General features: G+C 68.0%; 57 protein-coding genes and 2 tRNA genes (1 of these 59 only partly in view). 22 read left to right on the forward strand and 37 right to left on the reverse strand.

Annotation, left to right across the window (positions count from 1 at the left end; translation table 11 throughout):
- Positions 1 to 215 (forward strand): cell division protein CrgA (locus tag VFA08_09750; protein ID HYZ13873.1); only part of this gene is annotated, 215 nt, incomplete at its 5' end.
- Positions 216 to 311: 96 nt separating this feature from the next.
- On the opposite strand, the gene VFA08_09755 is transcribed toward VFA08_09750, so the two are convergent.
- Positions 312 to 572: a hypothetical protein gene (locus VFA08_09755; protein ID HYZ13874.1), complete on the reverse strand. Its 261-nt coding sequence runs from the start codon at positions 570 to 572 to the stop codon at positions 312 to 314.
- An 87-nt stretch (positions 573 to 659) separates the two neighbouring features.
- On the opposite strand from VFA08_09755, the gene VFA08_09760 reads away from it, so the two are divergent.
- The 3 genes from VFA08_09760 to VFA08_09770 all read left to right on the forward strand — a co-directional run bounded on the left by VFA08_09760 (position 660) and on the right by VFA08_09770 (position 3833).
- Entirely contained in the window at positions 660 to 1898 is a 1239-nt protein-coding gene (locus VFA08_09760; protein HYZ13875.1) for a Glu/Leu/Phe/Val dehydrogenase, read from the forward strand.
- A 62-nt stretch (positions 1899 to 1960) separates the two neighbouring features.
- Positions 1961 to 2470, forward strand: coding sequence for a SigE family RNA polymerase sigma factor (locus VFA08_09765; GenBank protein HYZ13876.1), 510 nt, complete (start codon positions 1961 to 1963; stop codon positions 2468 to 2470).
- A 1-nt stretch (position 2471) separates the two neighbouring features.
- Positions 2472 to 3833 carry a hypothetical protein gene (locus VFA08_09770; protein HYZ13877.1) on the forward strand — a complete coding sequence of 454 codons (1362 nt, stop codon included), beginning with the start codon at positions 2472 to 2474 and terminating at the stop codon, positions 3831 to 3833.
- A 4-nt stretch (positions 3834 to 3837) separates the two neighbouring features.
- On the opposite strand, the gene VFA08_09775 is transcribed toward VFA08_09770, so the two are convergent.
- From VFA08_09775 to VFA08_09785, 3 genes are read right to left on the reverse strand one after another with little or no spacing between them, the layout of a single operon-like run.
- Positions 3838 to 5643: a prolyl oligopeptidase family serine peptidase gene (locus VFA08_09775; GenBank protein HYZ13878.1), complete on the reverse strand. Its 1806-nt coding sequence runs from the start codon at positions 5641 to 5643 to the stop codon at positions 3838 to 3840.
- Positions 5644 to 5699: 56 nt separating this feature from the next.
- Complete coding sequence (locus VFA08_09780; protein ID HYZ13879.1) at positions 5700 to 6149, reverse strand: Gmad2 immunoglobulin-like domain-containing protein; 450 nt, start codon at positions 6147 to 6149, stop codon at positions 5700 to 5702.
- Between the two features lie 24 nt (positions 6150 to 6173).
- Positions 6174 to 8462, reverse strand: a complete 2289-nt coding sequence (locus VFA08_09785) for a xanthine dehydrogenase family protein molybdopterin-binding subunit (GenBank protein ID HYZ13880.1) — start codon at positions 8460 to 8462, stop codon at positions 6174 to 6176.
- Positions 8463 to 8489: 27 nt separating this feature from the next.
- Between VFA08_09785 and VFA08_09790 the strand changes: the two genes are divergently transcribed.
- From VFA08_09790 to VFA08_09810, 5 genes are all read left to right on the forward strand, one after another.
- Complete coding sequence (locus VFA08_09790; GenBank protein ID HYZ13881.1) at positions 8490 to 9560, forward strand: PQQ-dependent sugar dehydrogenase; 1071 nt, start codon at positions 8490 to 8492, stop codon at positions 9558 to 9560.
- A gap of 213 nt (positions 9561 to 9773) precedes the next feature.
- Positions 9774 to 10388 (forward strand): hypothetical protein, encoded by a 615-nt coding sequence (locus VFA08_09795; GenBank protein ID HYZ13882.1) that lies wholly within the window; start codon positions 9774 to 9776, stop codon positions 10386 to 10388.
- A gap of 44 nt (positions 10389 to 10432) precedes the next feature.
- Positions 10433 to 11497: an AI-2E family transporter gene (locus VFA08_09800; protein ID HYZ13883.1), complete on the forward strand. Its 1065-nt coding sequence runs from the start codon at positions 10433 to 10435 to the stop codon at positions 11495 to 11497.
- A gap of 767 nt (positions 11498 to 12264) precedes the next feature.
- Positions 12265 to 15063, forward strand: a complete 2799-nt coding sequence (locus tag VFA08_09805) for an AAA family ATPase (protein ID HYZ13884.1) — start codon at positions 12265 to 12267, stop codon at positions 15061 to 15063.
- A gap of 112 nt (positions 15064 to 15175) precedes the next feature.
- The gene (locus VFA08_09810; protein HYZ13885.1) at positions 15176 to 15472 is read left to right on the forward strand and encodes a hypothetical protein; all 297 of its coding nucleotides are present in this window, start codon (positions 15176 to 15178) and stop codon (positions 15470 to 15472) included.
- 128 nt (positions 15473 to 15600) lie between these two features.
- Here VFA08_09810 and VFA08_09815 read toward each other — a convergent pair.
- The 18 genes from VFA08_09815 to dnaA all read right to left on the reverse strand — a co-directional run bounded on the left by VFA08_09815 (position 15601) and on the right by dnaA (position 33694).
- Positions 15601 to 15673, reverse strand: a tRNA-Ala gene (locus tag VFA08_09815).
- An 85-nt stretch (positions 15674 to 15758) separates the two neighbouring features.
- Positions 15759 to 17888 (reverse strand): spermidine synthase, encoded by a 2130-nt coding sequence (locus VFA08_09820; GenBank protein ID HYZ13886.1) that lies wholly within the window; start codon positions 17886 to 17888, stop codon positions 15759 to 15761.
- Positions 17889 to 18037: 149 nt separating this feature from the next.
- Positions 18038 to 18664 (reverse strand): hypothetical protein, encoded by a 627-nt coding sequence (locus tag VFA08_09825; protein ID HYZ13887.1) that lies wholly within the window; start codon positions 18662 to 18664, stop codon positions 18038 to 18040.
- On the reverse strand, positions 18661 to 19800 hold the full coding sequence (locus VFA08_09830; protein ID HYZ13888.1) for a MauE/DoxX family redox-associated membrane protein: 1140 nt from the start codon (positions 19798 to 19800) through the stop codon (positions 18661 to 18663). The genes VFA08_09825 and VFA08_09830 overlap by 4 nt, the downstream gene beginning before the upstream one ends.
- Positions 19801 to 19895: 95 nt before the next feature.
- Positions 19896 to 20315: a hypothetical protein gene (locus tag VFA08_09835; protein ID HYZ13889.1), complete on the reverse strand. Its 420-nt coding sequence runs from the start codon at positions 20313 to 20315 to the stop codon at positions 19896 to 19898.
- A gap of 140 nt (positions 20316 to 20455) precedes the next feature.
- Complete coding sequence (locus VFA08_09840; protein ID HYZ13890.1) at positions 20456 to 20965, reverse strand: hypothetical protein; 510 nt, start codon at positions 20963 to 20965, stop codon at positions 20456 to 20458.
- A 4-nt stretch (positions 20966 to 20969) separates the two neighbouring features.
- The gene (locus VFA08_09845) at positions 20970 to 21629 is read right to left on the reverse strand and encodes a hypothetical protein (GenBank protein ID HYZ13891.1); all 660 of its coding nucleotides are present in this window, start codon (positions 21627 to 21629) and stop codon (positions 20970 to 20972) included.
- A gap of 268 nt (positions 21630 to 21897) precedes the next feature.
- Positions 21898 to 23010 (reverse strand): o-succinylbenzoate synthase, encoded by a 1113-nt coding sequence (gene menC / locus VFA08_09850; GenBank protein ID HYZ13892.1) that lies wholly within the window; start codon positions 23008 to 23010, stop codon positions 21898 to 21900.
- A 7-nt stretch (positions 23011 to 23017) separates the two neighbouring features.
- Positions 23018 to 23836: a hypothetical protein gene (locus VFA08_09855; protein HYZ13893.1), complete on the reverse strand. Its 819-nt coding sequence runs from the start codon at positions 23834 to 23836 to the stop codon at positions 23018 to 23020.
- Between the two features lie 125 nt (positions 23837 to 23961).
- A complete protein-coding gene (locus tag VFA08_09860; protein ID HYZ13894.1) occupies positions 23962 to 24126 on the reverse strand; it encodes a hypothetical protein in 165 nt (54 codons plus the stop codon).
- A gap of 31 nt (positions 24127 to 24157) precedes the next feature.
- Positions 24158 to 24232, reverse strand: a tRNA-Ile gene (locus tag VFA08_09865).
- A 91-nt stretch (positions 24233 to 24323) separates the two neighbouring features.
- The gene (locus VFA08_09870) at positions 24324 to 24785 is read right to left on the reverse strand and encodes a DUF3566 domain-containing protein (GenBank protein ID HYZ13895.1); all 462 of its coding nucleotides are present in this window, start codon (positions 24783 to 24785) and stop codon (positions 24324 to 24326) included.
- 141 nt (positions 24786 to 24926) lie between these two features.
- Positions 24927 to 27377, reverse strand: coding sequence for a DNA gyrase subunit A (gene gyrA / locus VFA08_09875; protein HYZ13896.1), 2451 nt, complete (start codon positions 27375 to 27377; stop codon positions 24927 to 24929).
- Between the two features lie 73 nt (positions 27378 to 27450).
- Positions 27451 to 29394, reverse strand: coding sequence for a DNA topoisomerase (ATP-hydrolyzing) subunit B (gyrB, locus tag VFA08_09880; GenBank protein ID HYZ13897.1), 1944 nt, complete (start codon positions 29392 to 29394; stop codon positions 27451 to 27453).
- Between the two features lie 163 nt (positions 29395 to 29557).
- Complete coding sequence (locus tag VFA08_09885; GenBank protein HYZ13898.1) at positions 29558 to 29911, reverse strand: DUF721 domain-containing protein; 354 nt, start codon at positions 29909 to 29911, stop codon at positions 29558 to 29560.
- Entirely contained in the window at positions 29911 to 30981 is a 1071-nt protein-coding gene (recF, locus tag VFA08_09890; protein HYZ13899.1) for a DNA replication and repair protein RecF, read from the reverse strand. Before recF ends, VFA08_09885 begins: the two co-directional genes overlap by 1 nt.
- 22 nt (positions 30982 to 31003) lie before the next feature.
- Positions 31004 to 32107, reverse strand: a complete 1104-nt coding sequence (dnaN, locus tag VFA08_09895) for a DNA polymerase III subunit beta (GenBank protein ID HYZ13900.1) — start codon at positions 32105 to 32107, stop codon at positions 31004 to 31006.
- 210 nt (positions 32108 to 32317) lie between these two features.
- Positions 32318 to 33694, reverse strand: a complete 1377-nt coding sequence (gene dnaA / locus VFA08_09900; protein ID HYZ13901.1) for a chromosomal replication initiator protein DnaA — start codon at positions 33692 to 33694, stop codon at positions 32318 to 32320.
- A gap of 246 nt (positions 33695 to 33940) precedes the next feature.
- Here dnaA and rpmH point away from each other — a divergent pair, with 246 nt between their 5' ends.
- The 8 genes from rpmH to VFA08_09940 all read left to right on the forward strand — a co-directional run bounded on the left by rpmH (position 33941) and on the right by VFA08_09940 (position 39384).
- On the forward strand, positions 33941 to 34078 hold the full coding sequence (rpmH, locus tag VFA08_09905) for a 50S ribosomal protein L34 (GenBank protein ID HYZ13902.1): 138 nt from the start codon (positions 33941 to 33943) through the stop codon (positions 34076 to 34078).
- 43 nt (positions 34079 to 34121) lie between these two features.
- Positions 34122 to 34403 (forward strand): ribonuclease P protein component, encoded by a 282-nt coding sequence (locus tag VFA08_09910; GenBank protein ID HYZ13903.1) that lies wholly within the window; start codon positions 34122 to 34124, stop codon positions 34401 to 34403.
- Positions 34404 to 34408: 5 nt separating this feature from the next.
- Positions 34409 to 34708, forward strand: a complete 300-nt coding sequence (gene yidD, locus VFA08_09915; protein HYZ13904.1) for a membrane protein insertion efficiency factor YidD — start codon at positions 34409 to 34411, stop codon at positions 34706 to 34708.
- Positions 34705 to 35811 (forward strand): YidC/Oxa1 family membrane protein insertase, encoded by a 1107-nt coding sequence (locus tag VFA08_09920; protein ID HYZ13905.1) that lies wholly within the window; start codon positions 34705 to 34707, stop codon positions 35809 to 35811. Before yidD ends, VFA08_09920 begins: the two co-directional genes overlap by 4 nt.
- The gene (jag, locus tag VFA08_09925) at positions 35777 to 36445 is read left to right on the forward strand and encodes an RNA-binding cell elongation regulator Jag/EloR (GenBank protein HYZ13906.1); all 669 of its coding nucleotides are present in this window, start codon (positions 35777 to 35779) and stop codon (positions 36443 to 36445) included. The genes VFA08_09920 and jag overlap by 35 nt, the downstream gene beginning before the upstream one ends.
- A gap of 69 nt (positions 36446 to 36514) precedes the next feature.
- Complete coding sequence (locus tag VFA08_09930; GenBank protein HYZ13907.1) at positions 36515 to 37135, forward strand: RsmG family class I SAM-dependent methyltransferase; 621 nt, start codon at positions 36515 to 36517, stop codon at positions 37133 to 37135.
- Positions 37136 to 37195: 60 nt separating this feature from the next.
- Positions 37196 to 38497, forward strand: a complete 1302-nt coding sequence (locus VFA08_09935) for an AAA family ATPase (GenBank protein HYZ13908.1) — start codon at positions 37196 to 37198, stop codon at positions 38495 to 38497.
- Positions 38494 to 39384, forward strand: coding sequence for a ParB/RepB/Spo0J family partition protein (locus VFA08_09940; GenBank protein ID HYZ13909.1), 891 nt, complete (start codon positions 38494 to 38496; stop codon positions 39382 to 39384). The genes VFA08_09935 and VFA08_09940 overlap by 4 nt, the downstream gene beginning before the upstream one ends.
- 35 nt (positions 39385 to 39419) lie before the next feature.
- Here VFA08_09940 and VFA08_09945 read toward each other — a convergent pair whose 3' ends face one another.
- From VFA08_09945 to VFA08_09955, 3 genes are all read right to left on the reverse strand, one after another.
- The gene (locus VFA08_09945; protein HYZ13910.1) at positions 39420 to 40361 is read right to left on the reverse strand and encodes a D-alanine--D-alanine ligase; all 942 of its coding nucleotides are present in this window, start codon (positions 40359 to 40361) and stop codon (positions 39420 to 39422) included.
- Positions 40358 to 41587 carry a PLP-dependent aminotransferase family protein gene (locus VFA08_09950; GenBank protein HYZ13911.1) on the reverse strand — a complete coding sequence of 410 codons (1230 nt, stop codon included), beginning with the start codon at positions 41585 to 41587 and terminating at the stop codon, positions 40358 to 40360. The genes VFA08_09945 and VFA08_09950 overlap by 4 nt, the downstream gene beginning before the upstream one ends.
- A gap of 69 nt (positions 41588 to 41656) precedes the next feature.
- Positions 41657 to 42610, reverse strand: a complete 954-nt coding sequence (locus VFA08_09955) for a TIGR03560 family F420-dependent LLM class oxidoreductase (GenBank protein ID HYZ13912.1) — start codon at positions 42608 to 42610, stop codon at positions 41657 to 41659.
- 43 nt (positions 42611 to 42653) lie between these two features.
- On the opposite strand from VFA08_09955, the gene VFA08_09960 reads away from it, so the two are divergent.
- The gene (locus tag VFA08_09960) at positions 42654 to 42791 is read left to right on the forward strand and encodes a hypothetical protein (GenBank protein ID HYZ13913.1); all 138 of its coding nucleotides are present in this window, start codon (positions 42654 to 42656) and stop codon (positions 42789 to 42791) included.
- Here VFA08_09960 and VFA08_09965 read toward each other — a convergent pair.
- From VFA08_09965 to VFA08_09980, 4 genes are all read right to left on the reverse strand, one after another.
- Positions 42788 to 43885 carry a peptidoglycan-binding protein gene (locus VFA08_09965; GenBank protein HYZ13914.1) on the reverse strand — a complete coding sequence of 366 codons (1098 nt, stop codon included), beginning with the start codon at positions 43883 to 43885 and terminating at the stop codon, positions 42788 to 42790. The two genes, VFA08_09960 and VFA08_09965, sit on opposite strands and share 4 nt — an antisense overlap.
- A 66-nt stretch (positions 43886 to 43951) precedes the next feature.
- Positions 43952 to 44272 carry a thioredoxin gene (trxA, locus tag VFA08_09970; protein ID HYZ13915.1) on the reverse strand — a complete coding sequence of 107 codons (321 nt, stop codon included), beginning with the start codon at positions 44270 to 44272 and terminating at the stop codon, positions 43952 to 43954.
- A 56-nt stretch (positions 44273 to 44328) separates the two neighbouring features.
- Complete coding sequence (gene trxB, locus VFA08_09975; protein HYZ13916.1) at positions 44329 to 45291, reverse strand: thioredoxin-disulfide reductase; 963 nt, start codon at positions 45289 to 45291, stop codon at positions 44329 to 44331.
- A gap of 32 nt (positions 45292 to 45323) precedes the next feature.
- Positions 45324 to 46520: an AMP-binding protein gene (locus tag VFA08_09980; protein HYZ13917.1), complete on the reverse strand. Its 1197-nt coding sequence runs from the start codon at positions 46518 to 46520 to the stop codon at positions 45324 to 45326.
- Positions 46521 to 46571: 51 nt separating this feature from the next.
- Here VFA08_09980 and menB point away from each other — a divergent pair, with 51 nt between their 5' ends.
- Genes menB through VFA08_10000 form a run of 4 tightly spaced genes read left to right on the forward strand, consistent with a single transcriptional unit; the run spans position 46572 to position 50483 of the window.
- Complete coding sequence (menB, locus tag VFA08_09985) at positions 46572 to 47384, forward strand: 1,4-dihydroxy-2-naphthoyl-CoA synthase (protein ID HYZ13918.1); 813 nt, start codon at positions 46572 to 46574, stop codon at positions 47382 to 47384.
- Between the two features lie 25 nt (positions 47385 to 47409).
- Positions 47410 to 48303 carry a 1,4-dihydroxy-2-naphthoate polyprenyltransferase gene (locus tag VFA08_09990; GenBank protein ID HYZ13919.1) on the forward strand — a complete coding sequence of 298 codons (894 nt, stop codon included), beginning with the start codon at positions 47410 to 47412 and terminating at the stop codon, positions 48301 to 48303.
- Positions 48300 to 49979 carry a 2-succinyl-5-enolpyruvyl-6-hydroxy-3-cyclohexene-1-carboxylic-acid synthase gene (gene menD, locus VFA08_09995; GenBank protein ID HYZ13920.1) on the forward strand — a complete coding sequence of 560 codons (1680 nt, stop codon included), beginning with the start codon at positions 48300 to 48302 and terminating at the stop codon, positions 49977 to 49979. Before VFA08_09990 ends, menD begins: the two co-directional genes overlap by 4 nt.
- A 9-nt stretch (positions 49980 to 49988) precedes the next feature.
- Positions 49989 to 50483 carry a GNAT family N-acetyltransferase gene (locus tag VFA08_10000; GenBank protein HYZ13921.1) on the forward strand — a complete coding sequence of 165 codons (495 nt, stop codon included), beginning with the start codon at positions 49989 to 49991 and terminating at the stop codon, positions 50481 to 50483.
- Here VFA08_10000 and VFA08_10005 read toward each other — a convergent pair.
- The 8 genes from VFA08_10005 to murJ form a co-directional block, all read right to left on the reverse strand.
- Positions 50480 to 51739, reverse strand: a complete 1260-nt coding sequence (locus VFA08_10005; protein ID HYZ13922.1) for an isochorismate synthase — start codon at positions 51737 to 51739, stop codon at positions 50480 to 50482. The two genes, VFA08_10000 and VFA08_10005, sit on opposite strands and share 4 nt — an antisense overlap.
- Entirely contained in the window at positions 51736 to 52428 is a 693-nt protein-coding gene (locus tag VFA08_10010; GenBank protein HYZ13923.1) for a ubiquinone/menaquinone biosynthesis methyltransferase, read from the reverse strand. The genes VFA08_10005 and VFA08_10010 overlap by 4 nt, the downstream gene beginning before the upstream one ends.
- Positions 52425 to 53123, reverse strand: a complete 699-nt coding sequence (locus VFA08_10015; protein ID HYZ13924.1) for a MerR family transcriptional regulator — start codon at positions 53121 to 53123, stop codon at positions 52425 to 52427. The genes VFA08_10010 and VFA08_10015 overlap by 4 nt, the downstream gene beginning before the upstream one ends.
- 60 nt (positions 53124 to 53183) lie before the next feature.
- Positions 53184 to 53993: a zf-HC2 domain-containing protein gene (locus VFA08_10020; protein ID HYZ13925.1), complete on the reverse strand. Its 810-nt coding sequence runs from the start codon at positions 53991 to 53993 to the stop codon at positions 53184 to 53186.
- Positions 53990 to 54643, reverse strand: a complete 654-nt coding sequence (locus tag VFA08_10025) for a sigma-70 family RNA polymerase sigma factor (protein ID HYZ13926.1) — start codon at positions 54641 to 54643, stop codon at positions 53990 to 53992. The genes VFA08_10020 and VFA08_10025 overlap by 4 nt, the downstream gene beginning before the upstream one ends.
- Entirely contained in the window at positions 54636 to 56063 is a 1428-nt protein-coding gene (locus VFA08_10030; protein HYZ13927.1) for a serine/threonine-protein kinase, read from the reverse strand. The genes VFA08_10025 and VFA08_10030 overlap by 8 nt, the downstream gene beginning before the upstream one ends.
- Positions 56064 to 56139: 76 nt before the next feature.
- On the reverse strand, positions 56140 to 56541 hold the full coding sequence (locus VFA08_10035) for a hypothetical protein (GenBank protein HYZ13928.1): 402 nt from the start codon (positions 56539 to 56541) through the stop codon (positions 56140 to 56142).
- Positions 56538 to 57462 carry the 3' portion of a murein biosynthesis integral membrane protein MurJ gene (gene murJ / locus VFA08_10040; protein ID HYZ13929.1) on the reverse strand. The gene runs 761 nt beyond the window's last position, so the window shows 925 of its 1686 coding nt (coding positions 762-1686); its start codon lies beyond the right edge, outside the window — the gene reads right to left on this strand; the stop codon is at positions 56538 to 56540. The genes VFA08_10035 and murJ overlap by 4 nt, the downstream gene beginning before the upstream one ends.

Genomic DNA, 57462 nt, shown 5'->3' on the forward strand with positions numbered 1-57462 from the left:
CCTCCCGCCCCTATGCGCCCCCGCCGACGCGGAAGCGGCCGAAGGCAAGCCCGCGTTGGTACGGCTACGTCGTTCTCGGTCTGATCGTCGTGGGGATCACCGTCATCGTGGCCAACTACATGAACTTCCTCCCCGGCGAGTATCAACCGCTCTGGCTGTGGGTCGGGCTCGGCATCGTCTCCGTGGGATTCATCGCCGCCACGAACTGGCGATAGAGGGGGCGCGCCCCGATCGGCTGGGGAGAGACTGTTGAAAAGCGCCAGATCCGGTGTTCGATTCCTGTGGAAAGTTCGGGGGAGAGCCGGACCCGGTCAGGGCAGGGCGGGGCGCTGAACGACCGCCATCGGCTCGCCGCAATGCCGCGGCACCTGGAGCTCACCGAGCCGCGTGACGCGGAACTCCGTTCCACACTCTCGACACACCAGGAAGACGTCGAGAGCCTCGACGTCTTCTACCCCAGCAGGTCGGCGCGGCCGCGCTCCGACGCCCGACGCCGCGCGCAAGGCGGTGAACCCCACCCAAGCGATCACCACGCCGATGAGCACGGCCGAAAGGACGACCCAAACGCTCACGAACCGAGTGTACGCAGGCAGCAGTCGGGCCCGAACGACCGAACCTGAAGAGTGACAGAATCGCCCCGTAGGAAGGGGCGAGTGGAGATGGGCGCCTTCGAGGCCGTGCAGACGTTCTTCGAGACGTCCGCCGAGCGTCTCGGGCTCGACGATTGCGTCCGGGCCCTCCTGCAGACTCACCAGCGCCAGACCGAGGTGCAGGTCCGGGCGGCCATGGACGACGGCGAGATCCGCACGTTTCCGGGTTGGCGGATCCAGCACAACAACGCGCGCGGTCCGTACAAGGGCGGCCTGCGGTTCCACCCATCGGTCTCGGTAGACGAGTTCCAGTGCTTCGCGGCGCTCATGACGTGGAAGTGCGCGCTCGTCGACATCCCGTACGGCGGCGGCAAGGGCGGTGTTCGGGTCGATCCGAAGCGGCTGTCGGAAGGCGAGCTCGAGCGCGTATCTCGTTCATACATCCGCGAGATCGCACCAGTGATCGGACCCCGGATCGACATCCCGGCACCGGACGTGAACACCGGACCGCGAGAGATGGCGTGGATGGCCGACGAGTACCGGCGCGTCTCCGGCGATGGCGACGCGCTAGCTGCCCTCACCGGCAAACCGATCGCGCTCGGCGGTTCGCTGGGGCGGGAGCAGGCGACGGGACGTGGCGCGCTGTTCGCCCTGGACCGGATCGCGCACCATCGCGGCTGGTCGCGCGACCGGATCCGCATCGCCGTCGAGGGATACGGCAATGCCGGGTGGTGGTTCTCCACCCTCGCCACGCAGGTCGGCTACCGGATCATCGGGGTCTCGGACTCGGGCGGCGGGATCCACAACCCGGAGGGACTCGATCCGCGCACCGTGCTGCAGCACAAGCGCTCGACGGGGAGCGTGGTCGGGTTCAAGAACGCGGACATCATCGACGGAGAGGACGTCGTCGGCCTCGACTGCGAGGTTCTCGTCCCGGCCGCGATGGAGGAGCACGTCCGGGAGGACAACGCCGATTCGGTCAGGGCCAACCTCGTCCTCGAGGTGGCGAACTACCCGATCACGCCGAAGGCGGACGTGTTGCTCCAGGAGCGTGGCGTCACGGTGATCCCGGACATCCTGGCGAGCGCCGGCGGCGTGGTCGTCTCGTACCTCGAGTGGATCCAGAACCTCCAGCGCGACACGTGGAGCGAGGACCGAGTGAACGAGCGCCTATCCGAGATCACGAACGCCGCGACCGACCGGGTGCTGGCTCGAGCCAACGAACGCGGCATCACGCATCGCGAGGCGGGCTACGAGATCGCCGTCGAGCGCGTCGCCGAGGCCGAACGCCTCCGCGGCCGCTGGTAGGCCCACCTTCGCGCTCATGGAACCTTCGGCGGGACCCTGCGCGTCTTGCGCGTGAGATGGTCGTGACGGCCGAACGTCCGCAAACCGAACGGAGCGACGGCGGGAGACTCGAGGAGCTCTTCCGAGTCCATGCGCCCGAGGCGACCCGCCTGGCGTTCCTCCTGACCGGTGAACGCGCGCTCGCCGAGGACCTGGTGCAGGACGCGTTCGTGAAGTTGCTCGGGCGGTTCCGCGACCTTCGGAATCCTGACGCGTTCTGGTGGTACCTGCGCCGCACGATCGTGAACCTTTCCCGGTCGCAGTTTCGGCGGCGGAAGGTCGAACGAGCGTGGCTCGCGTGGCAGCGGCCGGAGGCGACAGCGCCCGGACCCGACCTTGGCGAACGCGACCGGATGCGCCGCGCGCTGATGACGCTTCGACCCGAGCAGCGGGCGGCGATCGTCCTTCGGTACTACGAGGACCTGAGCGAGGCGGACACGGCCGAGGCGCTCGGGATCCCCATCGGAACGGTAAAGTCGACGGTCTCGCGCGGGATGGACCGCCTTCGTGAGGAGCTGAACCGGGATGCGTGACATGAACGAGACGAGGGTTCGCCAGGAGCTGTTCGAGCTGGTACGCGACGTCGACGTGGCGCCGGGTCTCGAGCGGCGCACGATCAAGCGAGCCCGCAAGCAGCGCGTGCTCAACGCGACGCTGTCAGTCGGTCTCGCTGTCGGCCTCATCGCCGGGGTGGCCGTGGGGGCGTCGACGCTGCTGTCGACCGATCGAACGCCGACGATCGGTGGCGACGACGAGACACCGAACCCAAGCGTGGTCGTGCGCCCGTTCCAGGGCATCTGGCCCGAAACCGACGCCACCGGCCTGGCCGACACGCAGGCGCAGGTGGACGACGGACATCAGCCGCTCCGAACCGACTCCGTGGGAACCGCGCAGCTGCTCGCGGTCAACGCATTCGGGTGGCCGCCGGACGAGTTCGGCACGGAGGCCGTCGACGACCGGGGAGACGGAACAACGGTGAACGTCGTGAACCCGACGTTCGGCGACCCCGTCCCTCCCATAACGGTCGAGCTCGCACAACTCGGGCGGACCGGCCCGAACGGCGTCTGGAGCGTCACCCGCGTCTCGAGCCCGCTGATCGAGGTCAACCGGATCGTCGCGCTCGACGACGACTCGGTCAACGTGTCCGGGCAACTGGCCAACACATTGCTGGACCCGACCAGGGTCGCCGACTCGTGGGCCCCCATCGGCATCAGCGTCGAGGTCGTCACCGGTCCGAGTTCGGACTCCGCGGTGAACGGAGACACCATCCCCCTCGCCGAGACGTGGGAGTGGACGACGCCGCCCCTCAACGATCCGGCGGTGTTGTGGATCGAGGTCGTCGATGGCCGTGGCCGTGCGCTCGGGGTGACGGCGATCCCGCTGCCCGCCCCATTCGAGCCCGTTCCTTCACCGACTCCGTCCGCATCTGTTTCCGAACCGAGCCCGGTGCAGCCGCCTCCAGTCGATGTGACGGCCGTGCCTCCTGCGACGGACGAGACCGCTCGGTTGATCTACGACGGCGTCCTGAATCTGGACTTCGAGCTGCTGAAGTCGCTCCTGGACCCGATGACCTTCGTCTACAACTTCGATGACGGGAGCAATCCGATCCCGGAGTGGCGCAGCGACCCGACGGTCCTGGACCCGATTCCGGCGATCCTCGCGCTGGGGCCCGCGGAACCGTTGGCGATCGAGGGGTACGGCACGCTGTACCTGTGGCCGTACCTCGTCGACAGCGACTTCGCCAACCTGACCGATCGAGAGCGCCAAGATCTCGCGTCGCTCGGATTCTCCGATCGCGACATCGACATCATGGTCGAGCAGGGTCACTACCTCGGGCCCCGGCTCGCGATCGACGCCGACGGCGTGTGGCGGAACTACATCACCGGCGGCGAGTGAGGCGCTAGCTCCGGGGAACGCGGCGCTTGAGGAACTCGAGGACGGTGCCCCACTCGTCGATCTCGGTGGCGACGACGTAGGAACTATGGCCCTCGGCGTAGGAGTAGACCTCGACATCGCCACCCGCGCTGCGGAGCGCGTCGACGTACGCGTAAACCTGAGCAGGGACGCACCGCGTGTCGTTCTCACCGACGAGGACCAGCACTGGCGCTTTGACCCGGTCGACGTAGGTGATCGGTGAGCGCTCGGCGATGAACTCGGGGATGTCGTGGACGACCCCGCCAACAAGCGAGCGGTCGTACGCCTGCAACGAGGGCGCTGAATCGTCGTACGAGGCCATGTAGTCACCGACGGGTACGCCGGCGACACCGGCGACGAACCGGTCAGGATGCGTTCCGAGCGCGAGCAGCGAGATGTATCCGCCCCACGACCATCCGCCGATCACAACGCGCTCGGGATCGGCGACGCCGCGAGCGATCAGATCGTCGAGCCCCGACGTGACGTCCTCGACCTCAGGAAAGCCGATGTTCGCGATGATGTGGTCTCGGAACGTGCGGCCGTACCCGGTCGAACCGCGGTAGTTCACCATCGCCACGGCGAACCCCTCGTCGATCAACGACTGCACGTCCGGCCACCACGTGTCCAGATACAGCCAGCTCGGACCGCCGTGCACTTTGAGGTAGGTCGGGAACGGGCCGGGTCCTTCGGGCGTGACGACCCACCCGTGGATGGAATCGCCGGCGGGGTTCTTGAACACCCATTCCCGGTACGGCGCGCCGACGCGAACGCCGCCCGGCGGTGCGGGGAGAACCTCCTCGCCGCGGTCATCGAGCACCCGCGACGCCCGATCGCCGCTGGAAACTCGGAGCCACACCGTCCCGTCGGGTCGAACGCGCGCGCCGTGGATCTCGCCCCGGGGATGGAGGATCTCCGTGAGCGTTCCGGTCGCCAGCTCGAGCCGGTACAGGCGGTCGCGGCCTCGGTAGACATGCGCCACGAGGATCGCGCTCGCGTCGGGCCACCAGTCGATCGGTACGATCTCGCCGGGAAGATCGACCTCGACGTTGGTTCGCCCGCCGGTCGTGGGATTCCATAGCGCGGGACGCATCAGATCGTTGAGCTCGTGCCCGATCAGGAGCCGCGAATCGCCCTCGACCGGCGACCAGGCGTACTCGCTCAGCGCGTGGCCCGCTCCGTCGGCGAGCTCACCTACGACCGCACCGGTCCGAGGGTCGATGACGCGCAACGCCGTATGGATGTTGTCGCCGTCTTGCGCGACAGCAACGCACGCCAATCCCTCGTCCGCGGAAATTCCCGCGAGTCCGAACCCCTCGGTATGGAAGTCCGTCGCCGCCACGGAGATCGAGTCGGCGTCGCGGTGGATCTCCTTCGCCGGGCCGCCATCCTCGGACACGTACAGCGCAAACCCGTTGCGGTCGGCGATGACACCGACGACGAGGTGCAAACCGACGCTCAGACCGTCGGGCCAGCCCAGTGGCGCGCCGGGGAGCAGCTCGCGAGGCGAGCCGCCCTCGAACGGCTCGGCAAGCCACCGGCCCGACTCGTCGCCGGTCGGGTCGGAGAACCAGATCGCCTCCCCCCCGTCCGCCGAGACGGTCGCCGAGATGACGCCCACGGGTTCGTTCGAGACACGGCGATGCGTCTCGGTCGTTCGATCCCACGCGTAGGCCTGGAACGAGCCGTTCTCGTCGGACGTGTAGACGAGTCGATCGGGCGCGTGGCGGGACCAATGGGGGAACGTCCGCGTCGGTGCGCGATACCGCTGCTCCCAGAGTGGGGTATCCGGCATGCGGCCGCAGACACTAGCAGCGCGACGAAGGTGCCGGAACCGTGAAAGAGCGTTGATCAGCCGGCGACGAGGACGACCGGCACGGCCACGACGTTGATCGGGGAGCCGTCCTCCGCGCTCAACTCGAATACCTCGATCGTTCCATCTTGAGTCTTCTCCACGAAGAAGGACAGCTGGGTCGAGAACTCGCCTCGACAGCCGGAGCCGCACGTCGCGGTGGTGAACCTCGCCGCGACCTCGAGACCGCCACTGTCGAGGACGCGCATGTGTACGGTGGCCTCGAAGACGTCTGCAGTACCGGCGATCGTCACCGGGCTGACGACCTCTTCGCCGGACACGGGTTGCTTCACGACGATGGCGGGCGTCGCGCCATCGGTCGGTTCGGACGTCGGCGAGGTCGTGCCCCCGGTCGGCGGCGAGGGTGTCGGCGCTCCTACGTCGGAGTCGGAGGCGCACGCGGTCGCGACGAGCCCGATACTCAGCACGGCGGCGGCGACCCGGCCCATCACGCCGCGATGATACGGCGGCAACTACGCGTTTCGGCCGCGCGCGTCATGGATCGCGCGCCACACACGTTCGGGCGTGAGGGGCGGATCGAGGTGCCGAACGCCGAATGGTGAAAGCGCGTCGACGACGGCGTTGACCACGGCCGGCGTCGAGCCGACCGTGGCGGATTCCCCGATGCCCTTCGCGCCGAAGGGGTTCAAGGGTGTGGGCGTCTCGAGCACACCGCGTTCGAACGATGGGAGCTCCGACGCCGCGGGCATCTGGTACGTCGAGAGGTTCGACGTGACGGGCGTGCCCAGCTCGTCGTACACGACCTGCTCGAACAGCGCCTGGGCGATCCCTTGCGCGAGCCCACCGTGCACCTGCCCCTCGACGAGGAGCGGGTTGAGGATGCGACCGCAGTCGTCGACGGCGATCAGTCGAAGCAGGATAACGGCGCCCGTCTCGACGTCCACGTCGACAACGGCGAGGTGCGCTCCGAACGGGAACGTGGTGCCCGGCTGGAACGGCCGAGCGCTCGAGGACAGCTCCCCTCGCAGGTGGTCGGGCAATCGCGCTCCGTCCGCGACCGCCGACGCGACATCGGCCCAGGACGCGGATGCGTCGGGGGCGCCGACCACCCCGAGCTGTCCATCGGTGGTGACGACGACGTCCTCCGGCGCGACCTCCATCATGTGCGCCGCGACGCGGCGCGCGCGTTCGAGCACCTGCTCCGCCGAACGGAACACGGACGTCCCGCCGATCTGCAACGAGCGTGAGCCGAACGTTCCCTCTCCGCGCTCGACCTCTGCGGTGTCCGAGTGGATCACGCGAACGCGTTCGATCGGGATCCCGAGCACGCCGGAGGCGATCTGCGCGAACGCGGTCTCGTGTCCCTGTCCGTGTGCCGATGTGCCGGCTCGGATCGTGGCGGACCCGTCGTCCGCGATCTCGACCGATGAGAACTCCTTCCGCGAAAACCCGGTGACCTCGACGTACAACGAAACGCCGATCCCCATCTGCCGAACGTCGCCCCGTCGCCGCCGATCCTGTTGCTCCTCTCTGAGCGACGTGTAGCCGGCGAGCCGAGTCACTTCGTCGAGCGCGCGGTCGTAGTCGCCGGTGTCGTAGACCTCTCCCGTCGCCGACGTGAAGGGGAACTGGTCGCGTCGGATCACGTTGCGGCGTCGGAGCTCGATCGGATCGACGCCGAGCTCATCCGCCAACACGTCGATGGCGCGCTCGAGCGACGCCGCGGCCTCGGGTCGACCCGCCCCTCGGTAGGCCCACACCGGTACGGCGTTCGTCACGACGGCGCGGCCCCGGTAGGCGACCCTGGGGATCCTGTACGGGCCGGGCAACATAGAGCTCGTCGTGACCGGCAGGTACGCGCCGATCGGATACGCCCCCATGTCTGACACGATGTCGACGCGGAGCCCGACGATCGTGCCGTCGCGATACGCTCCGAGCTCGACATCGTGGATCTGCGCTCGCCCGTGGTTGAGCCCGACGAAGCTTTCCGATCGCGTCTCCTGCCACGCCACCGATCGCCCGAGGCGCATCGCCGCCGCCGCGCACATGAGGTGCTCCGGATAGACGTACGCCTTGTTCCCGAACCCGCCGCCGACGTCCGGCGCCACGACGTGAACTGCCTTCTGGTCGAGCCCGAGGACCTCGGCGATCTCGCTGCGAACGTCGAACGGGACTTGGGACGGCACCCACACCGTCAGCCCCTCGTCGTGCGGCTCGACGACGATGCCGTTCGTCTCCATCGGCGACGGCGCGAGCCGCTGATGTTCGACGCGCACACGCACGAGGACGTCCGAGCCGTCGAGGACGTTCCCCTCCCACCTCGACTCGAATTCGTACGCGACGTTCGTCCCAGCGTTCGCGAACAGCAGCGAAGCGCCGTCGGCGAGCGCCGCCTCGACGCCGCCGACGACGTCGAGCGGTTCGACGTTGGCCACGACGATGGCGGCCGCATCCGATGCCTGCCCGAGTGTTTCAGCGAGCACGAGCGCGACCGGCTCCCCGACGTACCTGACCGTCTCCGACGCCGGTACCGGACGGTCGAACGGACCGTCGACGTCGTCGGCCGGCGAAAGGTCTGGTAGCGAAAGATCTGCCGCCGTCAGGACCGCGACCACACCCGGCATCGACGATGCCGCATCGACGTCCATGCCTTCGAGCCGTCCATGGGCGATGATGGACCGCACGAATACGGCCCGCAGCGCACCCTTCGGACGAACCGTTTCGACGTATCGACCGCGACCCGTGAGAAACCTCGGGTCCTCGATCCGAGGGACAACACGTCCGAAGATCGGGTTCGTCATGAGCCGTCGAATACCACGGGAGCGAGTATGCGCAGAACGCTGACGTTCGCGGGATGCTTCGTCGTCATCGCGGTGCTGGCTGTGGCGCCCGCACGAGCCGACGTCGGAGTCAGAGAGATCGCCGGCGGCCTCCAGCAGCCGGTCGCCTTCACGTTCGGACCCGACCGGCAGCTCTGGTACGTCGAGAAGGACTCGGGCGAGATCCGCGTGATCGACCTCGCGACGGGCAACGACCGGCTGTTCGAGACGGTGAGTGGTGTGAACGGCGAAGGCGAGCGCGGGATGCTCGGCATCGCACTGCATCCCCGGTATCCCAACCGTCCCTACGTGTACGTGTACGCGACGCGGTCGGCGAACGGCAGCCTGCGAAATCAGATCCTGCGCTACCAGGATCGCAACGGCAGCGGCGCGAACCTCCGGACGATCTTCTCGAGTCCGGCAAGCTCGAGCCCGTACCACAACGGCGGGCGTATCCTGTTCGGGCGGGATGGCATGCTCTACGCGATCGTCGGCGAGGGGCATTCCGCGGCGAACTCACAGAACCTCGACAACGAGCTCGGCAAGATCCTCCGAATGACGCCGGCCGGCGGCGTTCCGTGGTCGAACCCGTTCAACAACCGGATCTGGGCGTTCGGGATCCGCAACTCGTTCGGGTTCGCCTTTGATCCCGCGACCCACGACCTGTGGCAAACCGAGAACGGCCCGGCGTGCAACGACGAGGTGAATCTGATCGTTCGCCGTGGCAACTACGGATGGGGGTCGTCGGCGACGTGTACCGGCTCGTCGCCGGCCAATACGAACCAGGACGGCCCAAACCGGATCCTCCCCGCCTCGTTCTATGCGAACGCGATCGGGATCACCGGGATCGCGTTCTGTGACGGATGCGGCCTCGGAGGGCCGAGCGACGGCGCCGCGTTCCACGGCGCCGTGAACGACGGGCGCGTCACGCGGTTGACCCTCAACCGACGGCGGGACGACGTCGCTCGCCAAACGATCGTGTACAACCACCCTCAGGGAACGCTTTCGTTCGAGATCGGACCCCGAGGGCGCGTCTACTTCAGCGATTTCAACGGGATCTACCAGCTCGTTCGCACGTGACGCCCCGCTCGGCCGACGACCGTTTCGGCCTCTGGCGCCGAGGGAACGTGCGAGGTACCCTCATCCACGTCACGCGAGGAGGCCAACTCCGTGGATATCGGACCGCTGAAGCGAGTGATCGAAGTGGAGCCGGTGTCGCTGCCCGTCCCCGAGGAGCTTCCAGAGCCGGAACGCGTCCCCGAAGCCGAGCCTGCCGAACCGGCGCCCTGACGGATGCCCGAGCCTCGGACCGCGGCGGGAGCGGCGGTCCTGGCCGAAGCGATCGACGCCTGGAGAACGTGGACGCTCGCGGGATCGAGTGACGGACTCGAGGTTCGGCTCTACCCGATCGCCGGAACCGGCAAGGCGTGGCCCGTCCGCGAACCCGTCCTCGGCCGCTGCGCCAGGCGGCGGAGTCACACCGTTCCCGGACTCGGCTGCACGTGCGGGATCCACGCGACGCACACCATCGACATCCTTCGGCGAACTCGCGATCCGTCCGTTCTCGGAACCGTAGCCCTGTGGGGGCGCGTCGCCGAGCACGAGCACGGGTGGCGCGCTGAACTTGGCTACCCGCAGCGGGTCGCGCTCATTTGCCAACTGTGCTTCTGGCAACGCGGGGGTTCGTCGTCGAGCTGCGACATCGTCGTCCGTCACCGCGGCGGCCGCATGGTTCCGCTCTGCACGCCGCACCTCGATCTGTGTCGGCGCTACGGCTACCCGGTGCGTCGCGTTCTGGACGCGGGCACGGTCGAACGCGCGGTTCTCGGCGCCTACGCCATCGACGTGCTGCGGTTCTCCGTCCCGTCGGCGAGCGGCGCCGGTATCGGCGACCACGCGGTCGTCTGACCGAACGCGCGCGGCGGTGAACCTCGGGGTACGGTTCGTCGAGCGTGAGTCGAAACGAACCAGCGGAGCCGCGCGTCGACCACCGCGTCGCGTGGCTCGCCGCCTACAGCTGGCGTCTCCTGGTCATCGCCGCGGCGACGCTCGGCGTCTTGTGGGTCATCCAACTGCTGGCCCCCGTGGTCGTGCCGGCCGTCATCGCGCTGTTCCTGACGCGACTTCTGACGCCCGTCAACGAGGTGTTCCGACGCCGCCTCCGGCCCGGCTTTGCCGCCGCGGCGACGATGCTCGTGCTCATCGCCGGACTCGTCGGGTTCTCGTTCGTCATCATTCCCCCGATCGCCGACGAGGCGGGAACGCTCGGCGTGACGCTGAGAGAAGCCCTCGACGACGTCGAGGACTGGCTGGTCGAATCGTTCGACATCTCACGTGAGGCCATCGAGAACATCCGTTCGCGAGCTGCCGACGAGTTCCAGAGGTTGCTCACCGAATCGGAGGGCCGCTTCATCGACGGCGCTACTTTCGCCGCCGAGATCGTCGCTGGGCTGTTCCTCGCGGTGTTATTGACCTTCTTCATACTCCGCGACGGCGCGAGCTTCGCCCTGTGGGCGGCGGGGCGGTTGCGGCCCGATCATCGCCAGCGCGCTCAGCGCGCCGCGGCCCGCGGGTGGTACACGCTCGGCGCGTATCTGCGCGGCGCGGCGCTGCTCGGGATCGTCGAGTCGATCGCCATCGGGCTGGCGCTGCTCATCGCGGGCGGGTCGCTCATCGTGCCGGTGATGATCCTGACGTTCCTCGCGGCGTTCGTACCGATCGTCGGCGCAATTACCGCGGGTGTCGTCGCGGTGTTGGTCGCGCTCGTCACGGGCGGTGTCGGTTCCGCCGCGATCGTCGGGATCGTCGCCATCGCGGTGCAGCAGCTCGACAACGATGTGCTTGCTCCGTGGATCTACGGGCGAGCCCTCAGGTTGCATCCGGTCGTGATCCTGCTGAGCGTCGTCGCGGGTGGCGCGCTGTTCGGCATCGCCGGAACGCTGCTGGCCGTTCCCGTCGTGGCCGTTGCGGTGAACGTCTTCAAGGAGCTCACCGGCCCGGAAGTGGCAACCGCGTAGCGCGCCGCTCCAAGCCTTCGTCAGACTCCGTGCGGACTGGACTTGCTGGCACTTTGCGGGGAAGCGCTTGACGGCAGTCTCATCGGGACCAACCAAACGACTCGGCAGGCGTGCGGATCAATCGGTCAGAAATCGATATGTCGAGGCAACGAACACAATTAGTCCGCTCAGGATTCCTGCCCACCCCTCCTGAACGATCCACTTGGAGCCGTGGCGCCTCGACCATTCCTCAGGAAGTTGCTGGCGACGTTTGGCCCATACCTCGTCTCGATGGCGAAGATCGTAGACGCCAAGGCGGATCGCGCTAAGGCCAAATACTGCTCCCAACGCCCACCAGCCTTTCCAAACCGCTAGCATGCCGTCGCTACTCTCCGCTCTCCCCACAACTCCGGCCCGGCGATCGTATTTGTGAAATCCGCGGTGTGCCGCTGCTCCGTCGACCCCGCGCGGTAGATCGATCTTTGTTGTCACTTGCCGACAACGGTTCTGACCAGTCTTGATGTGGAGATGAACGGAACTCGAACCGCCGACCCTGCTTGCAAAGCACGACCGGCGTAAGTCGTTAACCATCCACTTTGCTGGAAGCGCATGTCGTAGTCGTGACCCGAAGGAATGGAGAGACTCCGGGACCACCAGTAGAAGGCTGACCCGGGACACATTTGGTTCACGGCCGGCAAACGGGTCCGGGCCTCCGGGCCTCGACGGGTCGAGAGAGTGTCGGACCCGCCATCCCTAAAATCCTGGGTCCACTAAAGCGGGGAACGCCTTTGGCCGGTGACGTCATCGGGCGCGAGTCCGAGCTCGCGATCCTCCATCGCTTCCTGGACTCCATCCCGACCAGCCCGAGCGCCTTGCTCCTGTCGGGTGATCCCGGCATCGGGAAGACGACCGTTTGGAAGCGAGGGCTGGCGGGAGCCCTCGAGCGCGGCTACCGGACGCTGTCGTGCAGCCCCGTCGAGGCTGAGACGCGTCTGTCGTACGCCGCCCTCGGCGACCTCGTCGAGCCCGTCTTGGACGAGAGCCTGCCGACGCTCCCCGAGCCGCAACGTGAGGCCCTTGAGGTGGCACTCCTGCGATCGCCCCGTACCGGCGGACGCGCCGACCAGCGCGCCGTCTCGCTGGCCGTCCTGGGATGCATCCGCGCGGTGGCGTCCGCCGCGCCCGTCGTCGTGGCCATCGACGACGGGCAGTGGATGGATCTGCCGTCTACTCGCGTGTTGCAGTTCGTCGTCCGGCGTCTGAGGGAGGAGCCGATCGGCGTGTTGACGGCCGTTCGAAGATCCGACGGCGACGTCGATCCCCTCGGCGTCCTGCCGGCGTTTCCGGAGGAGCGCGTGCACGCGGTGCATGTCGGCCCGCTGTCACTCAACGACATCGAGCGTGTCGTCCTCGAAACCGTCGGTGAGGGGTTCCCGCGGACCACGCTCTTGCGCATCCACGAGATGTCGGGCGGCAATCCCTTCTTCGCCCAGGAGATCGGACAGGCGCTCCTCCGGCGTGGGGGGGAACTGGCGGCTGGCGAACGGCCTCCGATCCCCGACCGCCTTCAGGAACTCATCGAGGATCGCCTGAAGGGGCTACCCGCCAAGACCGTCGAGGCCCTCGAGGTCGTCTCCGCCCTGTCGGCACCGACGCTGGATACGGTCGCCGCAGTGGTCTCCCCCTCCGCGGAGGACGTTCGCCTCGGTCCGGCGATCGAGCACGGCGTCGTCGAGGTCGTCGGCGACCGCCTCCGGTTCACCCACCCCCTCCTCGCGTCCGCCGTCCATCAGAGGATCCCGCCGGCCAGGCGTCGCGAGCTGCACGCGCGGCTCGCGACGATCGTCCGCGATCCGGAGGAACGAGCCCTCCACCTCGCCCTGTCCGTCGAGGGCCCGGACGTCGCCGTCGCCGCCGCGCTCGAGGAGGCCGCCCTGCTGGCCTCCTCCCGGGGAGCGCCTCAATCCGCGGCCGAGCTCTGGGAGATGGCCCGCCGCACCACGCCGGGTGACCGAGGCGAGGACCTGGTGCGTCGGACCCATCAAGCGGGCGTGGCTCACTACGAGTGCGGGGACACCTCGCTGGCGCGGAGCGTTCTGGAGCAGGCGGTGGACCTCTCCATGGCCGGGCCGGCTCGGGCCCGTGTGCTGCTCGACCTGGGGATGGGCCTCGCCGAGACCGAAGGGTGGCGGGGGGCCTGGGCCGTGTTCGAGGCTGCTCGGGGCGAGGCGAGGGACGATCTCGTGCTGAGGGCACGGATCGAGCAGAACCTCGGGTACGCCTGGCTGTTCCGGGGAGACCTCGCGGCATCGGAACGGCACGCTCGCGCAGCGCTGCAGCTGGCCGACGCACTGCAGGATCCACGGGTGATGGCCGAAGCGTTCGTGGCATATCCGTTCGTCGAGTTCGTCCTCGGACGCGGGGTCGATCAGGAGCTGCTCGATCGCGGGATCGCCCTGGAGGGCCACATGGAGGGCGAGTTCAAGTCCCATGTCCTGCGTGCGAGTTTCACCGTGGCTCAGCTCCTCAAGTTCACCGATCGCCTGGACGAGGCCCGCCGGGCGTTCACCGAGCTCCTGGATGATGCCGCGTCGCACGGCGCCGCGAGCCCAGCCCCGCAGATCCGCTATCACCTCGCCGAGCTGGAGTGCTGGGCGGGCAACTGGGATGCAGCCATGGAGCACGCCCGGGAGAGCAGGGCGGGCGCCCAGCGATTCGGCATGGGGGCGTGGATGTCGGCGGAGGGCCACTTCGCTGTGGGCCTGGTGGAAGCCCATCTGGGGCGGGCCGACCCGGCGAGGCTGGAAGCCCTCGAGGGGCTGCGGGCCGCCGAGGCGGCCGGCGAGATCCTCCTCCAGATCCCGAACCTGGCGGTCTTGGGGTTCCTCGAGCTCTCCCTGGGCCGACCCGCCGAGGCCGATGCGTATCTGTCCAGGGCCGTCGAGCTTGAGCAAGCTATGGGCGTTGGGGAGCCCGCGTACTTCCGGATCGTCCCGGATGAGGTCGAGGCGCTGGTGGCGCTCGGGCGCATCGACGAGGCCGAGGCGCTCCTCGCCGCCTTCGAGGAGGCCGGCAGGAACCTCGATCGAGCCTGGGCCATCGCTACGGGCGCCAGGTGCCGGGCGCTCGTGTTGGCGGCGAGGGGCGATCTCACCGGTGCGTCGGCCACAGCCGATGAGGCGGTGCGGGTTCACGATCGCCTGCCCCTTCCGTTCGAGCTGGGGCGGACGCTCCTGGTGCGCGGAGCGGTGGTGCGCCGGGCGAAGAGGAAGCTTCAGGCTCGGGGCTCGCTCACGAAGGCCTTGGAGATCTTCGAGGGGCTGGGGGCCGCGTTGTGGGCGGACAAGACACGTGCCGAGCTGGCGCGGATCGGCGGACGTGCTCCCTCGTCGCTGGCCTTGACCCCGACCGAGGACAAGGTGGCGGCGTTGGTGGCGTCAGGCAGCACCAACCGGGAGGTGGCTGAGGCCCTGTTCCTCAGCGTCCATACCGTGGAGGCCAATCTCAAGCGGATCTATCGCAAGCTGGGCGTCCGCTCTCGCACGGAACTGGCCTCGAAGTTCCCTCCGGACGCATCGGTGTCCTGACCCGTTTCGTACCGGTTGACGTCTCGATCGATACGGATTTCGGGGATTCCTCCCCGCCACCGCCTCCCTACGCTCGGCCTCGGAACGGAAGGACGGCGAGAGAGGAGAAGGCATGAGCACGAAAGCGGGAACCATCGAAGTTCCGGGCCAGCCCGTGGGGTTCAGGCTCTGGGCCGCGGCGGTGTCCGTCTTCGCAGCCGCCGCCCTGATCATGAGCGCGGTGGCGCTCACCCAGGCGGGGCGCACCTCCAGCCGCGAGGCCGCCAGCGTCGGCGCCCCGCTGTGGGACGCGGGCAAGCTCGGGGCGATGGAGGGCCGCGTGCTTGCGGAGCGCGTCGGCTCCCACGGCTACGCGCTGTGGGACGCGGGCAAGCTCGAGGCGATGCGGGGCCGTGTGCTGGCTGGGTAAGCACACAAATTCGTTCGGCTGTTCCCGGACTTCGTCGGTGATTCGCGAGCGGGCGGCCTGTGTCCAGGGCCGCCCGCGCTCGTTTTGCGTGTGGTCAGTTCGCCGGGTGACAGCTTGAAATCAACCAGTGGAGACGAGCGGACTCGAACCGCCGACCCCCTGCTTGCAAAGCAGGTGCTCTACCAGCTGAGCTACGTCCCCGGATTCACCTTCGGAAACTCTGAGCCGCGCCTTACATACCGCTACCGCGGCCAAAAAGACTCTACAGCTGCCATCTCGTGCAACGTCACGACGTGGCGCTCGGCACGCTCCCCGACAGTCGAGAACGCGGCAGCTTCCACGCTGGCGACACCTTGCCGTTCCCCGTCTTCACGGTGCCCTTCGGGCGGCATACGAACGCCAGCAGGTACAGGGCCGCGACGACGACGAGCAAGGCGCGATAGCCCATCACGAGGGCGCCGTACTCGAGCACCCCACCGACCATCGCGCCGAGGAGGTTCGCCCCGAACGCGAACACGGATGATCCAACGTTCCTGAATCGCTCGGCGAAGATGAGGTTCGCCACGAAGATCGGGCCGAACCCGATCGCAACAGCTACGAGGAAGCGCGGAACGACCGAAAGGGAGAGCAGCGATTCCGGCGGCACGATCCACGCAACGAGCAGGACCGCGAGAAGCGCCACATAGAGGCGGCCGGGGCGGGTGACGCGGAACCGTCGCGCAACCTCGATCGCCGCGAGAACCGAAAGGAGGACGCCTCCGAACACCAAGGCGTTGACGAACCACGTGGTTCCGAAGAGCAGGGCGAACTGGACGACGCTCTTCGTCTCCAACAGGAGGAAGGCCGCCCCCATGAAGAACAGGTCCAGGTACGCCCTCATCCCGCGCTGACGCCCGACGCTCAGCCTGATCACGAGGATCGAGACGAGCAGGATCAGACCCAGCGTCAGGAGGTAGATCGACGGGATCGACGGGGTCCGAAGGTAGACGAAGGGGTGGTCGTCGGTGGCCGGCGGCGGTACGTCCCGCTCTGCCGGTTGCCAAACCGTCTTGCACGAGACAGCTCCGGGATCGACGCTCGTCGTGAGGACGGCGAAGTGGCCCACCGTCCCCGTCGTGTCGATGCAGGGCGGATGTCCGTAGGCCTTGTTCAGCGTCCCGGCCAGGCGATCGACGAGCCACTGCTCGCGGTAGTAGTTGTACATGGCGAACATGCCTCGGGGCGTGAGGTGATCCTTCGCCACCTGAATGGCTTGCGCCGTGAAGAGGTAGCTCTCGAGGCGGAGAGAAGATTGCCCGGCGATGAGTGTCAGTGAGTCCGGTAGGGCGAACAGGATCATGTCGTAGCGCTCGTTCGACTGCTGCAAGAACGCCCGCCCGTCGTTGATGGAAACGTGAACTCGGGGGTCCTGGTAGGGATCCTCCGGATTGAGCTCCCTGCCCAGGGCGTACAGGTGTGGATCGATCTCGACGGCGTCGACGCGCTTCGCGCCCTGGCTCAGCGCGATCGCCACATCGCTTCCCGTGCCGGCGCCGACGACCAACACCCGGCCCAGCGGGTTGTCCGGGTCGCGTTCGTACGGTGTGAAGTACAACGGCTCGGTCTCACGACGCACCTCGAGCGATTCGATCACCTGATGGGGGATCCCGTTCACGCTGACGTGGTACTTCCCACCGGTACCCGGGTCGGCCCTCACCTTGTAGTAGGGAGACCAATGGGTGTTCGGTAGCGTCGACTCGCTCGCGAGGATCGCCACGAGGACGATGAGGGCGGCGCCGTTCTGCAAACCCACGACGATCGTCGTGCGGCGCAGCAGGAGGACGGCGAAGCACACGGCGGCCACGGAGCCCCACGCGACGGGCGGCGCTTCGAGGAACGAAAGGAGCGAGAACGCCGCGATCCCAAGCATGCTCCCGATGATGTCGAGGCGGTACGCCTCGAGGGGTTCGAACGTGGCGAAGGTTCTCGCGACGCCGTCGGCGATCGTCGCCATGATCAGCGCCGTCGCCACGAAGATCACGGGCAACATCACCCATATCGGGAGTCCTGACGGCCGCCCTCCGAAATAGATGAGTTGTGCTCCCGATCGATCGACGTGCACCGGGAACAAGAGCACGAACAGAACGAAGACCGCGAGGGCAGGCGCCGCTCTCTTGAACGACCCGACCTTCGACCCGGATCGGAGGAATCCGATCCCGATCCCCAGGAAGCTGCCGAGCAAGACGAAGTTCGAGAAGTACGAGAGGTAGACGACGTTCGAGCCCGCCCACCTGATGAGCGCGAGCTCCACGAACAACATCAGGAAGCTGAGCAGAACGAGGCGGCCGCGTCCCTTCGACGCACCCGTCGCTCGAGCGACGGGCGACTCGGCGGCGGACGGGGGATCAAGGCCGGTCCGATCGGCGGCAAGCGACATGCGGTGTATGGCCTCCTTTGGCGATTCACCTTCGACCGAGGAACGCCGCCGCTTGAGGATGAGCCGCTGATCCGCCCGAACTGGCCGCTGTCAGATGGGGACGCCGAACAATCCCGTTGCTGTGCCAGCAAACCAGCGCCGCCGCGACGTCAGGGTGTAGGCGGTGGGGTGGTGGGCGAGGGACTCGGCGACGGGCTCGGGCTCGGCGTTGGACTCGGACTGGGCGTCGGGCTGGGGACGGGCTCCTCCAGCAGCTCTTCGACGAAGCCCTGGTCGGGCGCCCGATCGATGCACGTTGTCGGACACTGCGTCCCGGTGAAGAGCGAGGACGCCGACCAGAAGAACGACGTTCGGTGCGGACCGATGAGGATCCTTCTCAGCCCAAGCGCGACCCATGCCGATCTACCGCCAAATTTGTCCGACTGCAGCTTCGCGATCTCGGCCTGCGTTCCGTCGGCCAGGGCGCGGTGGAGCGTTCCGAGCATCTCTTGACGGCGCGAGCGAAGAACGACCACGTAATCGATGGACTGGTCTCCGCGCGTGTCGAGCTCGATGACGAAGTACCCGCGATCGTAGATCTGACGCGGCCGCCACCTGGCGATCGTGAAGAACGTCCACAACAGCGGTCGTTGGTGTCCGAGATGCACCGTCCGGAGGTCCAGCCGTCCTTCGGTGTCGTTCCCGTCCTGCGGGCTCGTATGGTTGGCGACTGCCGGCAGCGCGACGGCGAGCGCCGCAGCAGCGATGGCCGCGCCGACCACCAAGCGTCGCATCACGCCATTCCTCGTCGAACCGTGCGAACGGTTGCGACGACGACCAACGTGGCAAGCACGAGGCCGAGCGCCGCGAGCGCGGCCGGTACTAGCTCGGCGCCAGTCGGAGCGACCACGTCGGCCCCGATCCACGTGTCCGTCCCTCGACGCCACGCGACGAGCGCGACGATCGCCAGCGCGCCGTTCCGCGCCAGCAGGAGCCGGTAGTCCCGAGCCCTCGCCCCGCCGAAGCATCCGCAGTCGAGCCGCGGACCGCTCCGGATCCTGGCGGCGACGATCCCCACCGAGAACGCGGCGAGAACCCCCAGAGAAAGGACTCCCGCGGTCGACGGCAGGCCGAGGAACGGAAGGACCCCGATCCCCAGCTCCACCAGCGGAACGCCGACGGCCACCGCGCGCTCGAACCCGCCGCCGAACCCGTACGACTGAAGCGATCGTCTCCACGGACGAGAGCGCACGACCTTGGTCACGGCGGCCCATCCGAACGCGATCACGAGAGTCGCCCCGGCAGCGCCACCCAGGTCGCCCGGGTCGCCCACCTCGCCGCCGCGCTGGATCGCGAGCGCCGCTGCACCGATCACCGCGATCAGCGCCGCTGCGTGCGCGACGCGCCACCCTACCCACGATGCGGACGACGACAGCCGGCCGACGAGCGCCGTCCCGTCTTCCTGCGTTCGTGAGGTCGACGCGACCGTCGCACTCAAGCCGCGCGCAACGCCGAACGGCGCCATGATCAACGCACTCAGCAGCGGTCGTCCCGCCGCGATCGCGCCCGAGCTGACCACGACGAACGTGCCGTGCCGAAGGAACGTGAGGAAGCCGACCCCGAGGCCCATGCCGTACAGCAGCGCCGCCGTCTCGAACCCGAAGAACGTCCGCCACCAGTCGGGAACCTGTCGCCGGAGCTGCGGCACCGGAACGCGAACACCGAACGCCTCGCGCGTGAGGTAGAAGACGCCGAGCGCACCGATCGCCACGAATCCGGCCGCACCCCACGGCGCGCCCAGCGCCATCCCCGCCGAACCCAGGACCGCGCCGAACGCAGCGGCGGCGAGTCCCGCCCCGAGAACATGCAGGGCGAGCGCGATGGCCCACCTCCGTGTTCGGCCCCCGTGGACCACGGGGGTGATGGTCTCCACCATCGACAGACCTCAGGGACCGAACAGCGTGGTCAGCCCGGCGACGATCGACGCGGCAACGACGGCAACGAGCAACGGCGGGCTCAGGAGGGACCTCAGCATTCGGTCGTGAGCTCGCGATACGTGATGCAGAAGACGCGCTTCCCGCTCGGGCAGTACCCGCGCACCGACGCGTCGCCGTTGATCCTGATCCCCGAGGACGAGCAGCAGTCCTGGATGTGCCGAACGCGTCCGTTGCAGCATCGGCTCCAGCCGCCGCCGTACCTCGGGTTGTTGACGAACTGATACCGCTTCGGCACGACCGACTGACAGACCTTGCGCCGGGTCTGCTGTCTGGACAGGTAGATCTCGCCTTCGTCGTCGACCGGGTAGCCGTACAGCGGGTGCACCGGGAAGCCGTACCCGTCCGTCCGCGAGTTCGGCGCGTACGGATGCGGGCACGAACCGGTGGTGAAGATGTGACCGCAGATGTGGTACGCCTCGGCTCGCTCCGGCGCGAGCGCGATGGCTACCATCGGGCCACCGGCCAGCGCGACGACGGACCTCCCGATCCGACCGAGGAACGAGCGACGGCTCGTGCGACGTGCGAGCCCCTCTCCGGCACGAGCGAGGCCACCCGCCTCTCCGGAGGTTCGCGGGCCCGGTCGTCGCAGCTTCAAACGGCGCTGAGCTCCTCGCTCTGCTCGATCCGGCGCGAGGCCGTGTCGATGAGGCCCTCGAGCTGCTCGAGCGAGTTCACCGTCCCCTTCGATTGGACGATGCCGAGCTCGTCCACGACGACGACGAACGGAACTCCGGGAACGTCGAGCGCTCGCTCCGCGGCCGGATCGGAGACGACCTGCGCCACGAGCCCCGACGCGCGAGCGGCGGCCGGGAGCGAGGGCAGGATCCGTTCGCAGACCGGGCATGTCGGCGACACGAACGTCAGAAGCCGGCGGGCGCCTGATCCTCCGATGATGACCGTGGTTCCGTCCCGGCCGGCGGCGGTCCTCGATGCGAGTGGCTCACCGAGCGCGGGCCCCTCGTCATCCATCTCCAGTGCGCCGACCGGCGAGATCCGCAGGTGGAGCACGCCGATCTGACGCGCAAGCGCGACGACGACGACCGTTAAGACGGCGAGCAGGACCCATTGCACGACGAAAGCGGCGGCCCACCAGCCCGACACTCGATCAGGGCCTCTTCGAAGGTTCGGGTTCGACGGGCGCCATCTGTGCGTTCGTGTCCACAACGGCGTCCTCGGAGCCGACTCCGTGCGTGCTCGTGAAGCCCTCGGGAACCGACCACGTGGCCTTGCCGTCCTTGTCCAGGAACTGCATCACCGGGATGCCGTCGCTGGTGAGTCCGATGATCGCGCGCAGCTCACCATCCTTGTTCAGCAGCCGGATGATCGGGGAGCCTTCGGCGGCCAGCCCTATCCGCGCTCGGATCTTCCCGTCCTCGTCCTGGAGAGAGATCGTCGGAGACCCCTGCTGCGCAAGCGAGTACACGAACCCGAGCTCGCCGTCCTTGTTGCGGAGTGCGAGGGTCGGCGCACCCTCGGACCCGAGGCCGAACTTCGCGCGGACCTTCCCGTTCCGGTCGACCATGGCCATGCTCGCCGAACCGTCCGAGAACAGGCCGAACGTCGCCCGGACCTTCCCTCCGTCGTCGGCGATGGCCAGCCCAGCGGATCCGTCCGGCTGAACGCCGAAACGCGCCCGAAGACGCTCCTCGGCGCCGTAGAACGAGATGAACGGCAGGTCGTCGTTGGTGACGCCGAACCGCGCGCGAACGCGGCCTTCGGAGTCTTCGATCTCGATCTCGCCGGCCCGGATAACCCGCTTTCTCATCTGCGCCTTTCAGTTGGGGCCAGCGCTCGGCCCGTTCCGGAGTTGTCCGTGCGTCCGCAGTCTAGGACGACGCGACCGCCGGGCGGGCGAGGAACGCGAGATGCGGGTACCGAACCACCCCTCTTGGCTCGACTCGGCCCGGTACGCACTCGCGTGTCCCAGACCCCCAGAAGCGAGAAACCGCCGCAACCCGAGGGTCACAGCGGTCTCTCGTGGCGAACCTTATGAGGTACGCCCGTTTTTGGTCAAGCCGGATGACCCGGTTTTGTCACTCTTTCCTCACGCGCTCGACCCGGGCGGTCGCCCCCTCGAGCCGCGCCGGATCCGGCTCCACGCCGATCCCCGGGCGCGTGGGTACGGCCATCGTTCCGCGGGGGCCGAGCTCGAAGGGTTCCGTGAGGTCCTCGGCGAAGTATCGTCGGGTCGCGCTGATGTCGCCGGGGAGGGTGAAGTTCGTCATCGCAGCCACGGCCAGGTTCGTGGCACGCCCGATGCCCGTCTCGAGCATCCCGCCGCACCAGACTGGGACGTTCTGTGAGGCGCACACGTCGTGGACGCGCTTCGACTCCGGGACGCCACCCACGCGGCCCTGCTTGACGTTGACGATCCGGCACGCTCCGAGCTCGATCGCCGCGCCCGCGTCGGCGGCCGAACGTATCGACTCGTCGAGGCACAGATCGGATCGGATCAACGCCTGCAGCTTCGCGTGCTCGACCACGTCGTCGTGATGCAGCGGCTGCTCGATCATGAGGAGGTTGCATTCGTCGAGGTCTCGGAACACAGCGGCGTCGTCGAGCGTGTACGCGGCATTTGCGTCGACGGAAAGCAGGATGTCGGGGTGGGCGTGGCGAACCGCGCGAACCCGCTCGACGTCGAGGCCCGGCTCGATCTTCAGCTTGATCCGCCGATAGCCCTCCCCCAGGTACCCGGCCACCAGCTCGAGCAGCGCCTCCGTCGACGGCTGGATCCCCACCGAGACGCCGCACTCGACGCGGTCCCTCGTGCCACCGAGGTGCTCGGCGAGGGAACGACCGAGCGCACGCAGGTGCGCGTCGAGGAACGCGTCGATGAGCGTGGCCTTCGCCATGGAATTTCCCCTGACGAAGGCGAGCACACCCTCGACGTCGTCGGGTCCGACATCTCCGGCAGAGATGAGCGCGGGCGCCAGCAGGTCCCGAAGGACGAGCCACGCGCCGGCGTTCCACTCCTCGGAGTAGTCGGGTTCGGCTCCCGCGACGCACTCGCCCCAGCCTTCTGCGTCGTCGGTCTCGACCCGAGCCAGGATGCACTCTTTGTCGCGCGTCTCGCCGAAGCTCGTCCGGAACGGACGAACGAGTGGCAACCGAACGATGCGCAGCTCGACCGACCGGACCCGGGTCATCCGCCGGTCACCGTTCGTACGTCCGGGTGAAGATGTACGCGCTCCTTCGGCGATCGAACGAGGCTGCGACGAGGCCGCGACCGAGGCACGCCTCCGCGGCGTTCGCGACCGCGTCGCGCCAGGCCGACGCGACCTCCGGCTCCGAAGCTCGCAGCGACGCGTACTCCGCCGGAACCTCGAGGATCGCGACGTCGCCCTCGGCGACACCGCTCGTCTGGGGACGGCCGTCATCGCCACGTTGCACGAGGGTCACGGCGTGGTCCGGGACGCCCCGGTTCGGGCCGGGGGCGGGCGCGAGATCCCACCGGATCACCAGGCGGTCGCTGCGATCGCCCCGGTTCAACTCATCAGTCATCTCGCCGTAGAAATTCCGCTCGAGCCGGTCGGCGATCGCCCCCAGCTTGTGAAGGTTGAAGTACGCGTTCCGCGCGACGAGCGGGTCGAACGTCCAGCGGGCGACCGAGATCCCCTGGTCCAGCGCCTGCGCGCGCTGCGCGAGCTTCAGGGCGAATCCGATGCCGGCGTGGCGGTGGTTGGAGAGCGTGGCGAGCAGATGCGAATGCACGTGGAGCCCCTCGTCCGGATCGACGGCGGCCCACCCAAGGACGAAGCCGACGAGCGCCTGCTCAGCGAACGCGCCGAACGGGACGTTCCCGCTCTCCGCGAGCGCGCGAAGCACCTCACGTGGGATCGTCTGGAAGTCGCCCCACGTGGCGACCGTGACGTTGATGATGGCGTCGCAGTCCTCGAGCGTTCTCAGCGGACGGAGCTCCACGCCGGCATCCGCGGCGGCTCGACGCGCCAGCTCCCATGCCTCGCTCGACACCGGCGTGAGTCTATGAGCGCCTCGCTGTAAGCCGCTCACCGCCCCACGGTCACCAACGACGAGCGCAAAGCGAGAGGCCCGCGGCATCCGCGGGCCTCTCGAACGTTCTCGGTTGTCGTGCGCCGCTATCCGCCCGCGGGCGGTGGGAGCTCCTGCCACTCGTCCTCGTCGAGGTCCCTGCCGCGCCGGCGCCGGAAGATGGCGACGACGGCGCCGACGATGGCCGCGATGAACGCGATCCGCATGAGCTTGCCGAAGAAGCCCCTCTTCTCCTCAGAATCCTCGCCCATCGCCGCCTCCCTCTCGCCTCGCTCCGGACCGTGGGCCTGGTTGGACTTGAACCAACGACCTCATCCTTATCAGGGATGCGCTCTAACCGAGCTGAGCTACAGGCCCGAAACGAAACCCGTGGACCGGTACCCGGCCGAAGGTGCAGCGTACGCGGGGCTCGGAAATAGTGTCAATCGCGCTGTGACCTGCACGAACGTTACCTCCGTTCTGACAGCGTCACCTCGATGCCGCCGACGATGTCGGAGAGCAGGTTGTACAGCAACGCGACGAACACGTTGATCAGCGACCACAGAACGACCATGAGGAGGCCGACGGCGACTCCTCGGGTGAACAGCCACTCACCACTTATCTGGAACGTCTCGTCCGAGAACAGCTCGCGGATCAGGTCCTCGACGTTCTGGATCGCGCCGATCGCGCCGAGCACCCCGTACAGGATGATGAGCGCGCCCAGGATCACGACCATGATGCATGCGTAGAACAGGAAGGAGATCTTCAACACCGACCACGGCGCGACCTTCCGGATGACGACCCGGGCCTGACGAGAGCGCGCCCGCCGGAACCGCGGGCGTCCCCCACCGCCGTCGCCTTCGGGCACGCGTTCGCCCGTGTCTGGTCGCGGCTGCATCGACAACGAGGTCTGGCCAGCAGGATCGCTCATGCGTTCCTGCCCTTTCTACGCGGCGAGATCGGCGAGGGCAACCATGGGCCTCACGTCGCCTCCCGGCGGGGCCGGACGACAGCCTCGCGTGAGGAACGTCACGACGCCGAACGGATCGGTCACGCCGCTCGGTTGGTCGTTCTAGGCGTCCTCGACCTGCGCGATGACAGGAGCGATCACCGCAACGTGGGCGCCGGCGTCCACGCGCATCGTTCGGACTCCCTGACTTGCGCGGCCGACGCGGCGGATGTCGCTCGCCGCCACTCGGATCACGATCCCCGAGGACGAGATGACGAACATGTCCTGATCCTTCGTGCCGACGAACGCCCCGGCGAGCTTGCCCGTTCGGTTGGTCAGCGTGTGACCGATCACGCCCTTGCCGCCGCGGCCCTTGACCGGATACTCCTTGAGCGTCGTTCGCTTGCCGTAGCCCTGCTGCGTGACGCTGATCAGCTCCTCGCCGTCCGATGCGATGCCGAGCGCGATCACCTCGTCGTCGTCGTCGAGGCGCATGCCGATCACACCAGCGGTCTGACGGCCCATCGGGCGCACCAATCCCTCCTTGAACCGGATGGTCTGTCCCTTTCGAGAGACCAGGAACACGTCGTCTTTGCCGTCGGTCAGCCGAACGTCGATCAGCTCGTCGCCCGGGCGGAGGTTGATCGCGGCCAGCCCCGTTCGCGGTGAGTCGTACTCGGGAAGCGGCGTCTTCTTCACCATGCCTCGCCGCGTCGCGAACAGCAGGTAGCGCCCCTCGGCGTACTCCTTGAGGTCGATGACCGCTTGAACCCGCTCGTCTCCGGTGATCGCGACGCCCGGCAGGTTGGCGGCGTAGGTGCCGCGGGCCGTCCGGGATGCCTCGGGAACGTCATGGACCTTCACCCGGTAGACCTTGCCGCGGCTGGTGAAGAACAAGAGCAGGTTGTGCGTTGTCGTCGTGAACACATCCTTGACGACGTCCTCCTCCTTCAGGTTTGCGCCGCGGATCCCCTTTCCGCCGCGTCCCTGGCGGCGGAAGTTCTCGACCGGCTGGCGCTTCACGTATCCCGCACGGCTCACCGTGATGACGACGTCCTCCTCTGCGATGAGGTCCTGGACGTCGAGCTCGCCCTCGTCGGCCTTCAGCTTCGTTCGGCGCGGGTCGGCGAAGCGCTTCCTGATCTCGAGCAGCTCCTCTTTGATGACGCCGCGGATCTTCTTTGGGTCCTTGAGCAGCGCTTTGAGGTGGCGGATGCGAGCGAGCAACTCCTTGTGCTCGGTCTCCAACTCCTCGCGCGCGAGGCGTGTGAGCCGGCGGAGCGGCATGTCCAGGATGTGGTTCGCCTGGATCTCCGAAAGCTTGAACTGCTTCATCAGCTTCCCGCGCGCCTCCTCGGCATCCTGTGAGCCGCGGATGATGCGGATCACCGCGTCGAGGTTCTGAAGCGCGATCAGCAGGCCCTGGACGATGTGATCGCGCTCCTCCGCGCGGCGGAGCTGCCAGCGCGTGCGGCGCGTGACGACGTCGACCTGGTGATCGACGTAGTGGCCGATCATCTCGGCAAGGTTCAGCGTCCGCGGGACGCCGTCGACGAGCGCCAGCATGATCACGCCGAAGCTGTCTTGCAGCTGTGTGTGCTTGTAGAGCTGGTTCAACACGACCTGGGGATTGGCGCCGCGCTTCAGGTCGATGACCAGGCGCATTCCCTCGCGCCCGCTCGAGTGGTCCTTGACGTCGACGACGTCCTTCTGGCGGCCCGACTTCACCAGCTCGGCGATCTTCTCGGCGAGACGAGCTTTGTTCACCTGGTACGGGAGCTCGGTGACGACGATGCGTTGCCTTCCGCTCGCGCCCTCCTCGATCGTGCAGACGCCGCGAACCCTGATCGATCCCCGCCCGGTCAGGTAGGCATCCTTGATCCCGTCGCGACCGAGGATCGTGGCGCCCGTGGGGAAGTCGGGGCCCTTGATGAGCTTCATCAGATCGCGCGGTTTGGACTCGGGGTTGTCGATGAAGTGGACGACGCCATCGATGACCTCGCCGAGGTTGTGCGGCGGGATGTTCGTCGCCATCCCGACGGCGATGCCGCCGGAGCCGTTCACGAGCAGGTTCGGGAACCGCGACGGCAGGATCGTTGGCTCCTGCTCGTAGCCGTCGTAGTTCGGGACGAAGTCGACCGTCTCGGCCTCGATGTCGCGGAGCATCTCCATCGCCGTGTGCGAGAGACGCGCTTCCGTATAGCGCATCGCGCCCGGCGGATCGCCGTCGATCGAGCCGAAGTTGCCGTGCGGGTCGATGAGCGGATGGCGCAGCGAGAAGTCCTGTCCCATCCGAACGAGCGAGTCGTACACAGCCTCGAGTGAGTGCGGGTGGTACTTCTTGACCACCTCGCCGACGGCCCACGCCGACTTGCGGTACGGGCGGTCCGGTCGAAGGCCGCCCTCCAGCATCGACCACAGGATCCGGCGATGGACGGGCTTCAGGCCGTCTCGAACGTCGGGGAGCGCGCGCCCGACGATGACGGACATCGCGTAGTCGAGGTACGAGCGCTGGATCTCGTCCTCGAGCTGAACGTCCTCGATCCGCCCGGCGAGCAGACCCTCCTGCGCCACCTAGATAGCCCTTTCGTCGTGGGGGCCTCGCTCGCCTTCGGCTCGCTTGTTGACCCCCACACCCCCGGTCCGGCTACACATCCAGGTTCTGAACATCCTTCGCGTTGGTCTCGATCCACTCCTTGCGAGAGGGGACGTCCTCGCCCATGAGAACGGTGAACAACCGGTCGGCAACCGCAGCGTCTTCGAGCGTCACACGCAGCAACGTGCGGCGCTCCGGATCCATCGTCGTCCGCCAGAGCTGATCGGCATCCATCTCGGCCAGCCCCTTGAACCGCTGAGGATCGAGCGGCTTGTTACCGTCGACGCGCTTGCGGTACTCCTCCCACTCGCGCTCGGTGTAGAAGTACAGCTCTTCCTTGCCGTCCTTGATGAGATACAGCGGCGGCTGAGCGATGAACACGTACCCCTGGTCGATGAGCTCACGCATGTATCGGAAGAAGAACGTCAGCAGCAGCGTCCGGATATGGGCGCCGTCGACGTCGGCGTCCGCCATCACCACGATCTTGTGGTACCGCGCCTTGTCGATGTCGAACTCGTCGCCGACGCCCGTCCCGATCGCGGTGATGAGCGCCTGGATCTCGGCGTTCTCCAGGATCTTGTGCAGCCGCGCCTTCTCGACGTTCAAGATCTTCCCCCGGATCGGCAGGATCGCCTGCGTCGCCGGATCGCGCGCCTGCTTCGCGGAACCGCCTGCCGAATCCCCCTCGACGATGTAGAGCTCGGTTAGCGCCGGATCGGTGAGCTGGCAGTCGGCTAGCTTTCCGGGCAGCCCCCCGCCCTCGAGGAACGACTTTCGTCGCGTGAGGTCCCGAGCTTGCTTCGCGGCGAGGCGGGCCTTCGCGGCCTGCGCCGTCTTGGCCACGATGCGCTTGGCGTCGCCCGGATGCTCCTCGAGCCACGTCGCAAGGTGCTCGTTCATCGTCGTCTCGACGAGCGAGCGCATCGTGGTGTTCCCGAGCTTCGTCTTGGTTTGCCCTTCGAACTGCGGATGACGAAGCCGGACCGATACGATCGCGATGAGCCCCTCGCGCACGTCTTCGCCGAGCAGGTTGTCCTCCTTCTCCCGGAGGAGCCCCTTGTTGCGCGCGTAGCGGTTGATCACGTTGGTGAGCGCCTTCTTGAGGCCCTCTTCGTGCATGCCTCCCTCGTGCGTGTTGATCGTGTTGGCGAACGAGTGGATCGACTCGGCATAGCCGTTCGTCCACTGCAACGCGATGTCCGCCTCGGCGTCCTCCTCACGCGCTTCCATGTAGATGACCTTGTTGTGGATCGGGTCCTTGCCGCTGGCGAGATGCTTGACGAAGTCCGTCAGGCCGCCCGTCGCCTTGAACACCTGCTTGACCGGCGGAGTCTCGCGCTCGTCGATCAGCTGCACCTCGATGCCGCGGGTGAGGAACGCCTGCTCCTGCAGTCGCTCGGCCAGGAGCGGACGGCTGAACTCCACGCCCTCGGTGAAGATCTCCGGGTCGGGCCAGAACGTGACGATCGTGCCCTGCTTGGACGTGGCCTTTCCCTTGCTGAGCCGGCTGGTGGCCTTGCCGCGGGAATAGCTCTGCGTCCACGTGGCGCCGTCGCGCATGACCTGGACGGTGAGCTTCACCGACAGCGCGTTCACGACCGAGGAGCCCACCCCGTGGAGGCCCCCGGCGATCCGATACCCCTCGCCGCCGAACTTCCCCCCGGCGTTCAGCGTGGTGAGGACGACCTCGACCGCCGGTCGGCGATCCTTGGACTTGGGGATCGGGCGCACCGGGATGCCGCGCCCGTTGTCGTCGACCTGACAGCCCCCATCCCTGAGGAGCCTGACGATGATGCGGTCGCAGAAGCCCGCCATCGCTTCGTCGATCGCGTTGTCGACGAGCTCGAACACGAGATGGTGCAGTCCCCGGGCCGATGTGGTGCCGATGTACATGCCCGGCCGCAGCCGGACGTGCTCGACGCCTTCGAGAACCTGGATGTCTTCTGCTTCGTAGCGGCCTGATCGCCCAGCCGCCTTTTTCGTTGCCGTTGCCAAGCAACCTCCGTCGGGTTTCGCGCGCGCGCAGGCCCAACGAGCGTCATGGGGGCCCCGCGAAGCCGCGGTTCTACGCTGCAACTGATTCTACCAATCGGGGGTGACGCCGGTGCCGGATCCACTCCCCTTTTCGGCCACGTGGGCCCGCGCCGAACGCCTTGCGCTACAAGCGTTTCCGTGGTTCGGCGCGGACGACAACGTGCACTCGCATGACCTCCTTCGAGCCGAGCGCAGCGTTCGCCTTGTTGCGGATCTCCGACGCGAGGAAACGCACCTGCGCACCCCACGGTCCGTCGCTCGCGGCGACCACCAGAACGCCCGACTCCAGGCTCACCGGGGCGCATTCGGCGGCCAGTCGAGGGCCGACGACCGAATCCCAGTCCACCGACAACTGCCCGATTGGCACGCCACGCGCGAACGCGTGCTCGCGCATGAGACCGTCGACGATCTCCCCCATCGTGCTGCCGTCCCGGGTTCGTTCGTCCTTTCGGTTCCGCCACCCCTTGCTGTGCGGCATCAGGACCGATCCCGCAACGTTCCGCCTCGCACGTCCCAGACGCGATCGGCTTCTTCCGGCACGTGGCCCTCGTCGGCGACGGTGACGAACACCTGGTCGCGCTCGCCGAGCCGAGCGGCGACGCGGTGGCGGCGAGCCGGGTCGAGCGCCGAGAACGGATCGTCAAGGAGGAGAACCGGCCGCTCGCCCACCTCGACCTCGACGGCCGACGCCAGGCCGAGCCGCAAGCAGAGGGCGGCCGCCCACGCCTCCCCGTGGCTCGCGAACCCTCGTGCACCGAGGTCGCGAACGGCGAGCGCCAGATCGTCTCTGTGCGGACCGACCAGGGTGGTCCGGCGAACGATCTCGTCCTGCCGGCGAGCCGCTAGTCGCTCCGCGAAGGTCTCCTCGAGCGGCTCGTCACCGACGTTGGCGGCGTAGTCGACGTCCAGGCCGTAGCCAGCGAGGTGCCGGTACTCCTCCGCCGCCGCCGGCGCCAGCCGCTCCACTCCCTCGCGCCGCAGCCGGATCAGCGCGCAACCGGTCTCCGTCAGCTCGGCATCCCAAGCGTCGAGCCCCGACGGCGCCCCGCGTCCTTCCCACTCCTTCAACAAGCGATTGCGTTGACGGAGCGCCCTGTCGTATGCGGTGATCGCCGACTCCTTGAGCGGCCACAGGCTCCGAACGACGTCATCCATCAAGTCGCGCCGTTTCGAAGGATCGCCGATCACGATCACCAGATCGTCGGGGCCGAAGAACACGCCTCGCACCTGACGACGAACGTCTCGCTTCCGGCGTACGCGCGTGCCGTTCACCTGCACTCTGTTCGCGCCGCGGACCGGGATCTCGACCTCGACAAGGACGCGCCCCCCTCCGGTCTCGATCTCCCCGCGCGAATATGCCGCCTCGGCTCCGCGGCGAACGACCGATTCCGTCGACGACGTTCGCGGGGACTGCAGGAAGAACACGAACGCCATCCCCTCGAGCGCATTCGTCTTTCCCTCACCGTTCGGTCCGACGAGCACCATCAAGTCCGGCCCAAGATCTTGGAGTCGCGTCTCGGCGTGATTACGGAAGTCCCGGATCTCCACCCAGGACAGATGCAACGCCGAACTAGCCGACGGGCGTTGGGAGCCGAACCGGCATGACGAGGTACGTGAAGTCGTCCGTTTCGCCGCGCACGACGCCGGGCTTCAGGCCGTCACGGACCTCGACATGGACGCTGTTCCCGATCGTCGCCGCCAGACCGTCCGCCAGGTAGTTGGGGTTGAACGCCGCGGTGACGTCTTCGCCCTCGTACTTCGACTCGACCGCTTCCACCGCCTGACCGAGATCCGGTGACGACGAAGACAGCTTCACCCCGAGTGCGTTGAACTCGAGCCGTATCGGCGACGTGTCGCGTGCGAGAAGGCCGACTCGCCGAACCGCATCGATCAATTGCTGACGAGAACCGGTCAGTCGATTCTCGTAGCGCTCCGGAAGTAGCTGCCGATAGTTGGGGAACTCTCCGTCGATCAGCCGCGACGTCAGTGAGAGCTGCCCCAGGTGGAACGAGGCCTGGCTCTGGTCGATGAACAGCTCGATGTCGCCCTTCTCGATCGCCTGCGCAGCGCGGCCGGCCTCGGTCATCGCACGTTCGGGCACGAGCGACTTCGCCTCACCGGATGCCGTCGCCACGAGCTCGCGGACCGCGAGCCGGTACGAGTCGGTGGCCACGAGTGTGATGCCCTCGCGGCTGACCTCGACGAGGACGCCGGTGAGCATGGGGCGTGCCTCGTCGCGAGACGCGGCACGAGCGACCTGTGCGACCGCCTCCGCGAACCGCTGGGCCTCGACCACGACCCGGGTACCCGTCGGCGGCTGGAGGGCCGGAAAGTCCTCCGCCGGAAGCAGGCGGAGCGCTCCCTCGTACGCGGCGCATCGGATGTGGGCCTGGCTCTGGTCGGATTCCAACTCAACCGGCGCATCGGAGAGGCTCTTGACGGTGTCGCCCAGCAGGCGAGCGGGCACGAGAGCCGTTCCCTCTTCGGCCACCTGAACCTCGATCGCCAGGCGGGCCGACACCTCCAGATCGGTCGTCGTGAGCGTGAGCGAACCCTCTGATGCCGCTTCGAGCAGGACCCCGGTCAGGGCCGGGATGCCCGGTCGGGAGGACACGCCGCGCTGAACGGTCTGGAGCGCCTCCGAGAGCGCATCACGGTCGCACCGGAACTTCACGTTTCCACCCCCTTGCTGCTTCTACGTGCTCCCTCTTTTTACCTCTAGTAGTGGTAGGGCCTGGGGAAAAAGGGAGAACCCACCCATTTTCCGAGCGTAGCGGGCCCGTGTGACATGGGGACGCCATGGGGGAAACGGTGCATGAAGGAGTCGGCGTCGTCGAGATCTCCCGGCCGGCTCCCGGGCCGTGCACAACGTTTGCACGACGTGTCACGTCCCCCGGGCCCGGTCTCGGACGATCCTCGACAGGTCCTGGACCTGGCGGTACGTGGTGCTCCGGGCTCGCATGTCGCGCTCGATCTTCAGGATCCCGTGGCGTGCCGTGGTGTGGTCGCGGCCGCCGAACGTGTCCCCGATCTTCACGAGGCTCTGGCCGCTGCACTCGCGCATGAGGTACATCGCGACGTGCCGGGCGGTCGTGAGAGGCCGGGAGCGGTTCGGCGAGACGAGGTCCTCGACGGACAGCCCGAAGTACTTGGCGCTCTCCTCGAGTATCACCTGCGGCGGGATCTCCGCCTCGGCCTGGGGCAGAAGGTCTTCGAGAGCGTGCTCCGCGAGGTCGGTGGTGATGGCGTGGCCCGTCAAGTCCGACCAGGCGACGACCCGGACGAGCGCGCCTTCGAGCTCTCGGATGTTCTGGTCGAACTTGCTGGCGATGAAGTCGATGACCTCGTCGGGGACGTGGACGGCTTCCCGCTGCGCCTTGAGCTGAAGGATGGCGATGCGAGTCTCCACGTCGGGCGGCTGGACGTCGACGCACAGCCCGATGCGGAACCGCGACTGCAGTCGCTCCTCCATCCCGAGTTCCTGCGGCGGACGGTCGGACGCGATGACGATCTGCCGCTCCTTCTCGTGCAGCGCGTTGAACGTGTGGAAGAACTCGGTCTGCGTCTCCTCGCGCTTGGCGAGGAACTGGATGTCGTCGACGAGCATGACGTCGACGTCGCGATACCGCGCGGCGAACTGATACCCCTGTCGTTCCCGAACGGCCTTGATGAACTCGGCCATGAAGCTCTCGCTCGTGACGTACTTGACGCGCAGTCGCGGCGAAAGCCGGTGCATCTGGTGGCCGATCGCGACGAGCAGATGCGTCTTGCCCAGTCCGACTCCGCCGTAGATGAACAACGGGTTGTACGCCTTGGACGGTGGGGCCTCCGCGACCGCCATCGCCGCGGCGTGAGCGAAGCGATTCGACGGTCCCGGAACGAACGCCTCGAACGTGTAGTTCGGGAACGGAAGGCCCGGTGCTCCCCGCCCCTCAACGGGAGTGTGAACCGGCGTCGCGGTCGCCGACGGTCCGGGTTGGGCCGCAGGCGATTCGGGGGGTGCCGCTCGGAAACGGATCCGTACCGGGAGGCCCAGCGCCTCCGTTGCCGCCTTCCTGATCAGGTCCGCGTAGTTCTTCGCCAGGCGGTCCTTGACGTACTCCGATGGGGCGAGGACCTCGAGGACGCCGTCATGCAGTCTTGTCGCTTCGACGCCTTGGAACCACATGGAGAACGAGCTCTCCGGGAGCTCGCGGCGAGCGCGCTCGACGACGCGAGTCCACGTGGTCTTGGCGGCTTCCTCGTATGAAGCAACGGCCATACTTCTCCACAGGGCCTTTCCACAAGTGTGGAAACCTCGTGGGGGAAGCGCAAGGCGTCGTGCGGGGAGATGCACGCGCCGGTGAAGCCCGCGGACTATAGCACCGAGGTTTTTCACATCGCTCGCCCGCGGGAGGCTTTTGGCGCACTTCTTTCTGTTGAGATCGGGGACCGGGCCCGCCGGTATACTTCGAGTCCCCTGCCGACGGCGGGACTCACACGTAGCGAGCGGTTCCGAAGGCGACCCATGTCGAAGCGCACATTTCAGCCGAACAATCGGCGGCGGGCCAAGCGCCACGGCTTCCGGCTCCGCATGCGCACGCGCGCCGGCCGGACGATCATCGCCCGTCGTCGCGCGAAGGGCCGCTCTCGACTGTCGGCGTAGGGCGGGTTCGCTTACCACGGGTACATCCGACGTCGGTCGCGTCATCGCGACGGGCCGGGCATTCCACGGAAACCGGGTGGTACTGTTTGTCGCTCCCGGCACGGGGAAGGTCGCATTCGTGGCTGGACGCCGCGTCGGGCGGGCGGTCTTGCGCAACAGGGCCCGGCGCATCATGCGGGCCGCGTGGCGGGAGCTCGCGCCCACGGTCCCTGATGGGTTCGACGTCGCGCTGGTCGCTCGAGGCACCATCCAAGGAGCGCGCTCGCGCGACCTGGTGACGGAGGTGGACGAGCTGCTCTCTCGCGCCGGGGTGACGCGTTCGTGAGGTACATGCGGGCGGCGCTCTGGGCTTCCGGGACGCCGGTGCGGGTGGTGCTGATCGGCCTGATCCGCCTGTACCAATTCACGCTGTCGGGATGGCTCGGGGGCCAGTGTCGCTTCTACCCCAGCTGCTCGACCTATGCGGCGGAAGCGATCGCCCGTCACGGTGCCCTTCGGGGCGTCGCCCTGGCGACGTGGCGGCTGGCGCGTTGTGGCCCGTTCACGGCGGGCGGCGTGGATCACGTGCCCGGTCCGCGGCGCGAGCACGGTGTGTATGACTCCGGCATACAGAGGGCCTCGGCACAGTGATCGCCTGGGCGCCGTGGCAGGCGCTGCTCAACGGCCTGGGATGGGTCCTCGCCCAGATCTACGGGGTCGTCGGGAACCTCGGGGTGACGATCATCATCCTGACGCTCGTCATCCGGCTGATCTTGTTGCCCCTGGGGATCAAGCAGGTGCGGTCGATGCAGCACATGCAACTCGTCCAGCCGAAGGTGAAGCAGATCCAGCAGAAGTACAAGCAGAACCGGCAGCGTCAGCAGGAAGAGATCATGAAGGTGTACAAAGAGTATGGGGTCAACCCGTTCTCCGGCTGCTGGCCGGTCCTCCTGCAGTTCCCCATCTTGATCGCCATGTACTCCGTGCTCCGATTCCCGCAGCACCCGATCCACGTGCCCGCCGAATCGGAGCTCTATGCCGTTGTGACGGAACAGATCCCGCCGGTACAGATCGACGAGGACAGCACGGCGGAGGAGGTGCGGGCCCAGGTGCCCGACGAACCAGGACCCGTGGGCGGTGGCGTCTCGTTCCTGGGGATGAACCTGTTGTGCTCACCCTCGAACGCCGGAAACGAGGACGCGACGCTGGGGGACCGGGTGACGGTGAGGGGCGAAACGGTCCCCCTGGAATACCCGGTGAACTGCGGCGGCGACCTCAACCGGATCCCCTACTACGTGTTCGTGGCCGCCATGTTCGGGACGACCTACTTCCAGCAGCGTCAGATGCAGAAGGCGAGCCCGCCTGGCGCGGCTTCGTCGCAGCAGCAGGCGATCCTGCGGATCCTGCCGATTACGTTCGGCGTGTTCGGGATCTTCTTCCCCGCGGGACTGGTGGTGTATTGGACGACGTCGAACCTGTGGCAGATCGGTCAGCAGTACTACATGCTCCGAACGCGACCGACGACCGAGAGCCTGGCCGCCGCTGCCGCGAATGGGAAGCCGGAACGGAAGGGCATCATCGCCTCGATGATGGCCCGAGCCCAAGAAGAGCGGGACCGCCGGCAGACCGGAACGGCGCGACCGGGCACGACTCGGAAGCCCGGGAGTGGTCGGCCGGGTTCGAGCACGCAGCGGAGGAAGCCGGGGTCCGGAGGCAGTGGTGGAGGAGATCCAAAGAAGCGCCCCAAGCGTTGAGGAGGCCGTCGACTCGGCCCTGACAGAGCTCGGCGTGAGCGAGCAAGAGGTCGAGGTCTCCATCCTGCAGGAGCCGCGTCACGGTCTGATCGGGATCGGCTCGCAGGACGCCGTGGTATCGGTTCGCGTGCGCCGTGCCGACGACGGCGAGCTCAGCGATGAGGATCTGAACGATCAGGCCGATGTGGCGGCGGAGTTTCTCGAAGGGGTGCTCGAGCGGATGGGCGTCGCAGCGGACGTCGGTCCGGCGCTCGAGGACGGAACGATGTACGTCGACATCGTCGGGCGCGAAGAGGATGACGAGGATCTCGGGTTGCTGATCGGGCGACATGGCCAGACGCTGGAGGCGCTGCAGGAGCTGGCCCGAGTCGTGGTGGTCCAGCGGACGGGTCTGCGGGCCAGGATCGTGGTCGACGTCGAAGAGTACCGGCGTCGCCAGCGCTCCCGCCTGGCGGCAAGGGCTCGCGAGATCGCCCGGCGGGTGGCGCGCTCGGGCCGCGAGGAAGAGCTGGAGCCGATGAACGCGTTCGACCGGAAGGTCGTCCACGACGCCGTGGCGGAGGTGGGAGGCGCTTCGAGCGCCAGCCGAGGCGAGGGACTCGATCGGCACGTCGTGGTTCAGCGGCGACGCTGAGGTTGCACTCCGGGTCGACCCGAGAGTAATCCCGCCTCCCCGCCCGTTGACCTCAAGGTCGTGTTTCACGTGAAACGTTCCGAGGAGGCCCTGGCGAGCGCCGCGAGATCGATTGGCGTTCCGCTTGTCGACGACCAGGCCTCGTCCCTCCTGGAGTTCGAGTCCCTCCTTCGAGAGAGGGCGGTGGATCTCGGGCTGGTCGCTCGGTCCGATTCCGGCCGGATCCGCGATCGCCACATCCTCGACTCCCTCCGCGCAGCCGCGGTCACTCGGGTCGGCGACCTCGACGCGCTCGACATCGGATCGGGGGCCGGGCTTCCCGGAATCCCCGTGGCGATCGCCAGACCGGCACTCACCGTGCGCCTGGTGGAGCCGCGCCGGACGCGCATCGCGTTCCTCGAGCTGGCTCTCGAGCGGATGAGGATCGAGAACGCCCTGATCCTGCCAGCCACGATCGAGTCCCTCGGCGTCGCCGTAGACCTCTGCTTCGCCCGGGCGTTCGCGCCACTGGAACAGGCATGGGCGGTCGCGCGGCCGAGACTTCGGTCCGGGGGCCGCCTGGTCTACTTCGCGGGCCCGGGTTTCGAGCGGCCTGACCGCCCGGAAGGCTGCTCGTCGATCGCCGTCATGCCTCTCCCACGCGGCTCCCGTATTGAAAGCTTCGGGCCGCTGGTTATCATGAGCCGCTAGCGGCCGAGCGCCCGCTCCGATCGTCGCGCGCGGCCCGAGCAGAGCCGGGAGACTGCGCCGTTGGCCACGCCTCGAACCCGTGTCATCGCCGTCGCCAACCAGAAGGGCGGGGTTGGCAAGAGCACGACTGCTGTCAGCCTGGGCGCGGCACTGGCCGAGCTTGGCCACAAGGTCCTCGTCGTCGACCTGGATCCGCAGGGGAACGCCTCTACGGGTCTGGGAATCCGTCACGACGCCCGTCAGGTAACCGTGTACGACGTCTTGGCGGCCGAGGCTCCCATCGATGGGGCAATCGTCGAGACGCCGATCGAGAACCTCTTCGCGATTCCCTCGACGATCGACCTTGCCGGCGCCGAGATCGAGCTTGTCAGCCAGTTCTCGCGGGAGCTCCGGCTTCGAAAGGCGATCGAGCCGCTCAAGCAGTCGGACTTCACCTACATCCTCCTCGACTGCCCGCCGTCGCTCGGTTTGCTCACTGTGAATGCGCTCGGCGCCGCAGAAGAGCTCATCGTGCCCATCCAGTGCGAGTACTACGCCCTGGAAGGTCTCGGGCAGCTCCTGCGGAACGTCAGGCTTGTCCAGCAGAACGTCAACTCGAGACTCCGGCTCACCGGCATCGTGATGACCATGTACGACCCCCGGACAAAGCTGTCGGATCAGGTCGTCCAAGAGGTGCGGCGGTACTTCGGCGAGCGCATGTACGACACGATCATCCCTCGAACGGTGCGCCTGTCCGAGGCGCCGGGGTTTGGCCTTCCGATCACCGAGTACGACCCGCGCTCGCGCGGCGCCCAGAGCTACCGCGAGCTCGCCGCCGAGGTCGCGGCGAAGCTCCCGGACGACGCCCCCCTCCCCGTCGTCGACGACATCCCCACCGTGATCGTCCCCCCGCCCGAGCAGGCTCCGCCGCGGGCTCCGCGCCCGCTCGTCAGCGAGGGGGATGAGATCGAGCCAAGCGCCTCGCCGCATGACGGCAGCCCGGACGAGCGGGCGGACGCCGCGCCCGAGGTGCACGCCATGGAGGGCGAGCCTGCTGCGCCGGTCGATGCCGACCGGAACCGCCACGTAAGCCCTCTCGGGTCTCCGCCTGAACCCGACATGGAGACCTCCTCGGCGCCCGCCGCCACTCCGCCGGGAGACGCTCCAGTCGAGCCTGATGTATCGCAGATCGATAGCGGTGGGTCGATGTCAACGGCGGAGCCCGATCGGCGAGCCGGAGTGACCGTGATCGGTGAAGAGGGCGACGCCGCCGGACGAGATGGTGAGCGCGTCGGCGGCGAAGCACGCGGCGAGCCAGACAAGCCAGAGCGGAAGAAGGGGTGGGGCTTGTTCCGGAAGGGCGACCGAGGAGGAGATCGATGACGAAGCGCGGCGGACTCGGGCGAGGGCTCTCGGCTCTCATCCCGGGTGCGGTCGAAGAGGGGACCGGTGCGGGGCTGCTCGAGGTGCCCGTGAACGCCGTGAGGCCCAACCCTCGCCAGCCGAGGACGGTCTTCGACGAGGAGACGCTCTCGGCGCTCGCCGTGTCGATCCAAGAGGTCGGTGTCCTCCAGCCCATCGTCGTGAGGCGCACGGGGGAGGCGTTCGAGCTGATCGCGGGGGAGCGACGCCTCCGAGCCGCGAAGGCAGCCGGTCTGGCAACGATCCCGGTCGTCGTCCGGGAGAGCGACGACGCCGAGTCCCTCCGCGAGGCCCTCATCGAGAACATCCACCGGGAGGACCTCAATCCGATCGAGCTCGCCGAGGCCTTTCGGGAGTTGCTCGAGGAGCTCGGGCTGAAGCAGGAGACGCTCGCAGAGCGTCTCGGTATGTCACGGTCACACATCGCGAACACCATCCGCTTGCTGCAGCTCCCTGCCGACGCGCAGCAGCTACTCGCGGTAGGCAAGATCCAGGCGGGGCATGGCCGGGCGCTGCTCTCCCTCGCGGACTCGGACGCGCAGACGACCCTTGCCCTGAGGATCGCCGCAGAAGACCTCACCGTGCGCGAGGTCGAGGAGCTCGTCCGGAACTACATCGACCATCCCGCTTCCGATGCCGGGAAGCCGTCGCTCAAAGCCGTTCCGACCCCTGTGGAAAACCCTCTCGCCGAGGTCGAGGAACTCCTGTCGGAGCAGCTCGCCACCCGGGTCACGATCCAGATGGGCAAGCGTCGAGGGAAGATGGTCATCGAGTTCGGCTCGGCGGACGACCTGGACCGGATCGTGTCTGAGATCGTGGGGTCCGGCCCGGGGCTGGCGCCGGAGTAACGAACGGGGCGGCACCTGCCCCGGTCGGTTGGGATCTAGGCGGGTCGGTCGAGCGCGAGTCGCACGATTCGCTCGCACAGCTCCTCGAACGGCACGCCGGCCACCTGCGCCGCCATCGGAAGCAGACTCGTGTCGGTCATCCCCGGCGAAACGTTGACGTCGATCACCCACGGTGTGCCGTCGTGGTCGAGAAGCACGTCGGCTCGGCCCACGTCGCGCACGCCGAGGACGTCGAACGCCTTCGAGGCCGTGGTCTGGCACGCCGAGGCGACCTCCGGCTCGAGGCGTGCAGGCGCGAAGTACTCCGTCGCCCCGGCCGTGTACCGGGCCGCGTAATCGAACACGCCCGACTTCGGAACGATCTCGACGAGTGGAAGCGGCTCGGCGGTGCTGCCGACGAAGCCGACCGCGACCTCGGCTCCCTCGATGCGCCGTTCGATGACGGCGGTGTCCGAGAACGAAAGCGCGTTCATCACCGCGTGCGTCAGGTCGCGTTCGTGGTCGACGAACGACATGCCCATCGCGGAGCCCGCGCGAGACGGTTTCACGACGAGCGGGAGACCGACACGTTCGATGACGTGACGAAGGGCCGGGCCCGCGGCGAGATCTCGCAGCGCCGTTGCCTGGATCGCGGCCCACGGCGGCGTCGGAACCCCCGCCTCGTCCAGCGACTCCTTGGCCAGCACCTTGTCGAACGCAAGCTGGCACGCATGCGGCGATGAACCCGTGTACGGGATGCCGAGGAGCTCGAGCAGCCGCTGGACGGCGCCGTCCTCGCCCTCCTTTCCGTGCAGCGCGACATAGCAAGCGGAGACCCTTGCAGCGGAAGCGTTCTCGACGAATGGGCCTTCGGAGGGGTCGACCAGCACGACGTCGAACTCTCGGGCCTGCAACGCGGACGAGACACGATGTCCCGAACGTAGCGAGACCTCGCGCTCGGGCGATCGACCGCCCGCAAGGACCGCGAGCCTCGTCACGCCCCCGAGAGCGATCGGAACAGCTCCTCCTCGTCGGCCAGGAGCTCTCCCAAGCGCCGGATCCCCTCGGCGATCCGCTCTTCGGTCGGGTAGCTGAAGCACAGGCGCATCTGCTGGCGCCCCCGGCCGTCCGGGTAGAACCCGGTGCCGGGCACATACGCGACCTTCCGGTCGACGGCGGCCGCGAGCAACGCGGGAGTGTCGAAGTAGTCGGGGAGCGTCACCCACACGAAGAACCCGCCGGATGGCATCGTCCACCTCGCATCGCTCGGGAAATGCTCCTTCAGTGCCGTGAGCATCGCGTCGCGCCTGCTCCGGTACGTCGCCACGAGCCCGCCTAGGTTCCGCCGCCACAGCTCGCCGTCGAAGTAGCGCTCGGTGACGAGCATCGTGAACTGGCTGCCACACAGGTCGGCGGCCTCCTTTGCCAGGACGAGGCGCTGCAGCACGCCGGGTTCCGCGACGGCCCAACCGACACGAACGCCGGGCGCGAACACCTTGGACACGGTGCCGAGGTAGATCACGTTCTGTCGATCGAGCGAGCGCAGCGTAGGCAAAGGTTCGCCGTCGAAGCGCAGCATCCCGTAGGGGTTGTCCTCGATGATGGGGATCCGGGCCTCGCGACAGAGCGCGACGAGCTGCTCTCGACGCGCCCGCGACATCGTCACCCCGGCCGGGTTGTGGAAGTTCGGCACGGTATAGACGAACTTCGGCCGCTCTCCGCGAAGGAGCGCTTCCTCGAGCTGCTCGACGATCATGCCGTCGTCGTCGAGGTCGACCTGAAGGAATCGTGGCTCGTACACGCTGAACGCAGACAGCGCTCCGACGTACGCCGGCGCCTCGACCGCGACCACGTCACCGGGATCGAGGAGCACCTTGCCCACGAGGTCCAGCGCCTGCTGCGCACCGGTGGTGACGACGAGGTCTTCCGGGTCTGCCGGCGTGTCCTCCTCGGCCATCAACCTCGCGAGGCGTTCCCGAAGCACCGGCGAACCCTGGCCGCCGCCGTACTGGAGCGCCACGTCCGCTCGCTCGACCAGCACCGACTCGACGACCTCGAGGACGTGCTCGGTCGGGAGCCCCTGGACGTACGGCATCCCGCCGGCGAGCGAGACGACGTCCGGACGGGAAGCGACCGAGAACAGCGCGCGAACCTCCGACGCCGTCATGCCGCTGGCGCGGCGCGCGTAGAGATCGGCGTACGGGTCGACGTTGAACTCGGCCATGAGCGTTCGATGCTATACGTCGGCAGGACGCACACCGGGCATGAGCGCAACCCCTTGGAGCAGGTGCGGTCACGCTTCGACGCGGGGAACTACCTCGTTCGCGAGCAGCTCGATCATGTCGATCTCCTCGAAGAGCGCGTCGTTCAGCATGACCCGCTGTACGCCGTTGGCAGCGTACTCGGAGAGTCGTTCGGCCGCGCGCTCGGGCGTTCCGACGATGCAGTCCTCGGAGATGTCGGCGAGGTAGTCGTCGAATGAACCGGCGCGCGGATCGAGGCGCCGGGCGCGCTCCACTCGTTGGCGTAGCTCGTCCTCGTCGGCGCCGAGGTAGAACCACGTCATGAACGACGTGACGAACGAGGACTGATCACGGCCCTGCACGTCGACCGCCTGGCGGACGCGTTCGAACCGGCGTCGGACCTCGTCGGGCGTGCCACCAACGGTGTTGAACTCGTCCGCCCACCGGGCCGCGAGCCGCGAGATCCTCGGTCCTCCCTTCCCCCCGAGGGTGATGGGCGGATGCGGTCGCTGGACGGGCTTGAACGCGAACCGGCTCTCGTCCAGGCGATAGTGAGCACCGTGAAACGAGAACGTGTCCTCGGTGAGGAGCCCGTGAACGATCTCGAGCTGCTCCTCGAGCATCTGCATCCGTTCCCCGGTCGGGGGGAACGGGAAGCCGTGTGTTCGATGCTCCTCCACCCACCATCCGGCGCCCATCCCGATGTCGACGCGTCCTCCCGCGATCCGGTCGACCGTCGTGGCGACCTTCGCGAGCACCGTCGGGTGACGGAAGGTCACGGGTGAGACCATCGTCCCCAGGCGGATACGTTCGGTTCGCGCCGCGAGCGCCGACAGGATCGTCCACGCGTCGTTCGAGCCGCGATCGGTGGCGCGCATGACCGAGAGATAGTGGTCGGAGGTGTACAAGCCCTCGAAGCCGAGTCGCTCGCACGCGTCGGCGACGGCGAGCCATCGTTCCCACGTCACCGCCTCCTGACCCTCGAGCATCAGGTTGAAGCGCACGGCGACCCCCTTCTGGAAGCAGCGGGTCGCTACGATACGCCGCGTGGAATCGCCGTCAGCCGACGAGGTTCGCCGCACAGTGAAGGCGACGCTGCTCGGTGTCGCGCTCGGCGTCGTCCTGCTCGCGCTGTCACGTGCACGACGAGATACCGGGGGACCCTTGGATCGAGGACGCGCCTAGGCGCGGCCCGACGAAGCGCGTTCGTCGTGCACGACGAGCCCGGCGCCGAGGAACCGCTCCAGCCCGTCGGCGATCGCCGTCGCCGCAGATGCCGGGAACGCCGGCTCCGCGACGCGCTCGGCCTCGTCCTCGTTCGCCGCGACGGCGAGCTCGACGTGGACGGCCGGCATCCGCGTTTCGCGGAGCATCGTGATGGCGAGCGGTCTGACGCCGCCGTCCGGCAGGCCGAGCTGGTTCAGCGACGAACGCAGCGAATCTGCGAGGTGCATACCCATGGGGGAGTGCGTGCTCGGGGTTCCGAAGTAGCAGCAAACGAAGCCACGGGGGACGAGGTCGCCGCCGCCGAGATGGATGGAGATGCACGCCGTCGCGTCGGCGGCGTTCGCGCGGCGAGCCCGGTCGTGGACGTCGGGGTTATCGGTCGCCGTTCGCAGCAGGAGCGGCCGTGCGCCTCGCCGAGTGAGGTCGTCGACGAGTGCCATCGCGACGGCCGTCGCCACGTCGGCCTCTGCTAGCCCGCGGGCCTCCAGGCCCGGATCGGTCGACCCGTGGCCGGGGTCGACGGCGATGATCGATCCGACCAGCGACGCGCCCATGCGGCTCACCGTCTCGGCCTCGCGAACCATCGCTCGGCTCGGTCCGTGGAGCGTCGGTCGCATGCCCTCGAGCGAGCGGACCGTGGCCAGACCGACGATCCCGTCCGCCTTCGACGCGACGTTCCGCTGGAACTCTCGGACGGCACGCGCCGTTTTCGAACCGAAGATGCCGTCCTGCTTTCCGGCGTCGAAGCCCAATGCGTTCAGCATGCGTTGGAGCTCGCGGACGTCGTCGCCTCGGAATGCGGGGGAACGCAGGTACAACGTTCTGTCGCCGATGCGGTAGCCCACCTCGACGAGCTCTCCCCACGTGTCTGAACCGACCACGCCGTCGGGAGGCAATCCGCGATGCCGCTGGAACTCGCGCACAGCGGCCTCGGTGGACGGACCGAACGTTCCGTCGAGCTCGTCCGGGTCGATGCGGATCCCCGCGCCCAGCAACCGGTGCTGGACGTCGCGGACCTCCTCACCGTGATGTCCCTGTCGGATCAGCTCCATCCGAGAAGTGTCCGGGTAGGCGAACGCCGGAGGCAATACTGCAAGTGTCGCAATCCACGCGCCGCTCTAGGCGGCGATATGCGGGTCGAGCTCGCGCAACAGAGCGTCCTTGCCCCGAGCGCCGATCAGGCGCGCGGCCTCCGCTCCGTCCTTGAACAGCATCAGCGTCGGGATGCTCATGATGCCGAACCGCCGGGTGACCTCGGGGTTCTCGTCGATGTTGAGCTTGACCACCTGGAGCGCGTCGCCCTTGTCACGACCGATCTCCTCGACGACCGGCGAGACCATGTGGCACGGCACGCACCACTCGGCCCAGAAGTCCACCAGCACCGGCGCGTCGGACTTCAGCACTCGCTCGTCGAAGTCCTGATCCGTCACGTCACCCATCAGCCCCACGGTTCATTTCCTTTCGTCGTTGGTTGCTGCTCTCGGTGCCAACGTTGTCAACCAAGCGGCGCAGTGGTGGATTCCGCCGTCGAATGCGCTTCCATCTGGAGGAGGCGCTCGGCGTCCATCGCGGCCTTGCACCCCTGACCCGCCGCCGTCACCGCCTGACGGTAGTGGCGATCGGTGACATCGCCGGCGGCGAACACACCGGGAACGCTCGTCGCGGTCGTCGGTTCCTGCACGACGATGTACCCACCGTCGGTGAGCTCGAGCTGTCCCTCGAACAGCGACGTGTTCGGCGTATGTCCGATCGCCATGAACACGCCGTCGGTGGCGAAGTCATTCACGGTTCCGTCGTTGACGTTCCTGAGCTTGACGCCGCTCACGGCACCGTTGCCGGTGATCTCGTCGACGACGGTGTTCCACACGACGTCGATCTTGGGGTTCGCGAGCGCTCGTTCCTGCATGATCTTCGATGCGCGGAATTCGTCGCGGCGGTGCACGATGGTCACCTTGCTCGCGAACTTCGTCAGGAACGAGGCCTCCTCCATCGCGGTGTCGCCGCCGCCGACCACGACCAGCTCACGATCGCGGAAGAAGAACCCGTCGCACGTCGCACAGGCCGAGACGCCGCGCCCCCGGAGCCGCTCCTCGCCCGGGACGCCGAGCCACTTGGCGCTCGCGCCCGTCGAGATGACGAGGGTGCGGGCGCGCCACTCGTGGTCGCCCGCCCAGACGCCGAACGGTCGTTCCGAGAGATCCACTCGGGTTGCCGACTGGGCCACGATCTCGGCGTCGAACCGAGCGGCCTGCTTCTCCATCGCTTCCATGAGCTCGGGGCCCATGATTCCGTCTGGGAAGCCGGGGTAGTTCTCGACGTCGGTCGTCAGCATCAACTGCCCGCCCGACTCGAGACCCTTGAGGACGAGGGGACGCAGGTTCGCCCGTGCCGCGTACAGGGCGGCGGTGAATCCCGCCGGGCCAGAACCCAGCACGACCACCTCACGCGTCTCGGTCATCACCACGCCTCTCCAAGCAAGATAACCGGAGACTATTCCGGCGTAACCATGGTCTCGCCAGGCCGTCGCACTTTCCCGATCGCCGTTCGGGGAACGTCGGTGACGATCTCGAGCTCGCGGGGCGCCTTGAATCGGCCTAGCCGCTCGGTTACGAGCGTCCGGAGCTCCTCAAGCGTCGGTGGGTCCGCCGGATCCCGCGGCACGACCAGCGCCACGACCCGCTCCCCCCACTCGTCATCTCGACGGCCGACGACCGAAACGTCCGCCACCTTTGGGTGCAACGAGACGATGGATTCGACCTCGCGCGGCCACACCGTCTCGCCCCCCGTCGTGATCGCGTCGTCGATCCGGCCCACCACGTCGAGCCTTCCCTCCCCGTCGAACGTCGCCACATCTCGCGTTCGCAGCCATCCGTCGTCGGTGAACGCGTCCATCGTCGCGCCCGGATCGGAGCGGTACCGCTTCATCAGCGTCGGCCCGCCGAGCTCGATCCTTCCGTTCGCGTCGACGCGAACGGCGACACCGGCGAGCGGCACGCCGTCGTAGACCACGCCGCCGCAGCTCTCGGTCAGGCCGTACGTCTCGACGATTCGCCCGCCGGCACGTTCGGCCCGCTCCCGAACGTCCGGTCGGAGGTGACCGCCGCCGACGAGGATCGCGGTGAACCCGTCGAGCTCGACGCCGGCGTCGAGCAACCGGACGAGCATCGTCGGGACGATCGAGACGAAGGACATCTCCTGCACTGCGCCGATCCGACGCGGATCGAACCCCGGGTGAGCGTCGACGGGCGCCCCGAGGATGAGACCGCGGTACAGGACGAGCATGCCGGACACGTGCGACGTCGGAACGCAAAGGACCCATCCGTCGCCGGCCGAGGCCGCAAGCGCTTCCGCCGATCCCCTGACCGCGGCCTCGATCGCATCGCGTTCGAGCTCGACGAGCTTCGGTTCGGCCGACGTACCGGACGTCGCGACGACGAGCGCGACGCCGTCGTCGACGGGCTCGCCGTCGGGGGGGCGCATCATGCCGCTCTCCGAAAGGATGGCCGTCGGGTGCGCTCGACGGACCAGACGTTCGGCGGCTGGTGCGGCCGCGCGGGAGTCGATGGGGATCACTGCGGCGCCGCGCTCCCATGCCTCGTCGAGGACGCCGAGCCAACGCGGGCCGGGAGGAAGCCGGACGGCGACGAGGTCGTGTTCGACGAGGTCGAGGGCTGGTTCCCGTGTCACATCGGCTAGGCTAGCGAACGGTTCGAGCGATCGCTCTAGGAGTGCGTAGTCATGGAATGGATCGCGTCCGGCGAGTACTCCGATGTCCGGTACGAGACTGCCGAGGCCATCGCGAAGATCACCATGGCCAGGCCGGAGGTTCGGAACGCGTTCCGCCCGCTCACGGTTCGCGAGCTGTCGCGCGCGTTCGACGTCGCGAGAGACGATCCGGCGGTCGGCGTGGTGATCCTGACCGGTGAGGGAACCGAGGCGTTCTCGAGCGGCGGCGACCAGAGGATCCGTGGCGACGACGGCTACGTCGACGAGCGCGGCATCGGCCGGCTGAACGTCCTCGACCTCCAGATCCAGATCCGCCGGCTGCCCAAGCCGGTGGTTGCGATGGTCGCCGGGTATGCCATCGGCGGTGGCCACGTCCTCCATCTCTGTTGCGACCTCACGATCGCCGCCGACAACGCCCGATTCGGTCAGAGCGGCCCGAAGGTGGGCTCGTTCGACGGCGGCTACGGCATCAACCTGCTCGCGCGGCAGATCGGCGAGAAGCGCGCGAAAGAGGTCTGGTTCCTGTGCCGGCAGTACGACGCGAGAACGGCGCTCGACTGGGGCCTCGTGAACACGGTCGTGGCGCTCGACGACCTCGAGACCGAAACGATCGCCTGGTGCCGCGAGATGCTCCGCATGAGCCCGCTCGCGCTCCGGCTGCTCAAGGCCGGCTACAACGCCGGGATCGACGGGCTCGCCGGCGTGCAGAACCTCGCCGGCGACGCGACGCTCCTCTATTACATGACCGAGGAGGCCCAGGAGGGTCGGGACGCGTTCGTCGAGAAACGAGACCCGGACTTCTCCCGATTCCCCAAGCGGCCGTGACGTCGGCCTGCAGTGTGCCCTGGTCGTGAGCGCGGTATCGATCTGGGTGCGCGGCGCGCGTCCGCGAACGCTCGGCGCGAGTGTGACACCCGTCGTCGTGGGGACGGCCGCGGCGCATGAGGTCGTGCCGTGGCGGTTCGTCGCCGCGCTGCTCGTCGGGCTCGGTTTGCAGATCGGCGTGAACTACGCGAACGACTACCACGACGGCATTCGCGGCGTCGACACCGCGGAACGCATCGGGCCGCCGAGACTGGTGTCGTCCGGACTCGCTTCCCCGCGGTCGGTGCTCCTAGCGGCGCTCGCGTGCGTGTTCGTCGCCGGCATCGCGGGTCTGGCTCTGGCGTTGGTGACGACGTTGTGGCTCGTGCCGCTCGGGGCGACGGCGATGCTCGCGCTCTGGCTGTACAGCGGGGGCCCGAGACCCTACGCGGAGCTCGGGCTCGGCGAGCTCATGGTGTTCCTCTACTTCGGCGTTCTGGCGACCGCCGGAACGGCCTTCGCGCACGCGGAATCGGTGCCCGCCGCCGCATGGTGGTCGAGCGCGGCGGTGGGGTTCCTCGCCGTCGCCATCCTGGTGGCGAACAACCTCCGTGACATCGAGACGGACGCCGCGGCCGGTCGTCGGACGCTTGCGGTTCGGTTCGGTGACCGGCGGACCCGGGCGTTGTACCGAGCGTGCGTTGTGGCGGCGTTCCTCGTCGTCGCGCTGGGCGTGATCGCCGAGGCGATCGACGACGGGATCGGGATCACGCCGTGGGCGCTTCTCGCGTTCGGCGCCCTGCCCGTCGCGAACAGGCAGGTCACCGCGATCGCCGGTGCGCGGGGCCGCGCGTTGATCGGCGTCCTTGTCGGTACTGCAGTGCTGCAGATCGTCTTCGGCGTCCTCCTCGCAGCCGGGTTGTGGATCGGGCGGACGTGAGCGAGGCCGAGCAGTCGTTCGCGGCGGCGTGGTGGGTGGTGGACGACCTCGTTCGGTTTGGCTTGGAACACGCGTGCGTGTCGCCCGGCTCACGTTCGACGCCGACCGCGCTCGCTCTTCGAAGGCATCCACACGTCCGCACGCACGTTCATCTGGACGAACGCTCGTCCGCGTTCTTCGCACTCGGGATCGCTAAGGCCACGGGCAAGCCGGTCGCCGTGTGCACCACGAGCGGCACCGCCGCCGCGGAACTGTTCCCCGCCGTCGTCGAGGCGTTCATGTCACGAACGACGCTGGTGCTTCTGACGGCCGATCGGCCGCCGGAGCTTCGCGCCACCGGTGCGAACCAGACCATCGAGCAGCCGGGGATGTTCGACGGCTACGTGCGGGCGTCGTTCGACGCACCGGTCCCCGGTGATGTACCGGAGGAGGAACGGTGGCACGACGTGGTCCTCCAGGCGACGCGGGCGTCGATGGGACCACCGCCCGGCCCGGTGCATCTGAACCTCCCATTCCGCGAGCCGCTCGTCCCCCGACCCGTCGCGATGACTGCGTCACCTCCATCGGGGACCGAGTTCACGATCAGCGAGCGTGCCGAACCGGAGGAACTGGCCCGCCTCCGCGACGAGTTTCACGCGGAGCGGGGGATCGTCGTGGTCGGATCGATGCGTGAATCACCTCCGACGTTGCCGGATCTCGCAGCGTCGGTCGGATGGCCGGTTCTGGCCGAGCCCACTTCGGGTCTGCGTGTTCCGGGAACGCTTTCGGCCGGTCCCTTCCTCGTCGCGAATGAGCGGTTCCTCTCCACCCATGTCCCGGATGTGGTCCTTCAGTTCGGTGCCGCCCCGACATCGCGTGCCGTTCTGGAGCTCGTGCGCCGTGCCGGGCGGCTCGTGATCCTCGATCAGGATCACGTCGTGGGTGACCCACATCGCAAAGCTGCGTGGACGCTCCGAGCGGAAGCAGCCTCAGTCATGCCGGAGATCCAAGACCTTGTGGACGCGCGGCTCGAGACGCCGTGGCACAAGACCTGGCACCACGCAGACGTCCGAGCGCGGGGTGCTGTCGACACCACGATCGACGGGTGGGACGAGCCGTACGAAGGACGGCTCGCGCGTGACGTTGCGGCGTCCGCGCCGGACGGGTCGACGTTCGTCGTCGGCTCGAGCATGCCCGTGCGCGATCTCGACGCCTACATGGTGCCGCGCGAGGGGCTGCGCGTGCTGGCGAACCGCGGGGCGAGCGGGATCGACGGGTTCGTCTCCACGGCGCTCGGTGCGGCCGCGCCCGGGGCGCCGACGGTCGCGTACTGCGGTGACCTGACGCTCCTCCACGACGTCGGGTCCCTCCTGTGGAGCGCCCGGCGAGGGATCGATTGCGTGTTCGTCGTGCCGAACAACGACGGCGGCGTGATCTTCTCGTTCCTCGCGCAGCAGGACGTTCCCGAGCTCGAGGAGCTCTTCACGACTCCGCATGGTCTCGACCTGTCGGCGGTCTGCACCGCAGCCGGCGCCGGGCATGAGCGCGTCGACCTCGCTTCAGACGTCGTCCCGGCGGTCGAGCGCGCTCGGTCGGCCGGCGGCGTTCACGTCGTCGAGGTTCCCATCGACCGCGAAGAGAACGTGCGGCGCCACGCCACGGTCCATGCAGCGGTCGCAGACGCGTTACGCGCATAGCATCGAACGATGACGCTCCCGCCTCCGGAGGGCCACGTCGTGCGAGAGGCGACGGTTCGCGACGCGGATGAACTTGCGCGGCTCCGATGGCAGTTCCGCATCGAGGCCGGTACGCAGCGGTCGATCACGGTCGAGTCGTTCGTCGACGAAATGGTGTCGTTCGTGCAGGACGCGCTTGGCGGACAACAGTGGAAGGCGTTCGTTGCCGAGCGAGACGGCCCCCTCATCGGATGCGTTTGGGTCCAGTTCGTGGAGCGTGTTCCGCATCCGAACCTTCGCCGCGGCGAGCGTCCCATCGCGTATATCACGAACATGTACGTGGAGCCTGAACTTCGCAACGGTGGTGTCGGGGGGGCGCTCCTCGATGCAGCCGTGGGGTGCGCGCAGAGTCGGGGTGCGAGCGGCGCGATCCTGTGGCCCAGCGAGCGATCCGTTCCGTTCTACCGGCGTGCCGGGTTCGGCGACGAGGACGCTCCGCTTGCGCTGCCGCTCGAGGGCGACTAGCCCCAGCGAAGCGCGTCGAGCAGCGCGCGGAACTTTCGTTCGGTCTCGTCGACCTCGGCCTCGGGAACCGAATCCGCGACGATGCCCGCCCCGGCGAACAGGCGCGCCGTCTTGCCGGTGATCTCGGCGCACCGAAGGGCGATCGCCCACTCGCCGTCTCCGTTGGCGTCGACCCATCCCACCGGGCCGGCGTACGCGCCGCGATCGATCGGTTCGAGCTCGGCGAGCGCTTCGCGCGCCTCTTCACGCGGGGTTCCGCACACTGCGGGCGTCGGGTGCAGCGCCGCGACGAGCTCGAGCACGCTGACGCCCGGGTCGTGGAGCCGGCCGCGGAACGGCGTCGCGAGGTGCCACACGTTCGCGGTTCCGAGGAGCTCGGGCTCGTGCGGATGCTCCAGCTCGTCACAGAACGCGCCGAGCACATGTCCCACGTCCTCGACAACGACGCGATGCTCCTCGCGCTCCTTCTCGGAACGGAACAGCTTGTCGGCCGAAGCGCGGTCTCGCGACGCATCGCCGAACCGCTGCGCCGAGCCCGCCAGCGGCGTCGCTCGAACGTCGCGGCCATGACGCGAAACGAGCAGCTCAGGCGACGCGCCGACGAGGATCGCTCCCGGGGGCGCCCCGAACGGCAGCGTTGCGAAGGCATAGCAGTCCGGGTCCACGGCTCGGAGCCGCCACAGAAGCTGCTTGGCGTCGAGCTCCCGTTCGGCGTCGACGATCAACGAACGAGCCAGAACCACCTTCTGGAACTCGTTTGCCCTGATCCGCTTCGTCGCGCGCTCGACCGCCGCCGCGTAGTCGTCGGGCTCCGGATCGGGGCGCAGCTGCATGTCGGCGAACGGCGCGAATGGGATCGCTCGGCCGGTCCACCGCTCGCGCGGCGTATCGAGTGGCGCGAGACCCGCCGGCACGACGTCGATCTGCCACGTCTCTCCCGCATCGCGTCGTACCGCCGCACGCTCCGGGATCGCCGCCTCGGCAGCCGTGTCGTCTCCGAACGGGATCGCCGCAACGGCGACCGGAGCCGGCGCGTTCTCGTCGCGACGGATCTCCCCGAGGAGGTCGGCGAGCATCCGTGACATCCGAAGGATCCGTTCGGGCCCCGCTTCGATCGAGATTGTGTGCGCCACCCCGATCCCGGACACGCCCAGACCGGATCTCTCGAAGAAGAATCCACCCACCTGATAGTTCGCCAGGAGATCGAATGACGGACCGAGCTTCGAGGCCCGCGCGACGAGAGCCGGATCGCTCACGACCGCGTTCCGGCGACGATCTGGGCCACTCCGCCGGCGAGCGGCACGCGAGCTGCGTCGGCGAATCCCACCGAGCGCATCGATGCGACCAGCTCGTCTGGCTTCGGCAGGTAGGCCATCGAACGAGGGAGGTATCGGTAGGCGTCTCGATCTGAGAGCGCGCCGCCGATCATCGGAACGATCCGACCGAAGTACACGCGGTGGCCGGCTCGCATGAGACGCCCCTCCGGTTCGCTCGTCTCGAGGAACGCCGCGCGACCGCCGCGACGCAGGATCCGCGCGACCTCCGTGAACAGCGCGCCCACGTCGGTCACGTTCCGTAACGCGAAGCCGCAGGTTGCGCCGTCGATCGTTCCGTCCGAGATCGGCAGCCTAAGGATGTCGGCCTGGACCAGCGGCACGCTGGTCGTCGCGTTGACGAGCATCCCGCGCGAGAAGTCGAACCCCACGGCTCGATAGCCGTTCCGCTCGAGCTCGTTGCACAGATCGCCCGTCCCGCACGCGAGGTCCGCGACCCGAGCGCCGCCGGGAAGGCGCAGTTCGCGAACCGTTCGACGGCGCCACCCCACGTCCATGCCGAACGTCATGACCCGGTTCACCAGGTCGTAGCGGTGAGCGACGCGGTCGAACATCGCGCGCACCGTCGTGACCTTCTCATCCCCAACTGGGAGATCGTCGCTTTGCGTCACCGGAGCCGGTCCTCCGCCTCCGCCAGAAGCACGCGCCTGAAGTGATTGGCCACGAGATTCGTCACGGCGGGAAGCAGCGAGTCGAAGGCGTCGACGAGCTGAGCGGCGGCCGCGTCGTCTGAGGAGGCAGTGTCGGCGATCGGTCTCCTCACGTGTTGGTCGAACATCTCGACGGCGCGGGTGGCGAGGTGAACCATCGCGTCGTTGGCGTCTCTGGCGAGCGACAGGAGCTCGCCGACCGGCAGTCCGAACTCGAGCAGCCGGAGCGCTGCCCGGACCATGTCGATATCTGCCGTCGTGTAGCGCTCGATGCCCTCGACCGTTCGACCCAGCTTGATGCCCTCGCGCTCCACCGCCTGGATCAACGATGCGGGGACTCCGCTGCGCCGCGCGAACTCGTCCAGCGTGAGGAGGTCGTCCCGCTCCCCGTCACCGCGAGCGGCGTGGACCGCGGCGGCAAGGTCAACGTCGGCGCGGCCGAGCTCGCCGTCGAGCACGCGCTTGATCGCGGCGAGCGTGAATCCCTTCCTCTGGAGCTCCCGGACCTCCCGGATTCGGTCGGCGTGCTCGTCTCCGTACCAGGCATGCCGGCCCTCGCGACGCGGCGCCTGGAGCAGCCCACGCGTCTGGTAGTAGCGGACGGTGTCGACCGAGACATCGCAGAAAGCGGCGAGCTCCTCGACGCGGTATCTCACGACCCGTCACTCTACGAGTGCCCGCTCGCACCGTGCGGCGGCACCGAGGGGCAGGTGTGGTCAGACGGGCTGGGTGGCGGACGAGAGGATCTGGCAGTCCCGACGATCCACGACCCAGACGATGACGCTGTCGGCGGGCTGTCCCTCGCCGGAGCTGTCGAGGAGTGCGGCGAAATAGGCCGGAGTTCCCGCGAACCTCGCTTCGATGATGGACAGGAGCCGATCTCCCGGGTCGTCGAGGGGGACCTCCGCGGACCGCAGACACTCGATCGCCGGGGCGGCGGTGACCAGATCGGCGGCGGCGCTCGCCGCCATCGTCGCGCCGGCGGCCGACCCGCCTCCGGAGGCGGTTCCGGCCTGGGGAGCGGCCTCCTCCCCGTTGTCGCCGACGCGAGCCGTCCGCGCGGCCTGCTCCGCGAATTCGCGGACGTCGGCCTCTGCGTAGTTGCGATCCCGCTTCTCGATGACGTCGAGCTGTTCCGGCTCCGCGGCCGCTTCGGAGGCCGCCATGCCGGCGCGCCCGCCTTCCGCTCGGATCGCCGGATCGGCGCCGTTCCCGCCGACGTTCAGCGCGAAGACCAGGACGAGGGCGGCGGCCGCAGCGATACCGGCGCCCCACTGCAAGCGCTGCCAGACGACGGTACGGCGGCGCTCGAACCGACGTTCCGCCTCCGCCAGGACTGGGCCTGTGACGCCGAGGGGGACCGGACGTTCCTCGAGTGTGGCCAGCGCTGAGACTGCTTTCTGAGCAAGCTCGAGCTCCTCCCGGCAGACCGCACACGTCGAAAGGTGCTCGTGGAGCAGGGCACGCTCGCGTTCCGCGAGCGTGCCCTCGACGTAGTCGGCAAGGAGCTGGTCAGGATGGGTCATCGGGGCATCGTTTCGTCAGACGGCCCGGGAGCGCGGGGACGTTCCCGCTCCACGGCGCCCGGCGTGACGTCGGCAGTGAGCGCCGACCCGCGCCGACCCACCCGCTCCGTTCCGAGGGCCTTGGCCAGTGCCACCCGACCGCGATGCAGCCGGGATTTCACCGTTCCGACGGCGATCCCGAGGATCGCCGCGACCTCGTCCTGAGGCAGGTCCTGAACGTCGTGGAGCACCATCACCGCGCGAAAGTCCTCCGGAACCTGCATGAGCGCGCGTTGAACGTCGATCGACAGCACGACGTCGTCGGAGTGGTCCGGATGCGGCACCGGCTCGGGTGCGGGGAGATCCTCGTTGCCTCGCTCGAGCATCGGTTGTCGCTGCCGCTTGCGCAGCAGGTCGTAGCACGCGTTGACCGTGACGCGATGCATCCACGTCGTGAACGCCGCTTCACCTCGGAATGACGACAGCTTGCGGAGGGCAGTGAGGAACGCGTCCTGTGCCGCGTCCCGCGCGTCCTCTTCTCGCCCGGTCATCCGAAGCGCGAGGTTGTAGACGCGGCGTTCGTGACGTTCCACGAGGATGGCGAAGGCTCCACCGTCTCCCGACAGGTAGCGCCGGACGAGATCCTCGTCTCGGTCGGGCGCCTCAGGCAGCCTCGACCACCGCCCGGAACTCGGCGATCTCGGCGCGGATCCCGTCCTCCACGCGGACGACCGTGGTGATCCAGACCAACACGTACCGGCCCTCGCCGACGAGTTCGCCCCGCGTGTCCGACTCTGCGACGTTCGGCGAGCCGACCTCACCGAGGAGCGATTCGGGGTCGTCTCCCACTGCTGTGTGGAACACGTACCCGGCGTTCGGCGCGATGAGCCGGAACCCGGTTACGGCTCGCTGCTCGCCGAGGTCGAACACGAGTCCGACGCCCTGCTTGCGCAGGCTTCCGTCGAAGTAGTTCTCCGAACGCCACGCCGTCGACGGATCGCCATCCACCGCGTACGGCGCCGTCGAATCGTTCTCGCTGCCGTCGCCGAACGGATCGAACGTCGCGACCGCCGCCGGCGTTACGACTTCGGTCAAGGGCTCGCTCGGCCCCACGAGAGGTTCCGCCGGCCGGATGCCGAGTGGGCCACCCACCTCGAGGCGACCGAACCACAAACCGAGCCCGATGACGGCGGCTGCGACCGCCGCGATGGCGAACGGAGCGGCGACCCAGGTACGCAACCACTCGAGCGGCGACGCTTCCTCGAGCACGTCGTCCCGAGCCGAGACCGAAAGGCCATGCCGCGTCTGGTGGAGGGCGGCCGAGAACGCGCGGGCATCCGGGAACCGGTCACAGGGATCGGGCGCGAGCGCCCGCGTGGTGACTCGATCCACTGCCCGCGGCACGTCAGATCGGATCGCGCGTGGGGAAGATCGCCCCGCGGGGGCCTCGCCCGTCAGCAGCTCGAACACGAGCGCCCCTACGGCGAACACGTCGGCGCGTGCGTCGATCTCGGGATCGTCGATCTCCGACGACGCCCTCGCCGCGACCTCGGGTGCCACTCGCTCGCCGATGAAACGAGTGGACTCTCGGGGCTTCCCCTCGACGACGGCCGAAGGGATGCCGAGCCCGGTGACCGACGCGGTTCCGTCGGCCTTGACGACGACGTCGTCGACCCCGATGCCCAGATGCAGCACACCGCCGTCGTGGGCAAGGGCCAGCGCGTCCAGAACGGCCACCCCGACACGAACGGCGACGTCGATGTCGAGCGGACCGTCGCGACGAAGCACCTCCCTTGCGGTCTCGCCATCGACGTGCTCGCGGACGAGGAACAGGATCCCGTCCTCCTCTCCGGTATCGAGCAGTCGCGCGATGCCCCGACCCGAGACCTTCGCCACGCGCTTTCTCTCCTCGAACAGGCACGCGGCGAACATGTCGTCGTCGCCGAGAGCCGGATGGATCAGCGTGACCGCGACGTCGCGACCGAGCAATCGATCCCGAGCCCGCACCGTCGTCCCCGCGGCGCACCTAACGAGCTCCTCCTCGAGGACGTATCGATCGGCGATGACGGTCGCGCCGTGCTGCGTCTGCATGCCCTGAGTGTATGCCCGGCCGTGTTGCCAACAGCTGATGCGCGCGAGCTCCGAGCGGCGCGCGGAGCGCAGGTTGTCAGCCCGGCGACGCCGTCGCCGTCGATGTGACAGCCGTCAGGTCGTCGAGCAATCCGATCCGCCCGGCGACGAGCGTTCCCGCGTCCGTGGTGACGACAACAGTGATCTTGCCCCGACGGGAGACCGTGACATCGTCCACACAGGCGTCGCCTTCGGCAGCAGCGACCGTCTCGACGACAGTACTTCTGGCCCGCCGTCGTTCGCCGGTTTCCTCGAATCGATCTACGCCCGCCCGCGCCGCATCTTGCGCGAGGTTCGCGTTGCGAAGGTACGCGATGCCGATCGATCCGCCGTCCCACAGGGCCACAAAAAGTATGGCCAACGCAAGGAGCCAGATGATGAACAGCTTGCCGACGAGCCCGCCGTCGTCGCCGAGATGCGAACCGTAACCCGCGGTCATCGTCTCCACCGTCCGACGAGCTGCCTCCTGACCGCGTCCACCTCCTCGATGCCGAGCGCGCTCGACCCCACGAGGAACACCACGAGTCCGGCAGCGACCGCGGTAAGCACCTGCAGAGACTGCGCCCCGATCGTCTCCGTTCCGACGGCTTCGCCCAGGGCCCACGCCACGACCCATGCCACGCCGGCGGTCGCGACGCCCACGAGCGCGCTGCGGCCGATGCTCTCGAGGACGCGTCCTCCGCCCAACCCGCCGAGCCGCTGCCCGATCAGGACGGTGAGTATCGTCCCACCGAACACATACGACGCGGCGTGGCCGAGCGCCAGCCCCGGTACGCCGAGATCGAGCACGAAGAACAGGAACAGGTCCACGGCGACGTTGATCGCGACCGCCACGAGATTCACCACGGCCGGCGTTCGTGTGTCTTGCATGGCGTAGTAGCCGCGGAGCAGCAGCTGGAACACCGAGAACGGGAACAGTCCGACGGAGAACGCCACGAGGACGTCCGAGACGAGCTCGCCGCTCCGCGGGCCCGCGACGCCGTGTTCGAGAAGCAAGCGCACGATCGGCCTGGCCAGGACGAGGTAGCCGAGCGCAGCGGGAATCACGATCGCCGCCGTAGCCCGGATTCCTTGCGCCAGCAGACGTCGGAATCCATCCGGGTCCTGATCCGCCCAGCGCCCCGACATCGCAGGCAGAAGCGCGGTGAAGATGGAGACGGCGAAGATCGCGTGCGGGAGTTGGAACAGGATGAAGGCGCTCGCGTACGCGGTGTATCCACCTGCGATCCGGTCGGCGAGCACGATGACGACGAGCAGTCCGGCCTGGTTCGCGGCGACGTACAGCAGGATCCATTTCGCCAGATGCGACATGCGCCGAACGGCGGCGTGTGCGAACCCCAACCGCGGCGCGAAGCTGAAT

The sequence above is a fragment of the Actinomycetota bacterium genome, from assembly GCA_035640355.1.
GTDB lineage: Bacteria > Actinomycetota > UBA4738 > UBA4738 > HRBIN12 > CALGFI01.

Coding starts and splice junctions, on each gene's coding strand:
- VFA08_09845 (HYZ13891.1), bottom strand. CDS start 21,629: ATGAGAAAGCGGGTTATCCGGGCCGGCGAGATCGAGATCGAAGACTCC.
- VFA08_09810 (HYZ13885.1), top strand. CDS start 15,176: ATGAGCACGAAAGCGGGAACCATCGAAGTTCCGGGCCAGCCCGTGGGG.
- VFA08_09770 (HYZ13877.1), top strand. CDS start 2,472: ATGAACGAGACGAGGGTTCGCCAGGAGCTGTTCGAGCTGGTACGCGAC.
- VFA08_09965 (HYZ13914.1), bottom strand. CDS start 43,885: ATGGAGCTGATCCGACAGGGACATCACGGTGAGGAGGTCCGCGACGTC.
- trxA (HYZ13915.1), bottom strand. CDS start 44,272: ATGGGTGACGTGACGGATCAGGACTTCGACGAGCGAGTGCTGAAGTCC.
- VFA08_09940 (HYZ13909.1), top strand. CDS start 38,494: ATGACGAAGCGCGGCGGACTCGGGCGAGGGCTCTCGGCTCTCATCCCG.
- VFA08_09835 (HYZ13889.1), bottom strand. CDS start 20,315: ATGGTAGCCATCGCGCTCGCGCCGGAGCGAGCCGAGGCGTACCACATC.
- rpmH (HYZ13902.1), top strand. CDS start 33,941: ATGTCGAAGCGCACATTTCAGCCGAACAATCGGCGGCGGGCCAAGCGC.
- VFA08_09785 (HYZ13880.1), bottom strand. CDS start 8,462: ATGACGAACCCGATCTTCGGACGTGTTGTCCCTCGGATCGAGGACCCG.
- VFA08_09860 (HYZ13894.1), bottom strand. CDS start 24,126: ATGGGCGAGGATTCTGAGGAGAAGAGGGGCTTCTTCGGCAAGCTCATG.
- VFA08_09870 (HYZ13895.1), bottom strand. CDS start 24,785: ATGAGCGATCCTGCTGGCCAGACCTCGTTGTCGATGCAGCCGCGACCA.
- VFA08_10030 (HYZ13927.1), bottom strand. CDS start 56,063: ATGCAGACGCAGCACGGCGCGACCGTCATCGCCGATCGATACGTCCTC.
- VFA08_10000 (HYZ13921.1), top strand. CDS start 49,989: ATGACGCTCCCGCCTCCGGAGGGCCACGTCGTGCGAGAGGCGACGGTT.
- VFA08_10035 (HYZ13928.1), bottom strand. CDS start 56,541: ATGACCGCGGGTTACGGTTCGCATCTCGGCGACGACGGCGGGCTCGTC.
- VFA08_10020 (HYZ13925.1), bottom strand. CDS start 53,993: ATGACCCATCCTGACCAGCTCCTTGCCGACTACGTCGAGGGCACGCTC.
- VFA08_09885 (HYZ13898.1), bottom strand. CDS start 29,911: ATGCCGCACAGCAAGGGGTGGCGGAACCGAAAGGACGAACGAACCCGG.
- VFA08_09760 (HYZ13875.1), top strand. CDS start 660: ATGGGCGCCTTCGAGGCCGTGCAGACGTTCTTCGAGACGTCCGCCGAG.
- VFA08_09790 (HYZ13881.1), top strand. CDS start 8,490: ATGCGCAGAACGCTGACGTTCGCGGGATGCTTCGTCGTCATCGCGGTG.
- VFA08_09820 (HYZ13886.1), bottom strand. CDS start 17,888: ATGTCGCTTGCCGCCGATCGGACCGGCCTTGATCCCCCGTCCGCCGCC.
- VFA08_09950 (HYZ13911.1), bottom strand. CDS start 41,587: ATGGCCGAGTTCAACGTCGACCCGTACGCCGATCTCTACGCGCGCCGC.
- menC (HYZ13892.1), bottom strand. CDS start 23,010: ATGACCCGGGTCCGGTCGGTCGAGCTGCGCATCGTTCGGTTGCCACTC.
- VFA08_09795 (HYZ13882.1), top strand. CDS start 9,774: ATGCCCGAGCCTCGGACCGCGGCGGGAGCGGCGGTCCTGGCCGAAGCG.
- trxB (HYZ13916.1), bottom strand. CDS start 45,291: ATGACCGAGACGCGTGAGGTGGTCGTGCTGGGTTCTGGCCCGGCGGGA.
- VFA08_09775 (HYZ13878.1), bottom strand. CDS start 5,643: ATGCCGGATACCCCACTCTGGGAGCAGCGGTATCGCGCACCGACGCGG.
- VFA08_09780 (HYZ13879.1), bottom strand. CDS start 6,149: ATGGGCCGGGTCGCCGCCGCCGTGCTGAGTATCGGGCTCGTCGCGACC.
- menB (HYZ13918.1), top strand. CDS start 46,572: ATGGAATGGATCGCGTCCGGCGAGTACTCCGATGTCCGGTACGAGACT.
- yidD (HYZ13904.1), top strand. CDS start 34,409: ATGCGGGCGGCGCTCTGGGCTTCCGGGACGCCGGTGCGGGTGGTGCTG.
- dnaA (HYZ13901.1), bottom strand. CDS start 33,694: ATGGCCGTTGCTTCATACGAGGAAGCCGCCAAGACCACGTGGACTCGC.